Here is a 56805-nt window from a genome sequence, read left to right on the forward strand (position 1 = left end):
TACGGTCCGGCGGGCGCGGGCCGCGCGGTGGGCGCCCCGGAGCCGGTGGCCGCGGCGGGCGCCGAGGGCGCGGAGGCCGCGGACATCGCGGAGGGCGGCAGCGATTTGGCCGGCGTACGGGGCTCGTCGGCCGACCTGAGCGGAACGAACTGGCTGGTCCGCTCCGCCTCCGATTCGGCGTGCCCGGCGCCTCCGGTGTTTCGGGCGCCTCCGGTGTTGCCGCTGCTTCCGGCAGGCCGGTCACCCGCGCCCTTCGCACCGGCCGCACCAGCAGTACCGGCCCCACCAGCAGCAGTAGCACCAGCAGCACCGGCCGCACCGACGGAGGCGGCGCCCGTTCCGGCCGAGGTGGCTGAACCCTTTCCTCCGCCGATTGCGGGCTTCCCGGGCGTCTTCGGCTTACCGCCCTGTTCGCCCGCAGGGGCGGCAGGCGGCGCGGGCTGCGTACGGAACACCGCCGTCGCCTGGTCCGCGGGGGGCGCTCCCGCGCCTCCCGCAGCCCCCGGGCCCGCCGCACCGCGCGGCTCGGCGTGCTGCTCCGCTTCCGGCTTCGCGCTCTGCTCCGCGTCCGCCTCGTCGCTGGCGCTCTTGGCGGAGCCGAAGAAGGCGGAGGTCAGCCGTTCGGCGCGCTCGGCAGCCGCTCGGTCGTCCTCGTTGCCCTGGCCGCCCCCGGGGTGGACGATCCCGAACATCGCGGTCGGAGCGTCGCCTCCGGATGCCTGGGCAGCCGCGTTCCCGGCCCGCTGCCCGGCTGCCGCGGCGCCCTCGGCGTCCGGCTTCTCCCCTACGGGAAGGCCGGAGGACGGGTCCGTGCCGGACTTCCCCGTGCCGTCGTCCGGGCCCGCGTCGCGCTCGTCCGGCGCGGCGCCGCCGTCTTCCGGGGGGTCGCCCGCGACCCAGGCGGCGACGGCGGACTTCAGCCGTGTGTCGCCCTCGTCGCCGGAGCCGGTACTCCCCGAGGTCCCCGCCTCGTCGGCGGGGGAAGCCGGGGAGGGGACCGTCGAGGACGTGTCGCCCTTCAACCGTTCGTTTTCGGCCGTCCCGTCAGGGCGTGCAACCTTGCCCGCGCTCTCCGTCGTCTCCCCCGACGACTTCTCCCGCTCCGACCTGTCGGGGGATTCGCCCGCCACCGATGCCTCCTGATGCTGCTCGCCGCTCGCCATACCAGTTAACAGTGTCCTGTGCACCGCGGCTGCCACCTGATGTGACAGCGCTCCTCCGGGTGGGCTGTTCGGCCTCCCCAAGCGGGCAGACGAGAACGACATACCTACTGGTTCCCGTCCATAAGGTCCGCGCACTCTCGACAGACCATTGTGAGAGGGGTCACCCTGTCATTCATCCACGCGGGGAGGCATGGATGGGCAGGAGCCGCAGAACAATTCCGGAGGAGCTTCTGCTGCTCGCCTTGGACCCGGCCACGGGCACCACGGCGCAGCCGCAGTCGCTTGACCTCGGCCTGGCCGGGGCCCAGCTAGTAGAGCTGGCTCTGGCAGGACGGATAGCCCCTGATGGGGATCGTATCGCCGTGGTGCTGCCACGGCCGACCGGAGATCCGACCCTGGACTCCGCATTGGAACTGCTGCGCAGGCGCGGCAGTCCGGTGCGCGCGGTCCACTGGATCGGCGGGCCTCGGCTGGGGCTTCGCCAAACCTATCTCACGCATCTGGAGCGCTGCGGCATGGTGCATGCCGTATCCGGCCAGATGTGCGGGGTATTGCCGACCACGCGCTACCAGGCGACGGAGACGGCCATCAGCCGGGAGATCAGGGCCCGGCTCGATTCGGCGATCCGCACGGGGGTCCCACCGGACCCGCGGACCGCGGCGCTCGCGGCGCTGGCCCACGCGGTCGGCCTCGGGAAGCACCTCTACCCGGGCAACGAGGGGCGCTCGTGCCGCTCTAGGCTCCGGGACCTGATCAGGCACGACCCGATGGGCGGTCTTGTCGCGCACGCGGTGATGGACGTGCAGAACGGTGCCGCGGCCCAGCCGCGGCGTGCGCAGGCCGGTGCGGCGCCCCCCTCGGGGCGTCCGGCGGCGCGGGCGACGGCGTCGTCCGTGGCGGGCACGGCCGGGCATGTGTCCGCGCCGGCGCGGCAGGTGGCGGGCGGAATGGTCCGTGCGGGAGCGCGCTGAGGCGCCCTCGTCCGGTCCGCCCGTACCCCTCACCCTTATGTGCCGGTGCTTCCGGGGTCGCTGCCGGTGTTCTGGCTGCTGCCGGGATCCTTCCCAGCGGTCTCACCGGCACCCGGCCGGGTGAGCGAAGCGCACCGGCACCCGGAAGAGGCACCGGCCGGGAAGAGCGCGAAGAGAAGGCCGAGAAGGCCGAGAAGAAGAGAAGACCGAGCCGAGCGAGCCGACGCACCGCGTCGGGAGCCGCGAGCGCACGGGGTGGTGTTCCGGCCGGAGAACGACGGCCGGAATGCCACCCCGCGCGTGCGCCGGTCCCGGGCTCCGCTGTACTCGGATCCGCACTCTCTGTTGCCATTTGCCAGCGCCAGGGGACAAGTTGGTGGCAACCTGCAAGAAGTAGTCGTACTTTACGCGGAGGTGCGGTCCCGTGGCGTCCAACGTCAATCCCACAGTCCGGCGGCGCCGGCTCGGCCAGGAGCTGCGCCGGCTGCGCGAGCAGCGGGGCATGACGGCCGAGGAGGTCGCGGACCGGCTGCTGGTCTCCCAGTCGAAGATCAGCAGGCTGGAGAACGGCAGACGCAGCATCAGCCAGCGCGATGTGCGCGATCTGTGCGGCGTCTACGAGGTCGAGGACCGGCGGGTGGTCGACTCCCTGATGCAGATGGCGAAGGAGTCGCGGCAGCAGGGCTGGTGGCACGCCTTCGGCGACATCCCCTACAGCGTCTACATCGGCCTGGAGACCGACGCGGCCTCGCTGCGGGTGTACGAACCCCAGGTCGTGCCGGGGCTGTTGCAGACCCGGCCGTACGCGGAGGCGGTGGTCGCGGGCGCGCTGCCGGAGGCCACGGCGGCGGACATCGAGCGCCGGGTGCAGGTGCGCGTACGGCGCCAGGACCGCATCCGCGAGACCCGCAACCCGCTGCGGCTGTGGGCGGTGCTGGACGAGTCGGTGCTGCGGCGCGAGGTGGGCGGCAAGCACACCATGGCCGAGCAGCTCGGATACCTCATCGAGATGTCCCAGCAGCCGCATGTGACGCTCCAGGTCATGCCGTTCTCCATGGGCGCGCACCCGGGGGTGAACGGGCAGTACGCCATCTTGGAGTTCCCGGACGCCTCGGACTCGACCGTCATCTACCTGGAGGGCGTCACCAGCGACCTCTATCTGGAGAAGGCGAACGACGTGCAGAACTACAGCGTCATGTACGAGCACTTGCGGGCTCAGGCGCTGAACCCGGACCAGACGCGGGAGTTCATCGAGAAGGTCGCCAAGGAATACGCCCGGGGCTGAGGCTCCCCGGGCCGGCGCTCCGGCGGGGCGGGGGCTGGCATGTGCCGGAGGGGGGTGCCCGGCGGGGGTGCCGAGCGCGGTTTCCAGCGGAGCCGGGGAGGCTACACCGCGCCCTACCGCAGTGTGAAGAGCTGTCTGGAATATGCCATCCGGTCGAGTGAACGACACCTTCGCGGCCCGAAACGGCCGCGTAACGTCGCTCGCACGTCATGACCGACCGGAACCCCGGAGCACACATGCCAATTCAGCAGGGCACGACCCGCAACTGGACCAAATCCAGCTACTCCACAGGAAACGGCGCCTGTGTAGAGGTGAAATCCCCCGTGGCGCGCGTGGTGGCCGTGCGCGACTCGAAGGACCCGGCACTCAGTGCGCTCAGCTTCCGGCCGGAGGCGTGGGCGGACTTCGTGACGCGCCTCGGCGGCCGGTGACCGTCGGCCTCTCCTCCCGTACGCCCCGCGCCCCCGCCTGACGCCCGGTCCGACCGACCCCGGCACCGAGCCGACCCACGCACCACCGGAGCCCTCTCGTCCCGGTCCGCCGCCCCGGCCGAGGGGGCTCGGTCCTGCCCCCTCGCATCCGTCCCTCGCATCCGCCTCCACGCGTTCAGCGCAGTTGGTCCACGTAGGTGTCGGTGCCCGGGATGGTCGGGATGAAGGGGGCCACGAAACGGGTGGCGCCCAGGCCGGATTCCGCCACCGCCTCCTCCAGGCCCGTGAAGCATGCCTCCCAGTGTTCGCGCGGGTCCTCCTGGAGGAACCAGAGCAGGGTCAGCCGGGTATCGACGCCCTCGACCTGCTTGACGTAGGTCATCCGGTCGCCCGGGAGCGGGGTGGGCCGGAAGACGGTGGCCATCGCGGCGGGGGAGTTCTTGAGGCGGGCGGGGAGGTGGGTGGTGCGCAGCCACTCCAGCAGTCCGGCGCGCGGCCCGGGGCCCTCGGCATCGACGACCTGGAGGACCAGGCCCCGGTAGGGGTGGTCGAGGGCGTGGTGGTCGCGGGGGCCGGCGGCGCCGTCGCGGTAGACGGTGGTCTCGTGGTCCTGGAAGCTCGTGAAGATGTGGGTGCGCTCCTGGTGGACGCGAGCGTCGCGGTTGAGGCGCTTGTTGATGGCCACGGTCCACTGCATGTGCTCCGCGTAGCGGCCCTCGGTGATCCAGTACGTGGACAGGTAGCAGCCCGCGGTGACCGGCTGGGCGACCGGGGACTGGGCCGGGTAGCGCAGCAGTTGGAGGTCCCTGGTCGCCACCCAGCGGCGGCCCGCGTACATCCAGGGCATGGCCATGGCGCCCGCGATGTAGTGGTCGTCCTCGTACCAGCGGTTGTACGCGTGCTCGTGGCCCGGGTGGGGTTCGACCATCGTGATCAGCGCGTGCCCCGGGCGCACTCCGTAGGGGCCTTCGGCGGCCAGCCGTGCGTAGGGCCCGGCCGATGTCTCCCGCGTCATCGTCTTCCTCCCTCGTCTCCGCTCCCCTACGGTGTATCTGACTGGGCGTCAGTTATCGAGAGTCGTGCGGGAGGCGATCCGTCGTGCTGCTTGCGGACAAGACCGTGGTGGTCTCGGGAGTGGGCGCGGGACTCGGACGCGAAGTGGCCGCCGCGTGCCTGCGGGAGGGCGCCCGCGTCGTGCTCGGTGCCCGTACGGAGGCGCACCTCGCCAAGTGCGCCGCGGAGCTCGACCCCGAGGGGCGGCGCAGCGCCTACCGCGCCGTCGATATCCGCGACGAGCGGCAGTGCGAGGCGCTGGCCGCGCTGGCGGTGGAGAGGTTCGGCGGGATCGACGCCGTGGTGCACGTCGCCGCGCTGGATACGGTGATGGGCGGGCTGGCCGATGCCGACCTGGCCGAGTGGCAGCAGGTGGTAGATGTCAACCTGCTGGGGACGCTGCGCATGACGCGCGCGTGCCTGCCCGCCCTCAAGGAAGCCGGGGCGCGCGGCGACGGCTCCGTCGTGATGATCGGCACCCAGTCCTCCGTCGCCGCGCCCTCCCAGCTCCAGCAGGCCGCCTACGCGGCGTCCAAGGGCGGCCTCGTCTCGGCGATGTACTCCCTGGCCCGCGAGCTGGGGCCGCACCGGGTGCGGGTCAACACTGTGCAGCCCGGGTGGATGTGGGGGCCGATGGTGGAGGGCTATGTGGCCTGGGCCGCCGATACGGAGGGCATCGGCCAAGGCGCGGTACGGGCCCGGCTGGACGAGCGGATGGCGCTGCCGGGCATGGCCTCCGACGGGGACGTGGCCGAGACCGTCGCCTTCTTCGCCTCCGAGCGGGCTAGGGGGATCACGGGGCAGTGCCTGCTGGTGAACGCGGGCGAAATCATGCGCTGACGCGGCGCGTTGCCCGCTCTCGCGGGCTTGGCGGTCCGGGCCCGGCGGCGTCCAGGCGCCGGAGCCGCCGGGCCGGCCGCCGTCGTCGGACCGTCACCGCCTTGACCGGTGACGCCGCAGGGCCACGCACTCGCAGCCCGGCGCCGCCCGGGCCCCGGAGCCCCAGACCCGCCCCCTCGAACCGTCACCCCCTTGACCGGTGACGCGGCAGCGAGGCGCGGTGCCGCGGGCGGAGTCCGGTGAGGGCCACGGCTCTTCCGTGCGCGTCCCGTGTGCGAATGCCATCAAGAAGGCAGCGAAAGGTATATGGGCCACGTCAATGGCGGCTCGGTGGGGGCTTCACGTTGTTTTCATAAATGGCCGAGGACGGCAAAAAATCCGCCGTCCTGCCGTGCTCCGGTGCTTGAGCGGAACCAAGGAGCGGAAAACCGTGAACGAGCCCACGAATGCCTCCTTCTCCAGGCGCACCCTCGAAGCCGGCCTGGAAGGACTTCCCCTGATCGTCCAGGGGATCGGCACCATGACGAAGAGCCTCAAGGCATACGGCGCCGGGGTGGCTCTGAACGGCCTGGTGGGGCTGAAGCAAACCGTCGATGAATCCCAGCGGTTTCTCGAAATCTACTGGCACCCGGATCAGATCAACCCGAAGCCCAACTATTTCCGCCTGGGCAGCGGTCTCCTCAACGTGGCCGGAGCGGCAGCGTACGGCGCGTCCAGTACGGGTTTGCTGAGCGCGTACGTCGGAGGGGCCGGTGCGATAGCGCAGGGAATCTCGTACTACTCCACTCAACTCCTTCCGCAGGACGCGGGAATGTACTATCCCGCGCTGCCTTCGCACGGCCCGGCTCCCAGCACTCCCGCCACTCCGGCGCCTTCCCCCGACCGCCCGGTGACGCCTGACCCGCCGTCCCCGAACGCCGCGATAGCCCAGGCGGCCCGAGCCCATCTCCCCGCGCGGGACGGTGCGGAATCCGTACGCGGGCGAGAAGCCGGCGAGCGGCGCGCCGATTCCCCACGGCCGGGCGTTCCCTACAGCCGTCCCGCGTCTGTCGTCAGTAGGGCGACGGCGTCGCAGCGCAGCCGCTCGCCCCTGGGGAGGTGACGCGCCTGCCGGGCCGCGCTCGCCGGGCTGTCCGGGCCGTCCGGGCCGGGAGCCGGGTCAGACGACCAGGACCCGGCGTCCGCGGGTGTGACCGGCCTGGCTGTCGGCGTGCGCGGCTGCGGCCTCGGCGAGCGGATACGACTTCTCGACGGGGATGTGGAGTCTTCCGCGCGCGATGAGACCGGCGGCCTCGGCGAGCGCCTTCGTCTTGTCCCCGGAGACGGCGGAGAACCGGGCACCGTACTCCGGCGCCGTGAGGTCGGCGATGGTGATCACCTTCCCCGGATCCCCGGTCAGTTCGACGAGTTCACGGATGACGCCCGAGCCGGCCAGGTCGAGCGCCGCGTGGACCCGGCCGAACTGCCGCACCCGTTCGACCCAGCCCTCCCCGTACGTCGTGGCCAGGGCGCCCAGGTCACGCAGGTAGTCCTGGTTCGCGGCCCCGGCCGTGCCGATCACCGCGATACCGCGTTCGCGGGCGATCTGGAGCACCGCCGATCCGACTCCCCCGGACGCGCCGCTGACCAGCAGCGTCTGCCCGGGCTCCACACCGGACTCGCGGATGATGCGCAACGCGGTCTCCACCACGGAGGGGTATCCGGCCGCCTCTTCGAACGTCAGGCCCTCGGGCATCCGGGCCCAGAACCACAGCACCGCGAACTCGGCGTACGTTTCCGCCCCTCTGCCGAACACGAGGTCGCCGGCCCGGACCCCTTCGACACCCTCGCCGACCTCGTCCACCACCCCGGCGGCGTCCTGTCCGATCCCGGCGGGCAGTTCGAGCGGCTTGTGCGAGGTACGGCTCTCCTTCTGGAACTGGCCTTCACGGATCCTCCAGTCAATGGGGTTCACACCCGCCGTCCGCACCGCGACGCGTATCTGACCCGGGCCCGCGTGGGGCTCCTCGGCGTCCACGAGGCGCAGCACGTCCGGGCCGCCGAACTCGGCGAAGCTCACTTTCTTCATGGGAGCGACCGTAGCACTAACAGTTAGTTTATCGAAACGGTTAGGGTTTCGTACTTGGTAGTGCTTGGTAGCCTGCGGGCATGACCGTGCCGACCGGACGCCGTGAGCGCAAGAAGGCCGCGACCCGCCAGAAGATCGCGGAGACCGCCATGCGGCTCTTCCTGGAACGCGGGTATGACGCGGTGGGCATCCGTGACGTGGCCGCCGAGGCCGATGTGGCCGTCACCACGCTCTTCTCCCACTTCGCCGCCAAAGAGGCGCTGGTGTTCGAGCAGGACGAGGGCTTCGAGCAGCGCCTCGCGCAGGCGGTCACCGACCGCGCCCCGCACGAGCCGCTGATCCCCGCACTGCGCCGCGAGATCCACGCCCTGGTGCGCCACTGCACGGCGGACAGCGCGGCACCGGTCTGGAGGATGATCGACGCGTCACCGGCCCTGCGGGAGTACGAGGAGTCGATGAGACTGCGGCACGCGGAGACGCTGGGAGCGGCCATCGCCGCCGACCCCGGCCTGGCACCCACCCCGATCGCCGCCCGGACGATCGCGAGGTTCGTGATCGACGCCTATGCGCTGGCCCGCGAGGCGCCCGATCCGCAGGCCGCGGTGGACGAGATCTTCCAGATGATCGAGTCGGCCTGGCAGGTCACCCGCCGCCCCGGCGACCACGACCACGACCGCGACAGCGACCGCGACCGCGCCTGACGGGCCGACGGGGCTGTCGGCCGCCCGCCCGACGCAGCACGCCCACCCGACGCAGCACGCCCTCCCGACGCAGCACGCCCACCCGACGCAGCACGCCCTCCCGGCTGATCAGGCGCGCGGGTAGCGGGCCAGCCAGGCCGGGGAGGCGGCCCCGGGGCCGTGGAGCGCCGGGCCCTGGGTCATCTCCATCGCGAAGTCGTCGGCGAGTTCGAGAATCGTGGCGCGGCCCTCGACCTCCGCGACCCAGCCGGGCGGGAGCGCGGTCTCCCCGTGGATGGCGCCCAGCAGGTTGCCGCAGATGGAGCCGGTCGAGTCGCTGTCGCCGCCGTGGTTGACCGCCAGCAGCAGGCCATGGCGTACGTCCTCGGCGACCAGCGCGCAGTACACGCCGATGGAGAGGGCCTCCTCCGCCGTCCAGCCCTCACCGAGCGCGGCGACCCGCTCGGGCGAGGGCATGCCCTGGCGGACCGCGCCGAGCGCCTGCTTGAGCGCCTCGGTCGTCTCCTCGTGCCCGGGGCGGGCCGCCAGCTGGACCAGGGCGCGCTGGACGGCGGTGTCCAGACCCTCGCCGCGGGCCAGCGCGTGCGTGATCGCGGCGAACGCGCCCGCCGCGAGGTAGCCCGTGGGGTGACCGTGGGTCTGGGCCGCGCACTCGACGGCGAGTTGGAAGACCAACTGCGGCTCCCAGCCGACCAGCAGCCCGAAGGGCGCGGACCGCATGACGGTGCCGCACCCCTTGGACTGGGCGTTCTTCGGCTTGTCGAGCGTGCCCATGCGCTCGTCGGCCAGGCCGCTGAGGCAGGCGTTGCCGGGGGCGCGACGGGAGTAGAGCCACTCCTCGCGGGCCAGCCAGCCGTCCGTCTCGCGGCGCTCGTCGGGGCCCCAGTCGCGCTGGGTGGCCGCCCAGCGGCGGTAGGCGGCGTGCACGTCGGTGGGCGGGTGCCAGGCGCCGGTGTCACGGCGCACATGTGCGCGGATGAGGCCGTCCACGGTGAAGAGCGTCATCTGGGTGTCGTCGGTGATCGCGCCCCGCCGCCCGTAAGCGGACACGTAGTCGGTCACGCCCTGCTGACCGCACTTGTCGCGGATCTGCGCGAGGGAGTCGAACTCCACGCCCGCGCCCAGCGCGTCCCCGATCGCGCCGCCCAGCAGGCATCCGCGCACTCTGCTGCGGAAGTCCTGCTGCTCGGCCCGGCCCCATATGGCCGTGGCGGCGGCGCTGCCGCCCGCACCACCCGAAGCTGCTGCCACGTCTCCGCGCCCTCCCGACTCCCCGCGCCACTCCCGTACCGCGCTCCCCCGCCCTTCCGGCGCAGCACTCTAATGGACCCGCCCCGGATCGGTCAGAGGGGGAATCCGCCAGGCCCTGCCCAGGGCCCCGGACCGGCGGCGGACCGGCCCCGGACCGGCGGCGGACCGTGCCACCCGCCACGCGGATGCGGCCCGCCGCCGGGCACCGGGCGCGAAGGCGGCCTCTCACACCAGTGGCAGCAGCTCCGGGAGGTGGCCGTCGGAGGCCGTGGCCGCGCGGAGGCGCTCCTCGGGGACCTGGCCGTAGGAGGTCGTACGGGCCCGGGACGGGCGCCCGGCGGCCTCGGCGATGGCCTGGAGGTCCTTGATGGAGCGGTAGGAGCCGTAAGAGGAGCCCGCCATGCGGGAGATGGTCTCCTCCATCAGGGTGCCGCCCAGGTCGTTGGCACCGGAGCGGAGCATCTCGGCGGCGCCCTCGGTACCCAGTTTGACCCAGCTCGTCTGGATGTTGGGCACCCAGGGGTGGAGCAGCAGCCGGGCCATGGCCGTGACCGCGCGGTTGTCGCGGGTGCTGGGGCCGGGGCGGGCGATGCCGGCGAGGTAGACGGGGGCGTTGGTGTGGATGAAGGGAAGGGTCACGAACTCCGTGAAGCCGCGCAGGCCCTTCTCCCGCGCCGAACGCTGGATGCCGGCCAGCAGCCGCAGGTGGCCCAGCCAGTGGCGGGGCTGATCGACATGGCCGTACATCATCGTGGACGTCGTGCCCAGACCGACCTCGTGCGCGGTCTTGATCACCTCGACCCAGGTGGCGGCCGGCAGCTTGCCCTTGGTGAGGACCCAGCGGACCTCGTCGTCCAGGATCTCCGCCGCCGTGCCCGGGATGGAGTCGAGCCCCGCCTCCTTGGCGGTGGTCAGCCACTCCCGGATCGACATCCCGGTGCGGGTGGCGCCGTTGACGACCTCCATCGGGGAGAAGGCGTGCACATGGATGCCGGGGACCCGCTCCTTGACCGCGCGCGCGATGTCGAAGTAGGCGGTGCCGGGCAGGTCGGGGTGGATGCCGCCTTGCATGCACACCTCCACGGCGCCCACCTCCCACGCCTGCTGGGCGCGGTCGGCGACCTGCTCCAGGGAGAGGGTGAAGGCGTCGGCGTCGGTGCGGCGCTGCGCGAAGGCGCAGAACCGGCAGCCGGTGTAGCAGACGTTGGTGAAGTTGATGTTGCGGGTGACGATGTACGTGACGTCGTCGCCGACCGCGTCCCGGCGCACGTCGTCCGCCGTCCGGCACAACGCGTCCAGCGCCGGGCCGTCCGCGTGCAGCAGCGCGAGCGCCTGCTCGTCGGTGAGCTTGGTCGGGTCGGCGGCGGCCTGGGTCAGGGCCCCGCGCACATCGGAGTCCACGCGCTCGGGCGCCATGCCGGGCGCGGCCCGCTCGCGCAGCTCCGCCCAGTCCCCGTAGACCTCGTCGAAGTCCTCGCGGCGGTCGGCGGTGCGGCCCTCGGTGTCGATGGTGCGGTGCAGATCGGTGCGCCCACTGGGGACGAAGCCCTCGTCGGGCTCCTGCCAGGGGCGGCCCTCGACGGTGGCGTCCGCGCGTGCCATACCGGTGTCCGGGTCGGCCAGCGCGCGCACATGCGGCAGGACGCGCGGGTCCAGCCAGGGCTCGCCGCGCCGGATGAACTCCGGGTAGACGGTGAGCCGTTCGCGCAGCTCGAAACCGGCCGCACGGGTCTTCTCGGCGAGGTCGTCGATCTGCGGCCAGGGCCGCTCGGGGTTGACGTGGTCGGGGGTGAGCGGGGAGACGCCGCCCCAGTCGTCGATGCCGGCGCCGATCATGCGCGCGTACTCCGCGTCCACCAGGTTCGGCGGCGCCTGCACGCGCGCCGACGGGCCCAGGATGAGCCGGGTGACGGCGATGCAGGCCGCCAGCTCCTCCAGTTCGGCGTCGGGCATGCCGCGCATGGCCGTATCCGGCTTGGCGCGGAAGTTCTGCACGATGACTTCCTGGATGCCGTGGTAGGCGCGCTGCACCCGGCGCAGCGCGAACACGGCGTCGGCACGCTCCTCGTACGTCTCCCCGATGCCGATGAGGACGCCGGTGGTGAACGGCACGTTCGAGCGCCCCGCGTCCTCCAGGACCCGCAGCCGCACGGCCGGCTCCTTGTCGGGCGAGCCGTAGTGGGGGCCGCCCTTCTCCGACCACAGGCGGGTCGCCGTGGTCTCCAGCATCATGCCCATGGACGGCGAGACGGGCTTGAGCCGCTGGAAGTCCGTCCAGCTGAGCACCCCGGGGTTGAGGTGCGGGAGGAGACCGGTCTCCTCCAGGACGCGGATCGCCATCGCGCGCACATAGGCGAGGGTGTCGTCGTAGCCGTGGGACTCCAGCCACTCGCGGGCCTCCGGCCAGCGGTCCTCGGGCCGGTCGCCGAGCGTGAACAGGGCCTCCTTGCAGCCCATCTCGGCGCCGCGCCGCGCGATGTCCAGCACCTCATCGGGCGACAGGAACATCCCGTGCCCCTCGGCGCGGAGCTTGCCGGGCACGGTGACGAAGGTGCAGTAGTGGCACTTGTCGCGGCACAGCCGCGTGAGAGGGATGAAGACCTTGCGGGAGTAGGTGATGACGCCCGGCCGCCCCTCGGCCTCCAGCCCGGCGTCCCGGACGCGGGCCGCGGAGGCGGTGAGGTCGGCGAGATCGTCGCCCCTCGCCTGGAGGAGGACGGCCGCTTCGGTGCTGTCGAGGGCCACGCCGTCACGGGCCCGCTTGAGCGCCCTGCGCATCGCGTTGGCCGTCGGCGCCTGTCCGTGTGAGGTCATCCATCGAGCGTAGCGCCGCGGGGCGGCATTTCCGCAGGCCCGGGGCGTGTGATCCGGCCCCTCCCGGGAAGTGGACCCGGCCGGGCCGGGGCGGGGTCTCAACCGAGCCAGTTGCTCCGAAGCCACCGCCGGCCGACCACGGACGCGACCCGCTTCGCCCCGGTCCGCCGTCCCTTGTCCGTCACCTGCCGGACCGGGCGCGTCGCGCCCTCGATCGGATACGCGCCTGCGACCTCACAGGCCCGGGGGACGTGGGCGCCGATGCGTCCGGGAAAGCGGGCGGGGCGGCATCGTGCCCGCGCCCCGGCGACGTGTGGTGTGCGGCCGTGCCGAGCGGATTGCCCGCGACGGCGCCCTGCTCCGACGGGACTCCCCACGCGGTGGGCGGCCAGGGGGCGCCGGGCCGCAGCACCACGCCGTTCACGTGCCGGCTTTTGGCGTTGCGGGTGAGGCTTATATCCGCCCGAGGGATGCGGTGCTTGTCCGCGAAACGGTCCACGTCTCCGGACCTCAGATGGCGAACCACAGTCTCCTGGGCAAACCCGGCGACTACTTTCCCGTTGGGGGCCGGGCGTTGATGCAGCGGCAGGGAATCCCAGCGCTGGTACGTCTCGACCGTGTTCGGATCCCGCTTCTCCATGAGTGCGACGACTTCCAGAACTTCCGGGATGAGGTGCGTCGGCGTTCTGTATCTTTCGGGTTGCCACCGCCTCCCGTCCCCTTCCTGAACCCCCACCACTCGGCCTTCACTGTCGCGGTTCAGTTCCAGCGTCTCCAAGGGGATTCCGTGAGCTGTCTCAAAAGCTCTGAGATCCCCCTCATTGACGGTGTACTCGTACTTCTTCCGCGCGTGCCCGGCGACGACTCCCAGGCTCGGGAGAGGCCGCAGGTCCGACCGCGTCCTGTCCCACGCGTCGTACGCCGCTTCGGTCGTCAGTGGCGGAGGGGGAGCATGCTCGGCGGCCGGTGGCGGGTCGTACCGGGACTGCTGGTCATGGCCGCTCTGCTCCAGCGGCTGCCTCAGGAAGTTCGGACCGGCGCCCGGAGACGGTGTCCTCAGCCACTCCGGCGACACCTCAGCGTACTCGTCGGCGGCCACCCACCACTGTTCTGGAGCGGTCTCGGACATGTCACTCTCCTGCCCCTGGGCAACAGCGAGCCTTCGCCCCCACCACGCGCCCACTCACTGCTTGGTTCAACGCCCAACCACCGTGGCACCCACGGGAGACCGCCCCTCCGCCCCGGCAGGCCGCGATCGGGCCACAGACGCTCGCGGGCAAGTCCGCCCAACGGGCCCGCCCGGGGCCGGTCAGAGATAGCGCGCGTACTCGTCCAAGGCGCGCAGGACCTCGTCCTGCGGGCCGGAGGGGAGTTGGAGGACGACCTCTTCGACGCCCAGGCCGCGGTAGTGGTCGAGCTTGCCCGGGGAGGGGACGACGAAGCTGGGGACGAGGACCGGGGCGCCCTTGCGGCCCGCCGCCTCCCAGGCGCGGTGCAGGGCGGGCAGCGTCTGGGACAGGCCGGCGCCGCCGACGGGCAGCCAGCCGTCGGCGTACTCCGCGATGTGCGCGAAGAGCGTGGGGCCCGCGGCGCCGCCCAGCAGGACGCGCGGGCCGCCGGGGCGCACCGGTTTGGGGTGGGCGTGGGAGGCGCTGACGGAGGCGAACTCGCCCTCGTAGGCCGTGGGTTCCGGCGCCCACAGCGCGCGCAGCACCGCGATCCGGTCCCGTACCAGCGCGCGGCGGGTGCGCCATTCCACGCCGTGGTCGGCGGCCTCCTCGACGTTCCAGCCGTAGCCCACGCCCAGGGTGAAGCGGCCCTGGGACATCCAGTCGAGGGTCGCCGCCTGCTTGGCCAGCACGATCGGGTCGTGCTGGGCGACGAGCGCGATGCTGGTGCCCAGCGCCAGCTCCTCGGTGACGGTCGCGGCGGCGGCCAGCCCTACGAACGGGTCGATGGTGCGCCCGTAGGGGCGGGGCAGCGGTTCGCCCATCGGCGCCGGGGTCCGCCTGCTGACGGGGATATGAGTGTGCTCGGGCAGGTACAGGCCGCCGAATCCGCGTGCCTCCAGTTCGCGGGCCAGCCGGGCGGGCCGGATCGTCTCGTCGGTCAGGAAGGTGGTCGTCGAGATCCGCATTCCGTCACTGTGCCCGCGCCGAAGGGTGAACTCCAGGCCCGGCAGCGCACTTTCGGCCCCTCGTGTGCGCCGCCCCGCGCGGGGCGGGGCCCGGCGCCGCGTCAGCGGTACCGGATCAGGCGGAAGCCGCTGGCCGCGAGGGCGTTGAGGTCGGTGACCGGGGCCGCCGAGCCGTCCACGATGCCGGTCCTGCCCTCCGGGGTGCGGAACGCGTTCAGCACGAGCCCCACCGACTCGCGGCCCCGGTGGTCCACTCGGCGCACCCAGATCAGGGCGCGGGCACCCGGCGGCAGCCCGGCCAACTCGTCCAGCAGATCGGCGAGTTCGGTGTGCGCGGAGACCGCGGGCGTACCGGCGCCGAGTTCCGCCAGGGTGGCCGGGAGCCAGGCGGCGGCTCCGGGGCGGGGCGGGAGCGGCAGGGTGCCGTCGCCCGGTTCGGCGCCCTTGTCCCAGGCGTCGAGCCAGTGCCAGGGCAGGGAGTTGGGCAGGCCGAAGGGTACGGATTCGTCCTTGGGCACCACGAGGGCGGCGTCGAGCATGCCCCGCGACCAGTCGCCGCCGTTCAACCGGGCCTTGGTCTCGCAGGCGAACAGCCAGCCGCGTCCGCGCTCGTCGGCCGGGTCGGGGTCCACGAGTTCCAGCGGCTCCTGGTAGGTGTGCGCCAGCCAGGTCTCGGCTTTGACGACGGCCGCGGTGAAGTCGGGGGCCGGGCGCCGCCAGGGCGGCTTGGGCGGCGGGGGCGCGGCGCCGGGCTCCGGCCGCAGGCGCGCGAGTTTCAGTTTGCGCAGGCCCCGTGTCTCCAGCTGTGCGAGTCCGCCCGTCATGCCGTCGAGGTAGACGACCTGGCCGTCCTTTTCGGTGACGTGGACGTGGACGAGGTGTCCGGATACCTCCACGCCGCCGGCCTCCCGCCGGATCCACACCACGCCCCGGGTGCCGGGGCCCGTCTCGTGCATCGCGCCGGTCACCTCGTCCCAGCTGCCGCAGGTCAGCCGTTCGGCGCCGGGGAAGTAGCGGCGCAGCAGGAGGTCCCACCAGCCGGGCGCCTCGTGGGCCGGCGACCAGGGCAGGGGCACGGCGGGTGTACCGGCCAGGCCGCCGCCGACCGCGACGACACAGCCTCGCGCGTTGAGCCGCCGCGCCTGCTGGTCGGGGGTGCGCGGGGTGCGCGTGCGGCCGAAGTCCGCGAGGTCGGCCCACAGGTCGTTCGAGGCCGGGTGGAAGGGCGTGCTGCCGTCCTTGGGGACGGCGACGGACGCGGCGAGCATCGGGGTGGCGGGATAGCCCGGCTGGGGCACGGTCCGGCAGGCGAACAGCCAGGTGGTGGCGTCCTCGGCGACGGGTTCGGGGACGGTCAGCTCGACCAGGCCGCCGTAGGTGGCACGCAGCCAGCCCAGCGCCTGGCCACGGGGATCGGACCCGGGCACGGACGAGGAAGAGGAAGAGGACGGCGGCATGGGCATGAGCCTCAGGCCCCGGCCGGAGGCTGCTGCCGCTCCGGGGCGGCGGCGAGCGTGGCGACGTACTCCGCCACCGGCAGGTACGTCGGCGGCAGGTGCGGGGCCGCGCCGTCCTTGGGCACGATGACGACCCGGGTGAAGGGGGCCTTCATCTCGTCGCCGGTGTCCAGGTGTTCCTGCGAGTCGAACCTGATGGCCCAGGCCGCGTCGTACTCCCGGGTCAGCTCGGGCTGCATGACGAGGGTGAACTGCGCCTCGTACGGCAGGGTCCGCAGGTAGGCGCGGGCGGCTTCGAGGGCGTCTTCGTGCGAGAGCGTCATGTTTGTGTTTCCGGGGTGCTGGGCGGGGGCTGGACATCGGACAGGCTGGCTGCGCGGCGATCGTCGCCGATGGTGCTGTGACCGTCACCGGTCTGGCCGGTGACGGTCATCACCGGTCTGGCCGGTGACGGTCATCGATCGCGGGGGTGATCATCCTCGATACGGCATGTATCCGATGCGTATCACGTCTTGTTCGAGTCTGGCGAGGTTGCCGGTGGCGCCGTCCAGGAAGGTCACGCCGTGCGGGGTGTTCACGACGTTGAACAGGTGGCCGGTGCCGTCGGCCCGGCGGATGCTGACGGCGCCGCGCGCGTCGGGGCCGCGCTCACCCATGTCCTTGATGATGTCGTCGTAGCTGTTCATGTAGTACTTGAAACCGTCGGGGTGGCCGCTGCGCAGGGCGGTGTTGGGCATGTCGCCGCCGCCGTGCAGCGGGGCGGCGGACACCTCGTGGCCGTCCAGCCGCCGGTCCACGGTGACCGTGGCGTTGGGGCAGTTGTGGGTGTAGCCGTACTCCCCCGTGTTGTTCAGGTCCTTCATCCAGGGGAACTCCTCGTCGAGGAACTCCCGGGCCCGGCCCGGCTCCACGGCGTCGGCGTGGATGGCCGGGTGCTTGGTGTCGGGCGTGGACTTCGCCAGGTCGCTCCAGTCCTTCCCGGCCCCCGCCGCGTCCCGCGCCCCCGTCCTGGCAGCCGACTCGGCGCCCTCCCTGGCCGCCCCGTACGCGGCCGTCCCGGCGCCCTCCTTCGCGGCCACCCGCAGCCCGGTACGGAGGGTGCCGAGGCCCTTGGTGCCGATCAGTTCGGGGATGAGGCGGCCCGCCCCCTCGCTGGGGTCGTTCTTGAAGGTCGCGAGCAGCCCCTGCGGAATGCGCTCCGGGTGCGCCGCGGTGGACACCAGACCGGCGAGGGTCATGTTCACGTTCTGGACGTAGGCGGCCGGGTGCGTGAGGTTGTAGACGTCCATCGGGTTGAGGCCGCGGGCGAAGGTGACGATGCCCGCGGCGCCCTTGACCACGCCGCCCGCGACGTGGGTCAGCTCGATGGCGCCCGCGCCCATGCCGTCGAGGTAGGTGGCCGCGGCACGCTTGAGCGGGGGCGGCTCCTTGGGCGCGTGGGCGAGCGCCGCGCGCACGGACTTCGCCGCGCTGCCGGCCGCCTCGTTGCGCTGTCGCCGGGCGCGGCCCAGGATCTCCTTGGCCAGGTCGCGGTGTGCCGTGCCCGGGTCGGTCTCCGGCGGGGGATCCTCCTTGGCGGCCTTGTCGGAGGCGGCATTGCCCTTCTTGTACTTGGCGACGGCCTCTTTCGCCTGGTCCTGGGCCCACTTGACGGTGTCGGCGTAGGACTCCAGCGCGTCCGCGGCCTTCTCGCACGCGTCGGCGGCGCGTGCCCAGCGCACCGGATGCATGGGGAACTTCTCGCGGAAGGTCTTGGCGGCCTCGCCCTTCCAGTGCGAGGAGTCCAGCTGGCGCATGCCCTTGCCGACCCGTTCGAAGGCGTGCTGGAAGTCGCGCAGATGCTTCGCGGAGGAGCGGATGTCCGAAGGGGAGCCGTGTACCAGCTCGTCGGCCTCCTCCGTCTGGCCGAGCTGCTGTTCGCTGACGGTGGCGCCCAGCGAGGAGGCGGTCTCATCGCCCCAGTCCTCGACCGCGTCGGCGGCGCCCTCCGCGCCGATCTTGTCCAGCCCCCGGCCGGTCCAGTCCGTGGCCCAGTCAACGCCTTCGCCGAGACCCTTCTTGCCCTTCTCCCACCCGTCCTCGACGGCCCCGAGCCCCTTGTCGGCCAGGGACTTTCCGCCGTCGACGAGGTCACCGAAGGTGTCCGTGAGCCCCATCAGCGCGCCCCCTCAGCCGGTGCGGAAGCGGACTGCTGCTGGGCGGCGGCCTGCTGCTGGGCGGCGGCCTGCTGCTCCTCGGGGGTGGGGCCGAGTACGGGCCGGAGCTTGTCGTTCAGGTCGTCGCGCAGCCCCGCCCCGTCGATGATCTGCGACCCGACACCGGATGCCGTGCTCACGTCCCAGGCGGTGTTCTTCCACGCCTGGAGGCTGTTGTCCCCCGCGCGCCGGAAGGAGTCCATGCTGTAGTCGGCGTCCCGTACCTGGGTGTAAGGGTTGTCGGAGAGCACCTCGCCCCAGTCCTTGCGGGTGATCTCCTCCTCGGAGGCGTACGGGTTGCCGATCCCGGCGTTCACCGCCACCTTGAAGGTGCCCTGGATGTACTGGTCCTGCTCGTGCACCACGCCCGCCGAGAGGCCGACCGCCTCCGCGAACTCGTTGCCCTCCTGCACCAGGGCGCGTACGCCCCACTCCCAGCGGTCGCAGAAGTCGCCGAACGCCGAGGTCAGGCCCTCGTGCCCCAGCTGCATGCCGGTCAGGGACACCTCGGAGAACCCCCGGCCCATGCCGGCCTCGCCGACCATGCCGAGTTCCTTCAGCTCCCCCAGCGCGCCGTTGATGCCCTTCGTGATGAGCGCCAGCGCGTCCTTGGGCGCCGCGAGATCCGGCTCCTTGCCGCTCATGCCCGCCCCTCGCGCCGCTCGCCCGCGTACGCAGCCCCGGCGTTGGCGTACGCCGTCCCGGTGGCCGCGTACGCCTCGGCTGTCGCGCGGTCCGGCACGATGCCCGCCACCGGAGGCAGTACGGTGCCGTGCTCGCCTGCCGCGTCCAGGGCCACCCCGCACGGCCCGGGAACGGCCGGTACGACGGAGTCCAGCAGGTGCGAGCCCAGAATCCGGCGGTACTCGCGCTCGCCCCCCTCGTGCCGGGTGAGCAGGAAGCGGGACAGCTCCTCCTCGTCGGAGAACGCCATGATCCAGCGGATGCCGCCCAGTTCGGCCGACCACAGCCCGCCCGCGTCATCGAGCGGCACCAGCACGGCAGTGGCCCGGAACTCCCGCAAAAACGCCTGGAAGCGCCGCCCCGCGTCCTCGGCCTCCTGAGAGGCCCGCTCCTCAGCGAGCACCAATTCGGTCAGCCGCACCGTGCATCCCTCCCCGTACTCCCCCGACTCCGCCCCCTCGCGAACCTTCCGCATGCTGGCACCACCTCGAACACGTGCGCAAGCGAGGGCAGGTCAGGTGCGGTACGGGGACGGTTCTGCGGGCGAACGGTGACATTCCCCTGACGGGCTCCTGCCGAGGAGGCAAGGACTCGTCGAAGGCTCGGCGGTGGCCCGGACCACCGGGAGCCCGCCACAGGCGGCGGCCCGATTACCGGGAGCCCGCCACAGGCTGCGACTTGTAGAAGGACTCCTCCAGGTAGGCGGCTTCGTGCGGCTGGTAGGGCTCCTCCAGGTAGGCGGCCTCCTCCTCGTCGAGTTCGACGTCCACAGCGGCGAGCGCGTCGGCCAGTTGGGCCGGCTTGGTGACCCCGACGACGGGCGAGGTCACCACCGGGTTGCGCATGACCCAGGCCAGGGCGACCTGGGCCGGGGACAGACCCCGCTTGCCCGCGATCTCGTGGACGCGCTCGGCCACTGCCTGGTCCTGGTCGCGGTAGAGGATCTCGCCGCCCTCGTCGGTCCCGGCACGCGCCGAGGCGGTGTCCCGGGCCCGCGTCAGCCTGCCCCGCGCCAGCGGGCTCCACGGGATCACGCCGATGCCCTGGTCGGCGCAGAGCGGGAGCATCTCCCGCTCCGCTTCCCGGTGGATGAGGTTGTAGTGGTCCTGCATCGACACGAACCGGGTCCAGCCGTTCAGATCAGCCAGGTACAGGGCCTTGGCGAACTGCCAGGCGTACATGGAAGAGGCTCCGATGTAGCGGACCTTCCCGGACTTGACCGCGTCGTGCAGCGCCTCCAGGGTTTCCTCGATCGGGGTGTCGTAGTCCCAGCGGTGGACCTGGTACAGGTCGATGTAGTCGGTCCCCAGCCGCTTCAGGGAAGCGTCGAGCTCGGCGAAGATCGCCTTGCGGGACAGCCCGGCGCCGTTGGGGCCGGGGCGCATCCGCATCCAGACCTTGGTGGAGACAACGACCTCCTCGCGCCGGGCGAAGTCCTTGACCGCCTGACCGACGATCTCCTCGCTGCTTCCGGCGCTGTACCCATTGGCCGTGTCGAGGAAGTTGACGCCGCCCTCAAGGGCCTGCTTGATGATCTCCCGGCTGGCGTCCGCGCCCAGCGACCAGGGCTCGCCGCCCCGGTCCGGCTCGCCGAAGCTCATGCAGCCGAGGGTGATGGCGGAGACTTCCAGCCCGGTCGTTCCGAGTCTGATGTATCGCATGCCGCCGAAACTAGGAGTTGGAGTGCGCTCCAACGCAAATATGGATCACGGGGCCCGTCCGCTCGGGGAACAGAACGGCGCTGTCGGCCGCTCGTCGGAGAGCACACGTTGACGAGCAGTGAGGCATGTGGTGACGGTGAAAGCAGTGGTCGCGGGTTCCTTCGGCGGCCCCGAGGTTCTGGCTCTGGTAGATGCCCCCGACCCGGTGGCCGGCGCGGGAGAAGTGGTGGTCACCGTGGAAGCCAGCGGTGTGGGGTACGTGGACATCATGGCCCGGCGTGGCGAGTACGGCCCGCTGTCGGTGCCGGGCTTCACCCCGGGAGTGGAGATCGCGGGGGTGGTCACAGAGGTGGGTGAAGGCGTGGACGGCGGCTGGCTTGGACGCCGCGTGTTCTCGCAGGTCCAGGGCGGTGGCTATGCGCAGAAGGTGCTGGTTGGCGCCGACAGCCTGGCCACTGTGCCGGAGGGGGTCGGCGCGGGTGAGGCCGTGGCGATTGGTGTGAACGGGTTGGTGGCGCGCATCGGCCTCGAGCGGGCCGGTGTCGGCCGGGGCGATTCCGTGGTGGTCCGAGGAGCACGGGGCGGGATCGGTCTCATGGCCGTTCAGCAGGCGGCTGCCCTCGGGGCGGAGGTCACCGCGGTCGTCTCCCGCGGACGCCCGGATGACCGGCTGGAGGAGTTCGGTGCGTCCCGTGTGGTGCCGAGTGCCGAAGCCGGGGCCTCAGCCGAGTATGACGTCGTCCTCGACACGGTCGGCGGCGCCGAAGTCGGCGCGTGGGTCTCCCGGCTGCGACCGAACGGGCGCTTCGTCCTGTGCGGCGCCGCCGGTGGGGCCCCGGACACCGCCTTCGGCGAGGCGCTGCTGGAGAACTATCACAAGTCGCCCACGTTCATCGCCTTCAGTCTCGGTTCACTCCCGGGTCCGGCGATCGTCCCGCAGGCCCAGGTCTTGTTCGAGGCTGCTGCGGCAGGGCGTCTACGAGGTGTCGTCCAGGAGGTGCTGCCTCTGGCGCAGGCGCACCAGGCTCACAGACTGGTCGAAGGCGGGGGCCTGTTCGGCAAGGTCGTTCTGACTCCCTGATCCGTGCGTCAGCGAACCGGGCGTGGTCCGGACGGCGGTATCGCGGCGCTCCTCATCGCGGCGCTCGTGGCGGCGCCCGTACCCGCGGGATCTCCACGTCGCTCGAAATCCGTCACCCCCTAAGCCGGTGACGAAAAAAGGGGGGGTGCCTGGAGCCGGGCGGCGGTTCGTCACCGGGCGAGTCCGCTACGGAGCGGCCCCTTCCACCTCGCAGCACCCTGGTCGCGCGGTCCGGTCCGGCACGATGCCCGTCACCGGAGGCGGCAGCCTGCTCGCGCTGCCGGTGCGCGAGGTGTTGAGTTCTCCTGCTCCCCGAGCTTCCCCGACGCAGAAAGGCCGCGGCTCCCCCGAGTCCAGGTGCCCGATGACCGACAAGACCGACTTCAAGAAGAGCCTCGACGCCTACCGGGCGAGACGAGACCAGTTCCGGATCGTGGACGTACCCGACATGCAATACCTCATGCTCGACGGCCACGGCGATCCGAACACCTCGCCCGCCTACGCCGAAGCGGTCCAAGCGCTCTATCCGGTGGCCTACAAGTTGAAGTTCGCCAGCAAGCGAGACCTCGGGCGCGATTACGTCGTCAGCCCCTTGGAAGGTCTGTGGTGGGCCGAGGACATGGACTCCTTCACGGTGTCGCGTGACAAGTCCCGATGGCACTGGACGTTGATGATCATGGCGCCGGACTGGATCGACCAGCAGATGTTCGACGCCGCCGTCGAGCAGGCCGGAGCCAAAGGCCACCTGGCGCGCCTGGGCGATATCCGTCTGGAGTCACTGTCCGAGGGAGTCTGCGTGCAGACGCTGCACGTCGGCCCGTTCGACGACGAGGCCGACACCCTGGCACAGATGCACCACAGCTTCATCCCCGACAACGGTCTCCACATGGTCGGCAAACACCACGAGATCTACCTCAGCGACCCCCGCAAAGCCGCCCCCGAGAAGCTGCGCACCATCCTCAGACAACCGGTCCGCGACAACACCACCGACGACGGCCCGCACACGTAGGCCCGCCGTCGCGGGCCCGATGCGCGTGGAGTCGGGCCCGCTGAGGGGCAGTCGCCCGACTAACCCCCCACGAACCCGCCGTCGCGCACCGTCGCGATGAACGCGCTCCACGCGCCGGCCGGGACGAGCAACACCGCACCCTCCGAGACCTTGGAATCCCGGACGGGCACCGCCCCCACGAAGTCGTCCGCGACCTCTAGGCAGTTACCGCCGTTGTTGGAGCTGTACGTACTCTTGCGCCACGCCTGGCAGGGGAGACTGGTTGAGCTGATCATGCTGCGAGCTCCTTTGCCGTTGCGGCAATCATGTCGTGGGATGCCCTAGGGGACAGGGCGTCGGCCCTGAGCAGATCATAGGCACGCCGCGCTGCCTGCACGTCGTCCGGACTGGCCAAGATATGGCCGCGCACGATGCCGTCTACATACACCACGTCCGGCCCTTCATCGAGGGTGAGTCCGGCAAAATCCCCTGCGAGACCCGCATGGGCTCCTGCTGCGTACGGCAGGACCTGCAATACGATGCGGGGCTCCTGCGCGAACTCGGCCAGCCGCTCCAGTTGACGCCGCATGACTTCGGGGCCGCCGATGGCCCGGCGCAGAACGTTTTCGTCGAGGATGGCCCAGACCTCCGGAGGTGTCTCCTCCTCCAGGATGTGCTGACGGGTCATTCGTGCCGCGACCAGTTCGTGGGCGTTGGGCAGACGGCTCGGGGCGAACATTGCCTTGGCGTACTCCTCTGTCTGCAACAGTCCAGGCACCACCTGGTTCTCGAAGGTCCAGATGGACTTCGCGTCCCGCTCCATCTCCACGAACGGCCGGAACCAGTCCGGATACGCGTGCTGGATCACGACAGGCCACAGGCGCCAGAACGTGCCCCCTGTGCCCAGCACCTCGTCACAGCGCTGGGCGAACTCCTCCGTCGGGACGCGTTCGGCCGACTCGATGCGGGAGATCAGGGAGTGGTTGCAGAAGGTGCGCTTGGCCAGCGTCGTCTGGGAGAGGCCCGCCTCTTCTCTCTTGATGCGCAGCTCCGAGCCGAAATAGGCCAGCGTGGACACCTTGGGGTCGGCCCGGAGGTCTCCGACGAGTCCGTTCTCTGCCGCCATTTTCCCTCTCCACCTCTTGACAAGTGCGCGCGCACAGCACCAACTCTCGCCACCACTATGCCCGGAGCGCGACGCTAGGACCACGGAACGTGAAGATCCCTCCAGAAAGGCGCAGTTCACATGACGACGAGCAATCGCGCGAACCCGACCCTCCGCAAGCTCACCGAGGCCGAGGCCGCCTTCCGGCGGCTGGAAGAAGCCCTCGCCGGGGTGGGCGTCGTACTGCCCTCGCTCCGCGTCGATCTCGGGTCCTGCACCGGGATCTCGGGGCCGCTGCTCGAACTGGGCGGCTGCAATCTGGCCACCGCCGAGCGGCTGGCCGGGGCGCTGACGGACCGGCCAGGCGAGCGTTGAGCGGTCAGGACCGCGCCGCCGCGTGGTGGCCGGGGGACGTCGTCACCGATGTGGCGCGGCGTACGTCGGGGGTGGCGCGGGCCGTGACGAAGGACGGCCGGGTGCTGCTCGTACGGCCGGGCGGGCCCGCGTGGACGGCGGACGCCACCGATCTGCGGACGCCCACCGGGGCCGAGGCGCTGTCCATGAAGGTGGCCACCGCCAACCATCGTTGGGGCAGGTGACCGGCGGCCCGGCGGCCCGGCCGCCGGGTGCGGCGGCCTACGCCGCGCGCCGCGCGCTCTCTTGGCGGGTCCGGTCCGCGAGGCGGCGCAGGGCCGTCTCCGACGGGGAGCCGGGCTCGACGGTGTAGGTGCACAGCACCTGGTCCGTCTCGACGGCGAGCTGGAGGGCCTCGTACCGCACCTCCAGTTCGCCCACTTCCGGGTGGCGGATCCGCTTGCTGCCCGAGAGCCGTGCGCGTACCCGCTGGTCCTCCCACAGGGTGCGGAACTCCGCGCTGCGGTCGAGGAGTTCACTCAGTACGCGTTCGACGCGGGGGTGGCCGGGGAAGCGGCCGGTGTCGGCGCGCAGGGCGGCTACGGTCTCGGCGGCGACCGCCGTCCAGTCGGGGTGCAGGTCGCGGCTGTCGGGGTGGAGGAAGACCAGAAGCGGGGCGCTGCGCCGGTCCGGGGGCAGGGCCGTCAGGTCGAAGGCGATCCGGCCGCCCAGCGCGTTCCAGGCCAGGTAGTCCAGGCCCGGCCCGACGACATGGGCGGGCACGGAGGGGTCCATGGCATCCAGCAGCCGCCGGATCTCGGGCCGGACGGCGGCGGGCCCGGCGGCGACGTTGGTCTGTCCGGTTCGGGGGTCGGCGAGGTGGCGCAGGTAGGCGTGTTCGTCGCGGCTCAGGCGCAGCGCTCGGGCCAGGGCGTCGAGTACGGGCTCGGAGACGCTGTGTGCCCTGCCCTGCTCGATGCGGATGTAGTAGTCGACGCTGATGCCCGCGAGTTGGGCGACCTCTTCGCGGCGCAGGCCGGGCACGCGGCGCCGGTTGTGGACCGGCGGAAGCCCGGCGTCCGCCGGGTCGATCGCCGCCCTGCGGGACTTGAGAAAGGCGCCTATGCCTGTGCGCTCCAGTGGCCGCGCCGCGCCCGCGCTCTCCGGCGTACCCGCTATGCCCGTGCTCTCCGGCTTCATGGGACCAGTATCGGGCGGTGGGCGCGGGCTGCCCAGGGTGGTACCGGCGAACCCAGGTTGCGCCTGATCTGGCTCGGGAACGCGGCCGGGCGGACGGTGGTCGTGTACGGAGCGACGGGCTCCGTACACGGACCCCCACGCAACAAGCGAGGAGCGACACCGTGCGGCGCAGAACTCTCGGCGGCACCGGCATCTCGGTCAGCGACCACGCGCTCGGCGCGATGATGCTCGGTACCCCCGGCACCAACACCGACCCCGACGACTGCGTACGGATCATCCACCGCGCGCTGGACGCGGGCATCAACCTCGTGGACACCGCGGACGTCTATGGCGACGGGGCGAGCGAGGAGATCGTCGGCCGGGCACTCAAGGGCCGCAGGGACGAGGTGGTGCTGGCCACGAAGGCGGGCCTCCCGCTGGGCGGGGACCCCAACAGGCAGGGCGGCAGCCGCCGTTGGCTGACCCGCGCGCTGGAGGACAGCCTGCGCAGGCTGGGCACCGACCACGTGGACCTCTACCAGCTCCACCGGCCCGACCCGCACACCGACCTCGACGAGACCCTGGCCACGCTCTCGGACTTCGTACGGGCCGGGAAGGTGCGCGCGGTGGGCACCTCCACCTTCCCGGCGGAACTCCAGGTGGAGGCCCAGTGGACGGCCGAGCGGCGCGGCCATGTGCGCCCGCGCACCGAGCAGCCGCCGTACTCGATGCTGGGCCGGGGCGTGGAGGCCGCGCTGTTGCCGACCGCGCAGCGCTACGGGCTCGGGGTGCTGGTGTGGGGCCCGCTGTCGGCGGGCTGGCTCTCCGGCCGCATCCGCTCCGCCGGGGACATCGATCTGAGCGCGGGCCGCACCGCCATCGAACGGCACAAGTTCGATGTGTCCCTGCCGCACAACGCCCGCAAGCTGGAGGCCGTGCGGGCGCTGACGCGGCTGGCGGACGAGGCGGGCCTGGAGTTGCGGCACATGGCCCTGGCGTTCGTCCGCGCCCACCCGGCCGTCACCTCGGTGCTGCTCGGCCCCCGCACGATGCAGCACCTGGAGTCGCTGCTGACCGGTACGGAGGTGACGCTGGGCGCCGATGTCCTGGAGCGCATCGACGCGATCGTCCCGCCCGGCACCGACGTGAACCCGGACGACTTCTACTACACCCCGCCCGCGTTGGCGGACCCGGCGCTGCGGCGGCGGTGAGGGACAGCGCCCCCCCTGCCGTCAGACCCCTGCGGCATTCCGCGGACATGCGCATACTTCTGGATGACGAAGTACACGTCGACTACGGGCAGATCGATGTGGAGAGCCATGGCGACGATGACGATGGACGGCAGGCGGCCCGCCACGATTCCTTCGCCGGGCAGCAGGTGGGGCTGTGCGGGGCCGCTGTCCCCGGCCGGCTCTCTTACGGACGGCGCTGCACACCGGGTGCGTCTTCTTCACGGTCGAACTCCACGAGGCGGAGCCGCCGTTGGACGCGGACCGCTGGGAGGAGATCGTCGAGGTGTCCTTCCGGCCGGGCGGCGGTGAGCCGGCCCTGGTGGAGTGGGCCGGTGAAGGCGCCTGTCCGCTCGGCCTGGATCGGGTCCCCTACCGGGTCCGCTGTGCGGCCCGCGGCATGGACGCGGCGCACGACGGGGCGCGCGGCCGGGACGAACCCGTGCTGGACACCTACCCCGCCCCGCCCCCACCTCCCGAAATTCGTCACCTCCTGAGCCGGTGACGCCCAAGACGGTCACCCCCTGAGCCGGTGACGCCCTGAACCCGGCCCCCCGCGCCCGCCCCGCGCCGCGCCGCCCCCGGCCACGCCGGCCACGCCGGCCACGCCGGCCACCGCTCAGCGGGTGCTGACCGTCTCCGTGTCGCGGCCCGAGCGCAGCACCGTGCCCGGTACCGCGCCGGTGACCTTGTCATCGCGTACGGTCTCCACGCCGTTGACCCATACGCCGACGACGCCCACGGCCTCCGAGTCGAGCCGGGGGCTGTCGCCCGGCAGGTCGTGGACCAGCCGGGCCGGGCCCGCGTCGATCCGTTCGGGATCGAAGAGCACCAGGTCGGCGTGCCAGCCCTCGGCCACCCTGCCCCGTTCCCGCAGCCCGAACAGCCGCGCGGGGTCGTCGGTGAGCATCTTGACGGCCCGCTCCAGGGGGACGAGCTGCCGGCCGCGCAGGCAGTCGCCGAGGAAGCGCGTGGTGTACGGAGCGCCGCACATGCGGTCCAGGTGGGCGCCCGCGTCGGAGCCGCCGAGCATGACGTCCTCGTGCTCCCACGTCTCGCGGCGCAGTTCCCAGCTCGCGGGGTCGTTGTCGGCCGGCATCGGCCACAGCACCGTCCGCAGGTCGTCGTTGGCGCAGATCTCGACCAGGCAGTGGAAGGGGTCCTGGCCGCGCTCGGCGGCGACGAAGCTGACGACGCGGCCGGTCAGGCCCTCGTTGGCGGGCGAGTAGGTGTCCCCGATGACGTAGCGGTCGAAGTTGGCCAGCCGCCGGAAGACGCCCGCCTCCTTGCTGTCGGCCCGGCGCAGCATTTCCGCGCGCACGTCGGCCTGGCGCAGCGTGGCGATGCGCTCGGGGACGGGCAGGCCGAGGATGTCCCCCCAGCCGGGGATGAGGTTGAGCGCGCAGAAGGTGCCCAGGGACATGTTCATGGGCGTGAGGATCGGCATCGTGAGCGCGACGACCCGGCCGCCCTCGCGGCGGGCGCGTTCGCTCGCCTCCAGTTGGCGCGGCACTCGTTCGGGTACGGCGGCGTCGATGGTCAGGACGTTCCAGTTGAGGGGCCGCCCGGCCGCCGCCGACATCCGCGCGAGCAGGTCGATCTCGTCGTCGGAGAACTGATCCAGGCACCCGGCGACGATCGCCTCGATCTGGGTGCCCTCGTGTTCGCCGACCGCGCGGGAGAGCGCGAGCAGTTCGTCCGGGCCCGCGTGCCGGGAGGCGACGGGCTTGCCGTCGCCGTCGGAGTGGGTGGCGGACTGCGTGGTGGACAGGCCCCACGCGCCCGCCTCCATCGCCTCGTGGAAGAGCTGGAGCATCGCCTCCAGCTGCGCCTCGGTGGGCTGCCCGCCCACCGCGTCCGGGCCCATCACATGACGGCGCAGCGCGCAGTGGCCCACCATGAAGCCCGCGTTGACGGCGGTGCGGCCCTCCAGCGCGTCCAGGTAGTCCCCGAAGGAGTGCCAGTTCCACGGCGCGCCCTCCTCCAGCGCGACCAGGGACATGCCCTCCACCTTGGACATCATCCGGCGCGTGTAGTCCGCGTCCCCGGGCCGGCCGGGATGCAGCGGCGCCAGGGTGAAGCCGCAGTTGCCGCCCGCGACGGTGGTCACGCCGTGGTTCATGGAGGGGGTGGCGTACGGGTCCCAGAACAGCTGTGCGTCGTAGTGGGTGTGCGGATCGACGAAGCCGGGCGCGAGAACCAGTCCGCCCGCGTGCTGGCTGCTGCGGGCCTCCTCCCGCACGCTCCCCGCCGCCGCGATGACGGCGATCCGCCCGTCCCGGATCCCGACGTCCGCGGTGCGGGAGGGTGCGCCGCTGCCGTCCACGAGGGTCGCGCCCTTGATGAGGTGATCAAGCATGCTGAGAGAAACCTCCTGGGTCATGGCGTGCGGAACGCGGTCGGCCGGATCCGGGCCCTGAACGGGACCCCACCCCGCCTCGGCGCGGTCACCTCCGCCCCGGCGCGGAGCGACCACCTCACCTCGGCGCGGAGCGCCGGGGCACCGTCCGGCGGGAGGGCTCAACCCGGCTGCCGGGCGACATCCCTCGCCCGGCACGGCGCGGAGCGCATTCCCTGCCCCCCACGGCGCGGAGCGCCGCGAGTCCCACGGCGCGGGAGCGCCGGAGAAGCGGGGGGCCGCCACGAGGCGTCAGGCGAGCGCCGCACGGCGGAAGCGGGTGGTGCGGTGGACGGGGTCGGTGTCGATCTGCGGGATCACGTGCTCCCCGATGAGCCTGATCGTGTTGAGCGTGTCCTCGTAGGGGATGCCGATGGGCAGCCCGAAGGAGAGCTGGTCGGCCCCGGCCTGTTCCCACCGCTTGCACTGGCGGAGCACTTCCTCCGGGTTGCCGCAGATCATCAGCTCCTCGGCGATGAGCAGATCGACGATCTCCTCGGTGTACTCGGGGATCAGCTCGGGCCACTGGGGGATGCCCTCGGGGCGCGGGAAGGTGTCGTGGTAGCGGAAGAGGAGGGACTGGAGGTAGTTGAGCCCGCCCTCCACGGCGATGCGTTTCGCCTTTTCCGTCGTCTCGGCGCAGATCGCGGTCGAGGTGACCATGACGTTGTCGTTGACGTAGTCGCCGACGGGCCGCGCGTCCCCCACCGCGCCCTTGTAGGACTCCAGGACCCACTCCATGTCGGAGACCTTCTGGACGCTGAAGCCGAGAACGCCCAGGCCCTTGCCCGCGGCCATCGCGTACGAGGAGGGGGAGCCGGCCGCGTACCACATGGCGGGGTGCGAGCCGCCGTACGGCTTGGGCAGCACCTTGCGCGGCGGCAGTGACCAGTGCTTGCCCTGGAAGCCCTCGTACTCGTCCTGGAGCCACATCTTGGGGAACTCGGCGATCGTCTCTTCCCAGATCTCCTTGGTGTGGTTCATGTCGGTGATGCCCGGCAGGAACCCGAGGATTTCGTGGGAGCCGGCGCCCCGGCCGGTGCCGAACTCGAAGCGTCCGCCGCTGAGGTGGTCGAGCATGGCGACCTTCTCGGCGACCTTCACCGGGTGGTTGACCTGCGGCAGCGGGTTGAAGATGCCGGAGCCGAGGTGGATGCGTTCGGTGGCGTGTGCGAGGTAGCCGAGGTAGACGTCGCTGGCCGACAGGTGGCTGTACTCCTCCAGGAAGTGGTGCTCGGAGGCCCAGGCGTACTTGAAGCCGGACTTGTCCGCCTGGATGACGTATTCGGTCTCCTCGACCAGTGCGTTGTGCTCGGCCTGGGGGTCGGCCTGGGCCCGCGCGGCGGGCACGTACCCCTGAACAAAGAGCCCGAATTCCACTGGGGTTCACTCCCTCAACATTTCTGACGCATCGTCAGGTCTCGGTGGCTCCGACTTTCGCACCGCCCGATAGGGCCGTCAATACCGGCGCCCCACCCGGACGGCACCGGGCAGGACGAGGAGAAGATTCGGTGAAGGTCACGTGCCCGGAGCGAAAGAACTTGCGAAACCTTCCTTGCAAAAGTCGGACCCGGCGCCCGGCCCCGCGTTGCGCATCTCCACAAGCGAAGGAGCAAACGCGCGGCGGGGCGCGCGTCACGGCACACGGGTCGCGGGTGCCCCGCCTGCCTCGCGGGGTACCCCTGCCCGTATTGCGGGTCGGGCCTCGCTCGCATTCGGGTCGGCCCCCTGCCGGCTTGCGGGAATGCCCCGCAAGCGCCGGGGAAAGTGGCCGACCCCGGCCGTGGGGTCGGCCGGTGCCGGACCAGGGTCCGGCTTGCGCCGCACGCGGATCCGCCCGGTACCGGACCCGGGCCCGCCCCGCGTCCGGCACGCGGCCCGCCCACCCGGCACAGCCCCGCCCCGCAGCCCGGCACAGCCCCGGCCCGCAGAAAACGCGGGGCCGCCCCGGCGAGTACGGGGCCGCCCCGGCGAGTACACCGCGAGGTCACGGCAGGGAGGTCACAGCAAAGGGGCCACCTCTGCCGCGAAGGCGGCCACCTGGTCGGTCAGTTCGGTCACCGTGCGGGAGCGGAAGCGGAGTTGGAGCTGGGTGACGCCCATCGCGCGGTAGGCGCGCAAAGATTCGGCCAGTTCTGTGGGCGGGCCGGTGAGTGTGCGGCGGCCCACCTCCCAGCGCGGGGTGCCGATGTAGAGGGGTTCGGCGAGGGCGCCGTAGGTGAAGGGCTCCGCCGCCAGACCCGCTTCGGCCCGCAGGCGGCGGATGCGTGCGATCCGGTCGGGCAGTGCCTCGCGCGGATCGCCCTGCGGGAGCCAGCCGTCGCCGCGCAGCGCGGCCCGACGGACGGCCGCCGGGGAGGAGCCGCCGACCCACAGCGGGGGCCGGGGCGCCTGTACGGGCCGGGGCTGCTGGCCCAGTCCGGAGAAGGCGAGGTGCTCGCCGGTGAATTCGGGGAACTCCTCCTCGCCCAGGGCCGCCTTGAGCGCGTCCATGGTCTCGTCGAGGATCCGGCCGCGCCGCTCGAAGTCCGCGCCGAGCGCCTCGAATTCCTCGCGCACGTGTCCGGCGCCGACGCCGAGGATCAGCCGTCCGCCGGAGAGCCGGTCGAGGGTGGCGTACTGCTTGGCGCCGGCCAGCGGGTGCCGCAGGCCCACGAGGGCGATGTGGCTGAGCAGCGCGACCCGTTCGGTGGCGGCGGCCAGGAAGGCGAGGGTGGCCACCGGGTCGTACCACACGGTGCTCATCGCACCGGCCAGCCGCCGGGGTATGGCGATGTGTTCGCAGCAGGCCACGTAGTCGAAGCCGCCGCGGTCGGCCGCGCGGGCCACCGCCAGCAGTTCGGCGGGCCCGGCCGTGGCCTCCCAGGGTTCGGCGTAGAGGGTGCTCTGCGACTGGACCGGCAGCTGGATGCCGTAGGCGAGCTGCCCGGCGGGGAAGTTCAGCACGGCCCCCATGCTCATACCTGACGACCCGTCAGGCAAGAGGGCGGGAGGGGACGGGCGGGGGGACGGAGAGGACACGAGAGGGCGGGGGACGGCTCCCCGGGACGCACCGGCTTTCGAGCGGGGGTGCACAGATGATTTGCTGAACACAACCAACAAGCCATCTTCCGGATAAGGCTGCGTGACGGACGGGACTGAGAGAGCATGGCCGGACCGCTGTGCCCGAGGAGCCGGTCCGCCGGCCCCCCATCGCCGCCAACCGGCCCGGAATCGCCGCCACTTGGCGGCGCACCGCCGCCGACCGGCGGGGGCCCGGCGGGTTCGGCCCGCATGACAACCCGATCGCTCAAGGACGCCGATGACCGAGATACCGGTGGCGCTGACCGTCATCCTGTCCGTGGGGACCGCGGCGGCCGTGGCACTCGCCCTCCTGCTGGCGCGCTCGCGCGCAGAGGCGAAACGGTTGCGCAAACGCTCCTCGGCTCTCGAAAGTGACCTCCAGTCCGCTGCGGCGCACCAAGCGGCGCTCACGGCCCGGGTCCAGGGGACCGAGGCGGAGGTGCGGCACCTGGCCGGTGCCCGCCTGCCGGACCTGACGGCCGCCCTCGCCCACCCGAACGTCCCCGTCCGCGGCCCGCTGGACCCCGCCGTCGCGGGCAGCGAACTGGACCGCGCGCTGACAGCCGTGCTCGACCAGGTCGGCGACGCGGTCACCAAGGAACGGCTGCGCGTGGACGGTGCCGCCCAGGCCGCCATGCGCGGCGCGACCACCACCATCCAGGCGCTGCTCTACCAGTTGCAGACCCGGCTCCAGACCATGCAGGAGCGCTACGACGACCCCGGGGTCGCCGAGGACCTGCTGGCCGCCGACTTCCTCAACGAGCAGGCGCTGCGCCGTATCCAGTCCACCGCCGTCGTCTGCGGCGCCTGGCCCGGCCTCACCCGCGAGAACTCCCACCTGAGCGACATCGTCGTCGGCGCGATGTCCCGGCTGACCGGCTACGAGCGGGTCCAGATCGCCAACCAGCTGCGCGACCCGGTGGGCGTGGTGGCCCGCGCCGTCGAGCCCGTCGCGGTGGTGCTCACCGAGCTGATCGGCAACGCGCTGCACTACTCGCACCCCGACCTGCCGGTGCCCGTCACCCTCCAGCAGGGCAACCGCGGCGCCTCCGTGATCATCGACGACGCGGGCGTCGGCATGCACTCCGACGAACTGGCACACGCCCGGCACATGATGGCCGGACCCGACACCGTGCTGCTCACCGAACTGGGCGACCCGCCCAGGACGGGCCTGGCCGCGGTGGGCCAGCTCGTGCGGCAATACGGCTTCACCACGCACGTGGAAGCCTCCCCCTACGGCGGCGTGCGCGCCATCGTGCACATCCCCGGCGACCCGCTGCTCACGCTGCTGGACGAGGCGGAACAGCCCATGTCGGCGATGGCGCCGCTGCCGCCCACCACTCCCCCGCTGCCGGGCCGCAGCTCCACCCAGCACGCGCCCATCCCCGCAGCGCACCCCGAACCGGCCCTGGGCGGGGGCGCGGGCTCCGGCTGGGACGCCCTGCCCGCCACCGGGAGCGCCATGACCGAGGACGCCGACAGCGAACTGCCGCGCCGCCGCCGGCGCCGGCCGGAGGCGGGCGCCGCTCAGCCTGGCCGCCACGCCGCCCCGGAGGCGTCCGGAGCCTCCGGGAGGGGGTTCGGCCCGGAGATGTCCGTCCCCGAACCGTCGCCCGAGCAGAGTGCCGAACGCTGGGCCGCGTTCCAGCGCGGTACGACCTCCGGCCGCGCCGCCGCCGAGGGCCCCGCCTCCGGTGACACGGCCGCCGACCACCTCGCCGATCCCCATTCCGCTGAAGGGAATCCGCACGCATGACAATCCCCGCACGCCGGTCCGTCCGGGAGGACACCTCCTGGGTGCTCGCCCCACTCATGGACCTGCCGCACGTCATCCACGCGGCCGTCATCTCCGGAGACGGCCTCATCGAGGGCCGCTCCCCCGAGCTGAAGCGGGAGGCGGCCGAGGGCGTGGCCGCGATGCTCTCCGCGCTCCAGGGCGCGGCCCGGACCACCACGGCGGCGTTCGCCGGCACCTACGACGTGCGGCTGCGGCAGACCGTGATCGAGTCCGAGAACGGCTGGGTCCTGGCGATCCCGGCCGGGGAGAACACCACGCTGGCCGTCTTCGCCGGCCCCGATGTGAACATGGGCGTCGTCACCCACCACATGCAGGTCCAGGTCGCCTCCCTGGGGGCGAAGGTCATGAGCAGCCCGCCCAGGGACACCGCCGCCACATGACCCCGCCGCCCCGCGACAGCAGGCGCCTGGTGCCCGCGTATCTGGCGACGACCGGGCGTGCCCTGCCCAGCCGCAACACCCTCGACCGACTCACCGTGCTCTACGGCGCGTCCGATCCGGCCACGCCGGGGCTGCGCCCGGAGGAGAAGCGGATGCTGGCGCTGCTGCGCCCCGGCGCGCTGACCCTCGCCGAGGCAGCCGCGCGGCTGCGGCTCCCGGTCAGCGTGGTCAAGGTCCTGGTGGCCGACCTGGTGGACGCGGGCCGACTGCGGGCCCGCGCCCCGATTCCCGACGCCGAACTGCCGGAGCGGCAGATTCTGGAGAAAGTTCTCGATGGACTCCGCACTCTCAAGTCCTCCTAGTCCGGACACAGGAGCCGGCTCCATATATCTGGGCGACACCCCCCAGACCCTGGTGAAACTCCTGGTCGCGGGGCCGTTCGGGGTGGGCAAGACCACGTTCATCCGCTCGCTGTCGGAGACCGAACCGCTGCACACCGAGGAGGTGATGACCCGTACCGGCGCGATGGTCGACGACCTGGCCGGGGTCCGCGACAAGACCACCACCACGGTCGCCATCGACTTCGGCCGCCTCACACTCCCCGGCGACCTGGTCCTCTACATGTTCGGCACCCCCGGCCAGCGCCGCTTCCGCCCGCTGTGGCAGGACATCGCGCGCGGCGCGCTGGGCGCCCTGGTGCTGGCCGACACCCGGCGGCTGGCCGACTCCTTCGAGGTGATGGACATGATCGAGGAGGCGGGGCTGCGCTACGCGGTGGCCGTCAACTCCTTCCCGGACTCACCCGCGCACCACCCCGACACCCTCCGCGACCACCTCGACCTGCACCCGGACACGCCGCTGGTCGTCTGTGACGCGCGCAGCCGCGAGCAGTCGGCCGACGCGCTGATCGCCCTCGTCGGCCACGTGCTCGAAGCCTTCGACCAGCAGGCCGCCGACCCCTCCGCCCCCCAGCCGCCGTCCTACGCCCAGCCGCCGTCGTACGCCCAGCCCCAGGAGCCCGCGTGACCTCGCCCGCCGCCCCCGGCCCCATGCCGCCCCCGCTGGCACGCCCGGGCCACGATGTCGTCCCGCTCTACGGGGAGGAGTTCGCCGCCGACCCGTACGCGGTCTACGAACGGCTGCGGGAGTACGGCGACCTGGCGCCGGTCGAGCTGTCACCCGGCTTCGGCGCCATGCTGGTGACCGACTACCGCGCGGCCCTGGACCTGCTGCACGACCCGGTGACCTGGGCCAAAGACCCCACCGACTGGCAGGACGCGCTGCCCCAGGACTCGGCGGTGACGCCGATGCTGCGCGCACGGGCCAACGCCCTGTACACCGACGGCGAGCAGCACGACCGCTACCGCAAGGTGATCTCCGACAGCTTCGCCCGGCTGGAGCCGCACGAACTGCGCCGCATGGTCTCGGAGGTCTCCGACGGGCTCATCGCGAAGTTCGGGGAGGCGGGCGAGGCCGACCTGATGGGCCAGTACGCCCGGCTGCTGCCGCTCCTGGTCTTCAACCGCACCTTCGGACTGGCCGACTCCATGGGCGACCTGCTCATCGAGGGCGCCATGGGCATCTTCGACAGCCGCTCGCCCGAGGAGGCGGCGGCGGCCGAGGACGCCTACACCCGCTACATCATGGAAGTGATCGCGACCAAGAAACGCGAGCGCGGCCCCGACCTGGGCTCGTGGTTCATGGACCATCCCGCCGGTCTGAACGACGAGGAACTGAGCCAGCAGATCCTGCTGACGACCGCCGCCGGCTACGAGCCGCTGTCCAACCTGATCGGCAACGCGCTCAGCCGGATGCTGGTGGACGACCGCTACTACGGCAACCTCTCCGGCGGTGCGCTCACGCCCCGCGACGCGCTCCACGACGTGCTCCTGAACGAGCCGCCGATGGCCAACTACTCGGCGCACTACCCCAAGCGGGACGTCTACTTCCACGGGGTCTGGCTGCGCGCCGGGCAGCTCGTGCTGGTCTCCTACGCCGCCGCCGGCACCCAGCGCGGGCGCACCGCGCCGGGCGAGAGCGCCGGCTCGACCGGCTCCGGCGGCGGAGCGCACCTGGCCTGGGCGGCGGGCCCGCACGCCTGCCCCGTCCAGCAGCCGGCGCTGCTCATCGCGACGACCGCCATCGAACGGCTCACCGCGTGGCTCTCCGACATCGAGCTGACCGTCCCCTACGACCAGTTGGTGTGGCGGCCCGGCCCCTTCCAGCGCGGCCTGGCCGCCCTCCCCACCAGGTTCAGCCCGATCAGCCCGGACCAGGCGGGGGCGACCCCGTGGAAGACCGGACGCCCCGCCGCGGCGCAGTAGCAGCACGACGACCGGGGCTGAGGTCGCCCGGTTTCCGTTGCCCTCTTCTCCTGGTGCTGTGCAGGGGGTGCCCCCGGCCGTGTTTCGCGGGGCGCGGGTGCGTCGTGGCTGGTCGCGCAGTCCCCCGCGCCCCTTCGGGAGCGCCCCCCGGCGGGTCCCTCAAGAGCGGGTGCCCGCCCACAGCCCCTCCGGGGTGAGGCCGAGGAGGTCTATGGCGTTGCCGCGCACGATGCGCTCCACCAGGTCGGCGGGGAGGTGGCCCATCTGGGCCTCGCCGACCTCCTTGGACTTGGGCCAGGTGGAGTCCGAGTGCGGGTAGTCGGTCTCGTAGAGGACGTTGGGCACGCCGATGGCGTCGATGTTCTTCAGGCCGAAGGCGTCGTCGAAGAAGCAGCCGTAGACGTGCTCGGCGAACAGTTCGGAGGGCGGGCGCAGCACCTTGTCCGCGACGCCGCCCCAGCCGCGGTTCTCCTCCCACACCACGTCGGCGCGCTCCAGGATGTAGGGGATCCAGCCGATCTGGCCCTCGGCGTACATGATCCTGAGATGCGGGAAGCGTTCGAACTTGCCGCTCATCAGCCAGTCCACCATCGAGAAGCAGCAGTTGGCGAAGGTGATGGTGGAGCCGACGGCGGGCGGCGCGTCGGCCGAGGTGGAGGGCATCTTGCTGGAGGAGCCGATGTGCATGGCGATGACGGTGCGGGTCTCGTCGCAGGCCCGCAGGAAGGGGTCCCAGTCGTCGCCGTGGATGGACGGCAGGCCCAGGCGCGGCGGTATCTCGGAGAAGCACACGGCGCGCACGCCCCGCGCGGCGTTGCGCCGTACTTCCTCGGCGGCCAGTTCCGCGTCCCACAGCGGCACCAGTGTCAGCGGTATGAGGCGGCCCTGGGCCTGGGGACCGCACCACTCCTCGACCATCCAGTCGTTGTAGGCGCGGACGCCGAGCAGGCCCAGCTCGCGGTCCTTGGCCTCGGTGAAGGTCTGGCCGCAAAAGCGCGGGAAGGTGGGGAAGCAGAGGGCGGACTGGACGTGGTTGACGTCCATGTCGGCGAGCCGGGCCGGTACGTCGTAGGAGCCGGGGCGCATCTGCTCGTAGGTGATGGCCTCCAGCCGCACCTCGTCCCTGTCGTAGCCCACGGCAGTATCGAGCCTGGTCAGCGGGCGGTGCAGGTCTTCGTACACCCACCAGTCGGCGAGCGGTCCCGCGTCGTCGGGGCCGCCCATCTCCGGTGCGAACTTCCCGCCGGTGAAGGTCATCTCCTTCAGCGGCGCGCGGACGATGCGGGGTCCGGTGTCCCGGTACTTGGACGGGAGGCGGTCCCGCCAGACGTGTGCGGGTTCGACCGTGTGGTCGTCCACCGAGATGATCTTCGGGAAGGTCTCCATGCGTTCCACGGTAGCGTCGAACTGACGAACCGTCAGCTATCGTGCGGGCTCCGAAGCCCCGCCCGGCCCGTAGCACAAGGGGCCAGAATTCGAAGGGTTGGTAGAGAGGCCGGTACCCGAGCTGACGTAATTGCCATGGACAAGGCAGACTGACCCGAGCGGCAATGGAGCGCAGATAGCAGGGGGCACCATGGGCGCCGAGGACCACACACCACACGAAACGGAGTACCGGGACCACCAGCTTCGCTTCGCTGTGCTCGGTCCCGTGCGCGCGACGCGCGGCGATCAGGCACTGGGCATGGGCTCACCCCAGCAAAAAGCCCTGCTCGCGGCCCTGTTGCTGCGAGCCGGGCGGACGGCGACGGCCGAGGAGCTGATCGACGCCATCTGGGGCGAGGAGCCCCCGGAGCAGGCGAAGGCGGCACTGCGCACCTACGCCTCCCGCATCCGCAAAGCACTCGGCCCCGACGCCGAACTCCTCGTCAGCGAGTCCGGCGGCTACGCCCTCCGCACCGGCGCCGAAGCCCTGCTGGACCTGAACATCGCGCACGATCTGGCCACCCAGGCCGAAAAAGCCGCCTCCGGCGGTGAACGCGCCCGCGCCCGCGAGCTGTACAACGCCGCGCTGGACCAATGGGACGGCGAACCGCTCGCCCACGTCCCCGGCCCCTTCGCCGAAACCCAGCGCGCCCGCCTGGACGAATGGCGGCTGAGCCTGCTGGAGCTGCGCCTCGACCTCGACCTCCAAGTCGGCTGCCACGCGGAGGCGGTCAGCGCGCTGACCGCGCTGACCGCCGGACACCCGCTGCGCGAGCGCCTGCGCGAACTGCTGATGCTCGCCCTCTACCGCAGCGGACGCCAGGCCGAGGCCCTCGCCGTCTACGCGGACACCCGCCGCCTGCTCGCCGACGAACTCGGCGTCGATCCCCGCCCCGAACTCTCCGACCTCCAACAGCGCATCCTGGCGGCCGACGACGAACTCGCCTACCAGGCCGAGGAACCGACCCCCGAGACCGCCGCCACGGTCACCCGGCCCGCACAGCTCCCGGCCACCGTCGCCGACTTCACCGGCCGCGCCTCCTTCGTCGCCGACCTCGGCGACCAGCTCGCCCAGGCCGAGGGCACCATCATGGCCGTCTCCGCCGTCGCCGGGATCGGCGGCGTCGGCAAGACCACGCTGGCCATCCACGTCGCCCACGCCGCCGCCGACCGCTTCCCCGACGGCCAGCTCTACGTGGACCTCCAGGGCGCCGGCTCCACCCCGGCCGACCCCGGCACGGTCCTGGGCTCCTTCCTGCGCGCCCTGGGCACCGCCGACTCCGCGATCCCCGACGGCGTGGAGGAGCGCTCGGCGCTCTTCCGCTCGCTGCTGGCCGGCCGCCGCGTCCTGGCCCTGCTCGACAACGCCCGCGACGCCGCGCAGGTCCGGCCGCTGCTGCCGGGCACGGCGGGCTGCGCCGCCATGGTGACCAGCCGGGTGCGCATGGTCGGCCTGGCGGGCGCCTACCTCGTGGACCTGGACGTCATGAGCCCCAACGAGGCCATGGCCCTGTTCACCCGCATCGTCGGGGAAGAGCGGGTGACCGCCGAGCGCAAGTCCGCCATGGACGTCGTGGCCGCCTGCGGCTTCCTGCCGCTGGCCATCCGCATCGCCGCCTCCCGGCTGGCCTCCCGCCGCACCTGGACCGTCGCCGTGCTCGCCGGCAAGCTCGCCGACGAGCGCCGCCGCCTGGACGAACTCCAGGCCGGTGACCTGGCGGTGAAGGCCACCTTCGAGATGGGCTACGGCCAGCTCGACGCCGAACAGGGCCGCGCCTTCCGGCTGCTGGGCCTCGCCGAAGGCCCCGACATCTCCCTGCACGCCGCGGCGGCACTGCTGGACCGCGCCCCGGATGACGCCGAGGACCTGCTGGAATCGCTCGTCGACACCTCGCTGCTCGAATCGGCCGCGCCGCGCCGCTACCGCTTCCACGACCTCGTGCGCCTCTTCGCCCGCGCCTGCGCCGAACGCGACGAACAGCCGCCGAGCGAGCGGGACGCCGCCTTGACCAGGCTGCTGGACTTCTACCTGGCGACGGCGCGCAACTACTACGTCCTGGAGCGGCCCGCCGAGCGCCTGGTGGACCACCTGGAGGCCACCGGACACGAGGGACTCCACTTCGCCGACCACAGCGCCTCGATCGAGTGGCTGTTCGCCGAGTCCGGCTGCTTCCTCGCCTGCGCCGGCCAGCTCGCCTCCGGGCCCACCCTGCGCCGCGCGGTGGACCTGCTGATGGCCACCAGCGCGCTGGCCGAATCCGGGGGCAACGTACGGCAGTACGAACTCGGGGCCAACGCCATGAAAGAGGCCGCGCGCAAGGCGGGCGACGCCCACGCCGAGGCCCGCGCCCGCTCGGTCCTCACCGGCATGCACCTGGCCACCGGCCGCTTCGACCAGGCCGACGAGGAAGCCACCGCGGCCGGCCCGCTCGGCGAGAGCGCGGCCGACCCCATCTCCTTCTCCTACGCGCTCAACGACCGCGGCCTCGTCGCCAACTACCAGGGCAGACACCTGGAAGCGGAAGGCTTCCTCAGCAAGGCGCTCGCCTCCTTCCGCGCGTACGGCAACAAGCCCGCCGAGGCCAGCGCGCTGTGCAACCTCTCGCGCGTGCACACCGAACTGGGCAAGACCGACACCGCCATCGCGCTGGCCGAACAGGCCCTGGCCATCCACGACCACCTCAGCGTCTCCATGCGGCGGGCCACCACGCTCTACGCGCTGGCCATCGCCCAGACCACCGCCAAGCGGCTCACCGAGGCGGAACGCAACTTCCAGGAGGCGCTGGACATCTTCCAGCAGAGCCGCCAGCGGCTGTGGGAGGGGATGGCCTACTTCCGCCTCGGCGAGGTACAGCTCGTCGCGCAGCGCCCCGCCCAGGCCGCCGGCCTGGCCGAACAGGCCCTGGCCATCCTGCGCAGCGTCGGCGGGCCCTGGCGCAGGGCCAACGCCCTGACCCTGCTGGGCCGGGCACTGGACTCCATCGGCCAGCAGCGCCGCGCCCAGGCGTGCTGGCGCGAGGCACTGGAGCAGTACGAGAACCTGGGCACCCCGGAAGCCGAGGACGTACGCGGCCTGCTGACCCCGACCGCCGCGGCCTGACGCCGACCGCCGCGGCCTGGCGCCCGGCGGGAAGTGGGGTCCGGGCCGCTTCCGGCCGGGGGCTCGACAAGGCCGGCGACCGAACCCGCGCCCGGTCAAAACCCCGTCAAAAGCCCTGGGTACGCTGCCGTTTGATGGTTTCGCGGACCCGCCAATGAGACGTTAATCGATCGTTTATCGCGGCCAGGCATGCTCTTCTTAGTCGATCCGGCGCGTCGGGGGGCAGGCGGGTCGGCTGGGGGAAGGGCCGTACCCCGTTAGGGTGAACGGCCTTGACACGCCCGTCCGGCGGTCCTCGGGGGAGTCGCTGGGCGGGCACCTGCCCACTGAGCCCATAGAGGGGAAGCCACCATGAGCGACCACGAGGAGAAGGTCACGCCGGACAGCGGCGAGATCCGTACCAAGGAGCGCAACCAGACCATCAAGCCCAAGGTCATCAAGGAAGCCACGGGCGAGGTCGGCACGGACGAGCGCAACCAGACCAGCCAGCCGGCCAACTGAGGCCCGTTCTCCGGGGCCCGGCAAGCATCGGGGGAACGGGTCCCCGGAGAACGCGAGGACGGCGGCGGGCGTGAACCGCCCGGGGGATCGCCGTCTACGGGGGATGCACACAGGACCGCCCCACGGGGGAGACGGGGGCGGTCCCAGGGGATGCACACAGGACCGTCCCACGGGGGGAACGGGGACGGTCCGAGGGGGGAACGCTGGGCCGGTCCCACGGGGGAAACGGGGACCGGCCTGCGGGGGACACACGAGGACCGCCGCCGACGGCGTAGAGGGGGAGCCGTCGGGACGGTCCTCGGCGCTGTGCGGGCCTCGTTGCAGGCACCGCAGGGGCGGGTATCAGTATCAAGACGTGCATCCGGCTGATCGAGCCATGCTCCCCGGAGACCGATCACTTCCGGATTCTTCCCGTTGTAGCGTCATTCGTCAGGTTGATCATCATTTCCCGCCTGGAGGTACCTCCCATGTCCCGCTCAATGTCCCGCTCCAAGAAGCTCGTTGCCACCTGCGCACTCGCCCTCGGCGTGGTGGGCGCGGTGGCGGCACCGGCCCTGGCGGACGGGCCGGTCAAGCCCTCGGAACGCAACTCGACCAGCGTGCCGGAACGCAATTCCACGCTGGCGCCCATAGCCGGCGTCGGCGACAGAACAGTCGCGGCGGGCCCGACGTTCCATGTGCTCGACCGCAACGCGACGCTGGCGCCCGGCGCGGGGGCGGCGCCTGGCGCCTGAGAAGCGGGCTGGAACCGGGTACGCCCGCCCCGTGCGAGCCGATGGCCGCGGCGTGGCGGGCGTCCTGCGGATGCCTGTCCGGCGGATCTTTCTGAGCAGGGGTTGCCCCTGGCCGCGCTTCGCAGGGTGCGGATGCGTCTGCGCTGGGCGCGCAGTTCCCGCGCCCCCTGGGGGCGCCCCCTACGCGGCGGAGCCGCATATGTCACGGCCCCGCGCCCCTTCCAGTTCCAGGGCGCAGGCGGGTCTTGAGGACCTTGCCGCCGGCGTTGCGCGGCAGTGCGGGGACGAACTCGACTTCTCTGGGCACCTTGTAGTTCGCCATCTCGCGCCGTGCCCAGGCGATGAGGTCGCCGGCGGTGACCGACGCACCCTCGTGCCGTACGGCGAACGCCTTGCCCGCCTCGCCCAGCCGGGCATCCGGGACGCCGACGACGGCGACCTCGGCGATGTCCGGATGCCTGGTGAGAAGCTGCTCTATCTCGGCCGGGTAGGCGTTGAAGCCGCCGACGATGAACATGTCCTTGATCCGGTCGGTGATCCGCAAGTTGCCGTCCGGGTCCAGGACTCCGACATCGCCCGTGCGCAGCCAGCCGCCCGGCGTGATGGCCTGCGCGGTCTCCTCGGGTTCCTCGAAGTATCCGGACATCACGTGGTAGCCGCGCACCAGGACCTCACCCGGCTCACCGGGCGGCTGCGGGGCGCCGTCGGCGGCCACGACCTTGACCTCCGTCCCGGGGATGGCCCGGCCGCTGGTGCCGGCGATGACCTCGGCGGGGTCGGTGCGCCGGCACATGGTGACGGTTCCGGATGCCTCGGTCAGACCGTATGCCGTCAGCACGGTGCCCACCTTCAGCTCGGCGCGCATCCGCTCCACCAACTCCAGCGGGACGACGGCGGCGCCGGTCACCACCAGGCGCAGCGCCGAGAGGTCGTGCTGGTGGCGTGCCGGATGGTCGAGGATCGAGCGGTGCAAGGTGGGCGGCCCCGGCAGCACGCTCACCCGTTCCGCGGCGATGTGGGCGAGCGCGGTCTCCACGCTGAAGACCGGCTGCGGGATCATCGTCGCGCCCCGCAAGAGGCAGGCGATGATGCCCGCCTTGTACCCGAAGGTGTGAAAGAACGGGTTGACGATCAGATAGCGGTCGCCCTCGTCCAGCCCGGCCAGCTCGCTCCACACGGTGTAGACGCGCAGGGTCTGTTGATGGGTGATGACGGCGCCCTTGGGGTGGCCGGTGGTGCCCGAGGTGAAGGTGATGTCCGAGGGCGAGCCGGGCCCGACGAGCGCCGCGCGGGCACGGACGGCTGCGCGGGGAACGTCCCCGCCGCCCGCCAGGAAGCCCTCCCAGGTGCGGAACCCGGCGGGCGCGTCCCGCGCGAGGACGACGACCTCGCGCAGGTGTGCCAGCCCCGGCAGCGGGCCGTCCCCGAGTCCCTCGGCGGTGGCGCGGCGCAGCGAGGCGACGTACGAGGTGCCCAGGAAGGTGCCGGTGACGAACAGCAGCCGGGCACGGGTGCGCTGGAGTACGTAGGCGGCCTCGGCGCCCTTGAAGCGGGTGTTGAGCGGCACCAGGACGCCGCCCGCGGTGACGGCACCCAGCGCGGCCACGATCCAGTCGAGCGTGTTGGGCGCCCAGATGGCCACCCGGTCCCCCGGCTCCAGCCCGGCGGCCACGCACGCGGCGGCGGCGCGCTCCACGCGCTCCCCCAACTCCCGGTAGCCGACCCGCGTCCGGCCCTCCACGACGGCCTCCCGCGCGCCGTACCGACGGGCCGCCGCCCGCACCAGCTCGGGGATCGTGCGGGCGTCGAGGGGGGACGGGTACGACGAGGGGGAGAGGGACGGAGACGGCCACGGGCGCGGCGACGGGGATGGGGGCGGGGACGCGGGAGCGGCCGTCCGTCCGGCCCGCGGTTCGGCCGCCCGCCCGGCCCCCGGTGCGGAACCGGGGCCCGGCTCCGGCGAGATCCCCGGCTCCGGCGAGCATCCGTGCTCCGACGCGGACCCCGACTCTGGCGATAACCCCGGCTCCGGCGAGGACCTGGGCCCCGGCGAGAACGCGCCACCGCTCATCTCGTCCTCCTTCACGCCCGGCGACCGCGGCTCCGGTCCCGCGACCGGCTGAGTCCGACTCTGCGTTCCGTTCCGGGCCCGGCCCGCGTCACCGATGAGGCACTAGCTGACTAACCGTCAGATTAGCTGTAGCCTCCTCCGCTGTCAGCAGCGGAACACACAACCGGTCAGGCCGTGCCGGTTGCGCACGCCGGGGGCCGCCGGGAACAGCCGGGGCGTCGGGAACAGCCGGGGCGTCGGGAACAGCCGCGAACGGCCGAGGAGGACGCCATGAAGGACGCCACGGCGATCGCCGGCATAGGCCAGACGCCGTTCGCCAAGCGGCTCCCGGAATCCGAGAAGGCCCTCGCCTGCCGCGCCGTCCTGGCGGCGCTCGACGACGCGGGGATCGCGCCCGCCGAGGTGGACGGCTTCGCCTCGTACACGATGGAGGAGACCGACGAGGTCGAGGTCGCCAAGGCCATCGGCGCCGGTGATGTCACCTTCTTCTCCAAGGTCGGCTACGGCGGCGGCGGTTCGTGTGCCACGGTCGCCCACCTCGCCGCCGCCATCGCCACCGGGCAGGCGAGCGTCGGCGTCGCCTGGCGCTCGCGCAAACGCGGCTCGGGCGCCCGCCCGTGGCAGAACACCACCGCGCAGCTCCCCACCCCCGCACAGTGGACCCGCCCCTTCGGCCTGCTGCGCCCCGCCGACGAGATCGGCATGCTCACCCGGCGCTATATGCACGAGTACGGCGCCACCCGCGACCACCTCTTCAACGTCGCCCTGGCCTGCCGCAACCGCGCCAACCAGAATCCGGCCGCCATGATGTACGAGCGCCCGCTGACCCGCGAGATGTACATGACCGCGCGCTGGATCAGCGAGCCGCTGTGCCTGTTCGACAACTGCCTGGAGACGGACGGCGCCCTCGCCTGCGTGCTGGTGTCCGCCGACCGCGCCCGCGACTGCCGCAGGCGGCCCGTCTACGTGCACTCCGTGGCCCAGGGCCTGCCCGCGCAGCACCACGGGATGGTCAACTACTGGAACCAGGACCCGCTCCAGGGCCCGGCCTGGACAGCGGCCCAACAGCTGTGGAAGAGCGCCGACCTGGGTCCACAGGATGTGGATGTCGCCCAGATCTACGACGCCTTCACCCCGCTCATCCCGCTCTCCCTGGAGGGCTACGGCTTCTGCGGGCGCGGCGAGGGCGCGGCCTTCACCGAGGGCGGCGCGCTGGAGATCGGCGGACGGCTGCCGCTGAACACCTCGGGCGGTGGGCTGAGCGAGGCGTATGTGCACGGCTTCAACCTCATCACCGAGGGTGTCAAACAGCTGCGCGGCACCTCTACCGCGCAGGTCCCCGACGCCTCGACCTGCCTGGTCACGGCAGGCGAAGGCGTGCCCACCTCCGCTTTGCTGCTGAGGAGTTGATCCCATGTCCCCCCTCACGAGCGACGGGCTGCTGCTGCCCGTACCGGACGAGGACGGCGCCCCCTTCTGGACGTACACCGCACGCGGTGAGCTGCGCGTCCAGGCGTGCGCGGCGTGCGGACGGCGGCGCTTCCCGCCCCGGCCCTGCTGCCCGCACTGCCAGTCCTTCGAGAGCGCGTGGCACCGGATGAGCGGACGCGGCCGGATCTGGTCGTACGTGATCGCCCACCCGCCGCTGCTGCCCGCCTACGCCCAACAGGCCCCGTACAACGCGGTCGTCGTGGAGCTGGCCGACGAACCGCGCATCCGGATGGTGGGCAACCTCGTCGCCGCACCGGATGCTTCACTCGATTCCCTCGATCCGGCGAAGCTGCGCATCGGAGCCCCGGTCAAGGCCGTCTTCCACGAGCTGGGCGAGGCGGAGGGCGAGGGTGAGGGAGCGGACGCGGGTCCGGGAGCGGGTGGGGGTGCGGGCCGGGTGACCGTTCCGCGCTGGATGCTGGAGCGGCCGTGAGCATCCGGACCCACACCGAGGACGGCGTCGCCACGGTCACCCTGGACCGCCCCGAGAAGCACAACGCGCTCGACCTGGCCGACGCCCAGGCGCTCGCCGCCATCTGGCGCGGTCTGCGCACCGACCCGGACGTCCGCGCCGCCGTGGTCACCGGCACCGGCGGCCGGGCCTTCTGCACCGGCATCGACCGCGCGGCGGTCTCCGGCCCGCAGGCCCCGGCCCAGCCCCACTCCCCCTACGCGCTCGACGACCCGCTGCTGACCATCGGCCCCAAGGCCAACGACCTGTGGATCCCGGTCATCGCCGCCGTCGAGGGCATGGCCTGCGGCGGCGCCTTCTACCTGCTGAGCGAGGCCGAATTCCTCATCGCCACCGAGGAGTCCGCCTTCTTCGACCCGCACACCGCCTACGGCATGGTCAGCGCGTACGAGGCCATGGCGATGGCGCAGCGCATGCCGTTCGGCGAGGTCGCCAGGATGGCCCTGATGGGCACCGCCGAACGGATCTCGGGCCGCCGCGCCTACGAGACCGGACTGGTATCCGAACTCGCCCCGCCCGGCGGCGCGCTGGAGGCCGCCCTGCGCTGCGCGCGCGTCCTCGCCTCGTACCCCACCGAAGCCGTCCAGGGCACCGTACGGGCGGTATGGGCGGCCGGGGAAGCGGCCCGCGCCCAGGCGATGGCCCAGGCCCCGGCCCTGATCGCCCTCGGCAACCTGCCGCCCGAACGGCAGGCGGAGCTGTTCGCCGCGCGGGGACGGGTCGGCGGGCGGACCGACCCCGTCCGCCTGCGGTGAGACGCGGCCTGCCGGTGCGGCGTCCCACCGGCCCCACCGCGCCGGGCGCGGCGGCGGCAGTCAGCGGACGGAGAGGACCTCGCACCGGTTGACGTCGCCGACCTCGCTCGGGTTGCTCATGGGCACCTTGACGCTCTTGGTGCCGTTGGCCGCCAGGGTGACGACCGCCGAACCGGTGTCCACGGTCGTGCCGAGGTCGTCCACGAACTTGACGCTCACGGTGTAAGTGGCCTGCCGGGACGCGGCGTTGCGCACCCGCACGGTGGCGCTGGGCGCGGCGCTGTCGGCGCACTTGACCACGCTGCCGGAGCCGTCGCGCCGACTGGAGCCCGAACCGTTGGACGAGGAGCCGCTGTTGGTGGAGCCGGTGGTGGAGTTGTAGCGGGTGCCGGCGCGGTGACCGCCGCTGCCGCCGTACCCGCCGCTGGAGCTGCTGGAGCTGCTGGAGCTGGAGTCGTAGCCGCCTGAGCTGCTGGAACCAGAGCTGCTGGAGCTGTCGTAGTCGGAGCTTCCGCTGTGGCTGCTGGAGCTCTTGCTGCTGCACCCGCCGCCACCGCCACCGCTGTGAACCTTGCCCCCGCTGCTGCTGCTCCCGCCCCGCCCGCCGCTCGAGCGGTTCGGGCTGAATCCGCTGAGTGTGAGCAGCACGACCGTCACGGCCACGAGCAGCTTGATGTGGTGCGTCCGCTTCATGAAAGGTCCCCCCGTGGGCGTTGAACGCGGCTCGCGCCGCGTCGTCCCGCGTCCGTTCCGCGCGGCGGCGCGCTGTTGCGGCGCCGCTGTCCCGGTGTTGTCGCGTTCAGTACAACCAATATCACCGGCTCTAGACGCCGTGAGTGGCGGGCGGGTTCCCACCGGCGTAGCGTCGGAACCGGATCACGCACCCGTGCGGCGCCGGAAAGCGGCGCCGGAAAGCGAGGCGAGACCGATGATCCGTAACTCTCTCGGGTCGCTACTCGCACTCATCGGAGCGGCGGCCGTCGTATTCAGCCCCTTCCGACCGTGGTACGGCGGCCGTCACGGGCGCGATTTCCGCATCGACGAGCTCTTCCAGGGCGGCGGCATCACTGGTGCCGGAGCCGCCCTGTTCACGGGGCTCTTCGTGGTGATGCTGGTCGCGGCCGTGGTGGCGGTACTGGGCGCACTGACGCGCTCCAGAACGATGGTGGCTGTCGCGGCCGTGCTGTCCCTCGGCTTCACCGTGCTGTGGATGGTCCGCCAGGGCCTGGCCGCGGGCAGCTTGACGATGGGCACCAGCGGAGGACTTGCCTCCGGCGCGTGGCTCGCCCTCGGCGGAGGCGTCCTGTTGCTGATCGCCACCGCCGCGATGAAGGGCCGCCACCAAGCCTCGGTGGGACGCCACAGCGCAGGCTCACGCCACTTGGCCGCGGCCCCCGTCGCCCCGGGCCCCCGCGAGGAGGACGCCACACCCTTGGACCAGCCCTACGCCGGGACGCAGCCGCAGCCGCAGGAGCCACAGGAGCCGGTCGACTCCCGGCCCGGTCAGGCCCCTGGCCAGCAGCCACCGCCCGCCGCCCCGGACAACACCCGCCCCTTCCCCAAGGCCCCGCCCTCCGAGAAGCCGCACGGCGACGAACAGGAAGCCTGGCCCCACGACAAACGCGACGCCGCGTAGGTCGCTCCCGCTCAGGCCCCCACACCTCCCCGCCCCGGGTATCCCCGCGGCGGGGAGCACCCATGCGCCCTCAACCCCCACCCTGCCCCGGCCAGTTGGACCGCTCACTCCTCGAAGCGCAGAGCCCGGCCCAGCTGTGCTCACATGCGACTCGCCGCGAGCGCGCGCCCAGCACAGCGGCGCCCCCTGCCCAGGCAGGCCCAGCAGGCACCGGGAAAGAGCCCACCAAAAGATCCGCCGCCCAGTCACAAGGTGGCAAAGAAGGGGCGGGCGGGTGGGCTACGCGCGGGACTGCCCCGTCCCCTTCGTCGCGTCGAGCGCGTACACGCACCGGTCCTTGCTGCACGCGTAGACAACGCCGCCGACGACGACCGGCGGCCCCGTGATCTCCCCGCCCGTGGCCAGCTTCCATCTCAGCTGGCCCCCACCGCGTCAACCGTGTACAGGCAGTGGTCGGCCGATCCGAAGTGCACGCGGCCGTTGGCGACAACGGGCGCGCCCACCACGTCGGCGCCGGTCGCGAAACGCCAGCGCGGCGTGCCACTCACGGCGTCGAGGGTGTAGAGCGCGCTGCCGCTGCCGAGGTGGACGAGCCCGTCGGCGGTGACGACGGGCTCCGTGGAGTGCCGGGCCTCGGTGGCGATGCGCCAGCGGTCGTGGCCGTTGCCTGTGTCGAGCGCGTAGACGGTGCCGAGGTAGTCGGCGAGGTAGATGCCGCCGCCGGTCACGCCCGGGCCCCGTACGTAGGCGGGCGGGCACAGGAACGCGGCGGGCGCGTCGAAGCGCCAGCGTTCGGCGCCGGTGGCGGCGTCCAGCGCGAAGACGCGGGACCCGGCGCACACGTAGGCGACGCCGTCCTCCGCCACGGTGATCCGTACCGGCACGCCGCCGGTGGCCGAGGCGTCGCCCACGGGGTACGACCAGCGCTCGGTGCCGGTGCGCGCCTCCAGCGCGTAGAGGCGGCCGTCGGCCCAGGTGTAGACGGCGCCGTCGGCGATGCTGGGGCCGCCCTCGGGGGTCTCGAAGTCGGCCTGCGCGCCGGAGAGTTCCCACAGCTTTTCGCCGCTGGCCGCCTCCCACGCCTGCACGCCTCCGCCGCGGGTGCCGGTGACGACGGTGCCCCGGTCCACCTTGAGCGAGTAGACCCAGCCGTCGGTGGCCAGGCGCCAGCGCTCGGAGCCGTCGGCGGCGTCCAGCGCGTAGAGGCTGGGCCCGTCGGAGGCGTGGACCCGGCCTCCGGAGACGGCCATCGACCAGGCGACCTCGCGGGTCTTGAACTGTCGGCGCCCGCTCGCCACGTCCAGCGCGTGTACCTCGAACGAGGTCACGTACACCAGGTCGTCGGCGACGACGGGCGAGCCCCAGACGTCGTTCGACATCCGGAACCGCCACGGCCGCCAGCGCTGCGGTCCGCCGGTCCCACCGAGCTGCCCGGTCGGCCCGGACTGACCGGAGGGGCTGGACTGACCGGAGGGGCCGGCCGACGCCGACGGGGCGGGCGGCTGCGAGGGCGGGGGCGGCGGGGACTGGTGGAGCGGGTGCCGCGCGCCCGGTCCGGGGCCGGGGCCCGAGCCGGCGCCCGCACCCGTGCTGAGGCCGGAGCCTGGGCCGTGCACGGACGGCGGCGCCACCTGGGACGCTCCCGAGACCGCGGCCGGGCCGCCGCCCGAGAGGAAGCCCTGGGGGCCCACCCCGGGCGGGCTGTGCGGGGCGGGAGCGTGGTGCGGCGCGGGAGGCGGGCTCTGGTCGGGTGCCCCCGCGTGCCGGGGGCCCTGGCCGCCACCTGCGCCATGGCCATGACCGTGGCCGCTGTGGGGCGCCCCGTGGCGCGGTACGGACGGTGCGGGGCCACCTGCCCGGCCCGGCGGCTCGCCCCCGCTCACGGACTGCGAGGCGGCAGACGCAGCGGACGCAGCGGACGCAGCGGAAGGCTGTGGGGCCGCGTGCTGGGCCCCGTTGGGCGGGCGGACCCAGCCCGAGGTGGGGTCCGCCTCCGCGCTCCCGCCCTCGTCGGGACGGCGCGGCCCCGGGCCGATGGGCACCTGAGCGCCGGGCAGCCGTACGGGCCCGCTGTCGGGGTGTCCGGACTGCGCGGCCGGCCGCGGGACGACGGGCACGGATCCCGGCCCTGAGCCGCCTCCGGCCGCCGGGCCCGGCCCGACGGAGCCGGGCCCGAACGAGCCCGGACCCGGGCCCGAGGCCGGACCGGGGCCCGGCGCGGCACCAGGACCCGACATGGCACCAGGGTCCGAAGCGGAACCGGCGCCCTCGGGAAAGCGGGGCCCCGGCACGGACGCGCCGCCGATGGCGGCGGGTCCGCCGGGGCCCGCCGGAATGCCGTGGTCCCATTCGGCGGCCCCGCCCCCGGGCCCGGCGGCGCCGGACCTCCCGGGATGTGCCGGAGCGGAGTGGTCCGCTCCGCGTAGGTCGGCGGGACCGGATCCAGCGCCTCCGGGGCCACCGGCACCGGCCCCGACCGCGGCTCCCGCGTCCGCCCCGTTCCCCGCGTGCGCCCCGTTCCCCGCGCCCGCGCTCGCAGCTTGCGCGGCCTGCGCCGCCTCCTGTTGGCGCCGCATCGCCCGGCCGCCCCGGCGCCGCTCGATCAGGGTGACGGCGGTCGAGGGCAGCCAGGCCGAGACGGTTCCGCTGTCGTCGCTGCCCGCCGCGAACAGGTGCGGGGCGAGCTGTGACTGGAGGTCGGCGGGGGTCGGACGCTCCTCCGCGTTCATCCGCATGCACGACTCGATCAGGGGCCGCAGGTCCCCGGGCAGGCCCTCAAGGTCGGGGCCTTCGCGCAGCAGCATGAAGACGGTCTCCACGGGGTTCGCCCCGTGGAAGGGCGCATGGCCGGTCGCGGCGAAGACCAGCATGGAGGCGAGCGAGAAGATGTCACTGGCACCGGTGACGCTGCGTGAGTCCCGCGCCTGCTCGGGCGACATATAGGCGGGCGTGCCGACGGCGACGTTCGTCATCGTCAGCCGGGTGTTGGAGACGCCGGATGCGATGCCGAAGTCGATGACGCGCGGCCCGTCCTCGACGACCAGCACGTTGGAGGGCTTCAGGTCGCGGTGGACCAGGCCCGCGCCGTGGATGGACTGGAGCGCCTCGGCGACACCGGCCGCCAGCCAGCGCACCGCCTGGACGGGCAGCGGCCCGCACTCGTTGACTATTTCTTCGAGGGAGGGTGACGGAACGTAGGCGGTGGCCAGCCACGGCACCGCGGCACGCGGATCGGCGTCCACCACGGCGGCGGTATAGAACCCGCTGACGGCCCGCGCCGCCTCCACCTCGCGTGTGAATCGCACCCGGAAGAGCTGGTCCTCGGCCAGTTCCGTACGCACCGTCTTGATCGCCACGCGGCGGCCCGAGGCCGAACGTGCGAGGTAGACCAGCCCCATGCCGCCGGCACCGAGACGGCCGAGCACCTCGAACGGGCCGATCCGCCGCGGATCGTGCTGCGTCAGCTGCTCCACCACTTGCCTGCCACCTCCCCGTAGGGGCTGTACGTCGTCCCGCCCCGTGCAGCCTCTCACTGCCGTGCCGGACCTGCGGTCCGGAGGCCGATTCTTCCTGGCGAAGGCGGCGGTTGCGAACCCGGGGGCACCTCGTATGTGTCTTCGTTACCCCGCAAAGCCCCCAGCCGAGGAGGAGTCCGGCATTCCCGCTCCACCAGCTCCGCCCCGCCGACTCCACCAGTTCCCGTCAGCCGGCTCCGCCCTTCCGCCCGTCGGCTCTGCCAGCTTCGCATCCGCCACTGTCAACGCCGTCCGCCACACACTCCCGCCGAGGGCGTGCGGAGGGCATACGAAGGGGCGCGCCGAGCGCACTCGGCGCACGCGGAACCGCGCTCGCACCCATTTGCATGCGGACGAATCGCGGGCCGATCGCCCCTCGGTAAGCTGACGGCATGACAGGACAAGTTCGAACCGTCGACGGCCGGGTGGCCGGACGCCGCGGTCAGGCGACGCGGCAGAAGCTGCTCGACTGCCTCGGCGAGATGCTCAGCTCGTCGCCCTACCGCGACGTCAAGGTCATCGACGTCGCACGGAAAGCGGGCACGTCCCCGGCGACCTTCTACCAGTATTTCCCCGATGTCGAGGGCGCCGTACTGGAGATCGCCGAAGCCATGGCCAAGGAGGGGGCGGGCCTGACCGAACTGGTCGCCGACCGCTCCTGGGTGGGCAAGGCGGCCTGGCAGGCGGCCGAGGACCTGGTCGAGGGCTTCCTCTCCTTCTGGCGCAAGAACGACGCGATCTTGCGCGTGGTCGATCTGGGCGCCGCCGAAGGGGACAAGCGGTTCTACAAGATCCGCATGAAGATCCTCAACTCGGTCAACAACTCCCTGGCCGACTCGATCAAGGAGTTGCAGTCCAAGGGCAAGGTGGACAAGGACGTGAACGCGACGGCTGTCGCGGGCTCCCTCGTCGCCATGCTGGCCTCCGTCGCGGGCCACCAGAAGGGCTTCCAGTCCTGGGGCGTCAAGCAGTCCGAACTGAAGCCGAGCCTGGCCCTCCTGGTGCACCTGGGTGTCACGGGCAAGAAGCCCGTCAAGTAGCGCAGCACGCCGGGCAGCCGGTCAGGCGGCCTGTGGCAGGCGGCCTGCGGCAGGTGGCCTGCGGCATGCCCCACAGCCGCGTCCCGGTCCGGCGCCGGTACGGCGCTGCGCGCCCGTCCGCCACGGCGCTCCCCGCTCGCGACGTGCCCACCCCGCGCCCGACTTGCGCCCGTCCCACGCCCCCGTACCCTCCCGCCTCTCGCCCGCTACGTCTCCGCGCGCCGCTCCAGCCGGAAGACGCGGATCCGGCGCTCGATCCGCGCCTGGTAGACCGCGTACGGCGGCCAGAAGCGCAGCAGTTCCTCCCACGCCTCCGCCCGTTCCGCCCCCTCCAACTGCCGCGCCCGCACGGCGATGTCGGTGCCCCGCCAGCTGATCCGCGCGTCAGGGTGACGGCGCAGGTTCGCGGTCCAGCCCGGGTGGCCCGCCTTGCCGAAGTTGCTGCCGATCAGCAGCCAGCTTCCGCGCTCCTTCTCCGGCATGCAGGCCAGCGGAGTACGCCGTGGCCGCCCGCTCCTGGCCCCCGTCGAGGTGAGCACGACACCCGGGAGCAGCCGGTTGCTGATCATCGTCCGGCCGCCGCTGAGCCGGTGGACGGCGTGGTCGAGCGCGGGCATCACATGCGGGGCCACGCGGGCGAACGCCCTGGTCGAGGAGACTTTCTGGATCACCTTGCCCTTGTCCATCAAACCCCGACCGCCTCTCCTGTCACGTGCTCCGGCCCCGCCCCGGAGCTTTTCGTCCCCGGGCTCCCCGGGCTCCCCGGGCTCTTCTTCCCGCCACCGGAAGGCTCGAACAGCGCCGCGCGCTCGGCGGCGGCGGCGCGCAGCCGGTGTACCGGCCCGAACAGCAGGTCGTCACCGGCCGCCCGCTTGAAGTACAGATGCGCCTCGTGCTCCCAGGTGAAGCCGACGCCCCCGTGGAGCTGTACCGTCTCGGCCGCCGCCAGCCGCAGCGCCTCCAGCGCCTGCGCCAGGGCGAGTCCGCCGGCGGTGGCCGCCTCCTGGGCGTCCGCGTCGGCTGCCCATGCCGCGTAGTACGCGGCCGAGCGCGCCGCCTGCACCTGGGCGTACACGTCCGCGAGCCGGTGGCGCACCGCCTGGAACGCGCCGATCGGCCGCCCGAACTGTTCGCGCACGCCCATGTACTCGACGGTACGGGCCAGCGCGCCGTCCGCCGCCCCGACCGCCTCGGCCGCCAGCACGGCGGCGGCGCCGGGGCCGACTCGGGCCAGCGCGGCACGCACCTCGCACGCGTCGCCGTCAGCGCCGTTCACGCCGTCAGCGCCGTCAGCGCCGTTCACACCGTTCACGCCCTGATCGCTGTTGTCGCCGCTGTCACCCCCGAGCAGTTCGGCTGTCACGTCCCGTAGTTCGACGCGGGCGACGGGACGGGTCTCATCCAGCGCGGTCTGCCGGGTTCTGGCGACACCGTCCGACTCCGGGTCCACGAGGAAGAGCAGTGTCCGGCTGCGCGCGAACCCTCCGGTGTGCGCGGCGACCAGCAGCAACCCGGCGCTGTGCCCGCCCAGTACCTGTCCGGCCTCCCCGTACAGCCGCCAGCCGCCGGCACCGTCGCCGCCCTCGGCGTCGCGGTACGCCTGCATGCCGCCCGCCCGGCCGCCGCCCGCCCAGTCGCCGTCGGGTGCGGGTGCGGGTGCGTCCGACCCCGTGCGCGATCCCGTGACCGCCCCCGTGCGCGATCCCGTGTCCGCCCCCGTGCGTGATCCCGTGTCCGCCCCCGTGCGCGATCCCGTGGCCGTCCCGGTGAGGCCGAGCGCCAGCGGGAGCGCGCCGGCGGGGACGGCGAGCGCGGCGGTCAGTTCGCCGGAGGCGAGGCGCGGCAACAGGCGGGCGCGCTGCTCGTCGGTGCCGAGCGCGAGGAGGAGCGGGGCGGCGAGGGCCGCCGTCGCGAACAGGGGCGAGGGCAGCAGCGCCCGGCCCGTCTCCTCGACGGCGAGCGCCAGTTCGAGGGTGCCGCAGCCCGCGCCGCCGTAGCGTTCGGGGAGCGCGAGCCCGGGGAGTCCTAGCTGGGCGGCGAAGGTGTGCCACAACCCGGTGTCGTACCCCGGGTCCGTCCTGACCGCCGCCTTGACCTCGTCGGGCCCGCAGCCCCGGGCGAGCAGTTCCCGCACGGTACGGCGTATCTCGTTCTGCTCCTCGGTGAACGCGGTGTCCATCGGCAACTCCCCTCAGATCTGACGCAGCGTCATATTAGGGAGCGGCGGCCGAGATGCCCAGAGGCAGCCGGGCGGGGATACCCGGAGGTGCGCGGGGATACCCAGAGGCAGGCGGGGATACCCGGAGGTGCGCGGAGGGGCGACGGCCGCCCGGGCCGCCTGTTCACCCCGGCCTGTACCTGATGTACCGTCAGATTCATGCCTGCCGCGAGCACCGGTCCGCGCATCACACCTGCACCCCGCACACCACCTCCACCGCGCAGGTCGCGCAGGTCGCGCAGGGTCGCCGTCGCCGGAGTCGCGCTCTCCGACGGGGGCCGGGTGGACGAGGCGACGCCGTACGCGCTGCACGCGCAGGCCGCCCGCCGGGCGCTCGCCGACTCGGGGCTGGACCGCGCGCTGATCGACGGGCTCGCCTCGGCCGGGCTGGGCACGCTCGCACCGGTAGAGGTCGCCGAGTACCTGGGGCTGCGCCCCACCTGGGTGGACTCCACCTCGGTCGGCGGCGCCACCTGGGAGGTCATGGCCGCCCACGCGGCGGACGCCATAGCCCAGCGGCGCGCCAACGCGGTACTGCTCGTCTACGGTTCCACGGCGCGCGCCGACATCAAGGCCCGCCGCCGCACCTCGGACCTCTCCTTCGGCGCCCGGGGTCCGCTCCAGTTCGAAGTGCCGTACGGGCACACCCTCATCGCCAAGTACGCGATGGCGGCCCGGCGTCACATGCACCAGTACGGCACCACGCTCGAACAGCTCGCCCAAGTCGCCGTCCAGGCCCGTGCGAACGCCGCCGCGAACCCCGATGCGCTCTACCGCGAGCCGATCACCGTCGAGGACGTCCTCTCCGGGCCGATGATCGCCGACCCGTTCACCAAGCTCCACTGCTGCGTCCGCTCGGACGGGGGCTGTGCGGTGCTGCTCGTCGGGGAGGAGTACGTGCCCGATCTGGCCAGGCATCCGGTGTGGGTGCTGGGCGCGGGAACGGCCGTCTCGCACACGACGATGTCCGAGTGGGAGGACTTCACCGTCTCCCCCGCGGCCGTCTCCGGACGCGCCGCCTTCGAGCGGGCCGGGGTCACCCCGCGGGACATCGACCTGGCCGAGATCTATGACGCCTTCACCTATATGACCCTCGTGACGCTGGAGGACCTGGGCTTCTGCGCGAAGGGCGAGGGCGGCGCCTTCGTGGCGGAGGGGCGGCTGCTGCGGGACGGCTCGCTGCCCGTCAACACGGACGGCGGCGGCCTCTCGGCCTGCCATCCGGGCATGCGCGGAC

General features: G+C 72.5%; 50 protein-coding genes and 1 pseudogene (1 of these 51 only partly in view). 26 read left to right on the forward strand and 25 right to left on the reverse strand.

The genetic code is table 11. From position 1 onward, the window contains the following. Positions 1-1163: pseudogene (locus ABD339_RS30785) on the reverse strand (hypothetical protein); the annotation flags it as partial. Between the two features lie 194 nt (positions 1164-1357). Here ABD339_RS30785 and ABD339_RS30790 point away from each other — a divergent pair. From ABD339_RS30790 to ABD339_RS30800, 3 genes are all read left to right on the forward strand, one after another. Further along, positions 1358-2134, forward strand: coding sequence for a GOLPH3/VPS74 family protein (locus tag ABD339_RS30790; protein WP_344570454.1), 777 nt, complete (start codon positions 1358-1360; stop codon positions 2132-2134). A 424-nt stretch (positions 2135-2558) separates the two neighbouring features. Continuing rightward, positions 2559-3419 (forward strand): helix-turn-helix domain-containing protein, encoded by an 861-nt coding sequence (locus ABD339_RS30795; RefSeq protein WP_344570455.1) that lies wholly within the window; start codon positions 2559-2561, stop codon positions 3417-3419. 236 nt (positions 3420-3655) lie between these two features. Beyond that, on the forward strand, positions 3656-3850 hold the full coding sequence (locus ABD339_RS30800) for a DUF397 domain-containing protein (protein WP_344570456.1): 195 nt from the start codon (positions 3656-3658) through the stop codon (positions 3848-3850). Positions 3851-4025: 175 nt separating this feature from the next. Here the strand turns inward: ABD339_RS30800 and ABD339_RS30805 are convergent, their stop codons facing one another. After that, a complete protein-coding gene (locus tag ABD339_RS30805; RefSeq protein ID WP_344570457.1) occupies positions 4026-4865 on the reverse strand; it encodes a hypothetical protein in 840 nt (279 codons plus the stop codon). 83 nt (positions 4866-4948) lie between these two features. Here ABD339_RS30805 and ABD339_RS30810 point away from each other — a divergent pair, with 83 nt between their 5' ends. Together ABD339_RS30810 and ABD339_RS30815 are read left to right on the forward strand one after the other, a co-directional pair. Next, positions 4949-5743 carry an SDR family oxidoreductase gene (locus ABD339_RS30810; RefSeq protein ID WP_344570458.1) on the forward strand — a complete coding sequence of 265 codons (795 nt, stop codon included), beginning with the start codon at positions 4949-4951 and terminating at the stop codon, positions 5741-5743. 430 nt (positions 5744-6173) lie between these two features. After that, positions 6174-6845, forward strand: a complete 672-nt coding sequence (locus ABD339_RS30815; protein WP_344570459.1) for a hypothetical protein — start codon at positions 6174-6176, stop codon at positions 6843-6845. Between the two features lie 57 nt (positions 6846-6902). On the opposite strand, the gene ABD339_RS30820 is transcribed toward ABD339_RS30815, so the two are convergent. Continuing rightward, entirely contained in the window at positions 6903-7811 is a 909-nt protein-coding gene (locus tag ABD339_RS30820; RefSeq protein WP_344570460.1) for an NADP-dependent oxidoreductase, read from the reverse strand. Between the two features lie 80 nt (positions 7812-7891). Between ABD339_RS30820 and ABD339_RS30825 the strand changes: the two genes are divergently transcribed. Further along, on the forward strand, positions 7892-8512 hold the full coding sequence (locus ABD339_RS30825) for a TetR/AcrR family transcriptional regulator (RefSeq protein WP_344570461.1): 621 nt from the start codon (positions 7892-7894) through the stop codon (positions 8510-8512). Between the two features lie 108 nt (positions 8513-8620). On the opposite strand, the gene ABD339_RS30830 is transcribed toward ABD339_RS30825, so the two are convergent. The 10 genes from ABD339_RS30830 to ABD339_RS30875 form a co-directional block, all read right to left on the reverse strand. Continuing rightward, a complete protein-coding gene (locus tag ABD339_RS30830; RefSeq protein ID WP_344570462.1) occupies positions 8621-9763 on the reverse strand; it encodes an ADP-ribosylglycohydrolase family protein in 1143 nt (380 codons plus the stop codon). 225 nt (positions 9764-9988) lie between these two features. After that, positions 9989-12577 carry a bifunctional FO biosynthesis protein CofGH gene (locus ABD339_RS30835; RefSeq protein ID WP_344570463.1) on the reverse strand — a complete coding sequence of 863 codons (2589 nt, stop codon included), beginning with the start codon at positions 12575-12577 and terminating at the stop codon, positions 9989-9991. Between the two features lie 181 nt (positions 12578-12758). Next, positions 12759-13706, reverse strand: a complete 948-nt coding sequence (locus ABD339_RS30840; protein ID WP_344570464.1) for a hypothetical protein — start codon at positions 13704-13706, stop codon at positions 12759-12761. 180 nt (positions 13707-13886) lie between these two features. After that, positions 13887-14714 (reverse strand): TIGR03619 family F420-dependent LLM class oxidoreductase, encoded by an 828-nt coding sequence (locus ABD339_RS30845; protein ID WP_344570465.1) that lies wholly within the window; start codon positions 14712-14714, stop codon positions 13887-13889. A 101-nt stretch (positions 14715-14815) separates the two neighbouring features. Continuing rightward, complete coding sequence (locus ABD339_RS30850) at positions 14816-16171, reverse strand: YrhB domain-containing protein (RefSeq protein WP_344570466.1); 1356 nt, start codon at positions 16169-16171, stop codon at positions 14816-14818. A gap of 11 nt (positions 16172-16182) precedes the next feature. Then, the gene (locus tag ABD339_RS30855; protein ID WP_344570467.1) at positions 16183-16494 is read right to left on the reverse strand and encodes a YrhB domain-containing protein; all 312 of its coding nucleotides are present in this window, start codon (positions 16492-16494) and stop codon (positions 16183-16185) included. A gap of 150 nt (positions 16495-16644) precedes the next feature. Continuing rightward, on the reverse strand, positions 16645-18327 hold the full coding sequence (locus ABD339_RS30860) for a putative T7SS-secreted protein (RefSeq protein WP_344570468.1): 1683 nt from the start codon (positions 18325-18327) through the stop codon (positions 16645-16647). After that, positions 18327-19010 carry a hypothetical protein gene (locus tag ABD339_RS30865; RefSeq protein WP_344570469.1) on the reverse strand — a complete coding sequence of 228 codons (684 nt, stop codon included), beginning with the start codon at positions 19008-19010 and terminating at the stop codon, positions 18327-18329. Before ABD339_RS30865 ends, ABD339_RS30860 begins: the two co-directional genes overlap by 1 nt. Beyond that, a complete protein-coding gene (locus ABD339_RS30870) occupies positions 19007-19525 on the reverse strand; it encodes an SseB family protein (protein ID WP_344570470.1) in 519 nt (172 codons plus the stop codon). The genes ABD339_RS30865 and ABD339_RS30870 overlap by 4 nt, the downstream gene beginning before the upstream one ends. Positions 19526-19700: 175 nt before the next feature. Continuing rightward, positions 19701-20711: an aldo/keto reductase gene (locus ABD339_RS30875; protein ID WP_344570471.1), complete on the reverse strand. Its 1011-nt coding sequence runs from the start codon at positions 20709-20711 to the stop codon at positions 19701-19703. 130 nt (positions 20712-20841) lie between these two features. Between ABD339_RS30875 and ABD339_RS30880 the strand changes: the two genes are divergently transcribed. Together ABD339_RS30880 and ABD339_RS30885 are read left to right on the forward strand one after the other, a co-directional pair. Continuing rightward, positions 20842-21792 (forward strand): quinone oxidoreductase family protein, encoded by a 951-nt coding sequence (locus ABD339_RS30880; RefSeq protein WP_344570472.1) that lies wholly within the window; start codon positions 20842-20844, stop codon positions 21790-21792. A 364-nt stretch (positions 21793-22156) separates the two neighbouring features. Continuing rightward, entirely contained in the window at positions 22157-22801 is a 645-nt protein-coding gene (locus ABD339_RS30885) for a GyrI-like domain-containing protein (RefSeq protein ID WP_344570473.1), read from the forward strand. Positions 22802-22860: 59 nt separating this feature from the next. Here ABD339_RS30885 and ABD339_RS30890 read toward each other — a convergent pair whose 3' ends face one another. Next, a complete protein-coding gene (locus ABD339_RS30890) occupies positions 22861-23076 on the reverse strand; it encodes a DUF397 domain-containing protein (RefSeq protein ID WP_344570474.1) in 216 nt (71 codons plus the stop codon). Beyond that, on the reverse strand, positions 23073-23906 hold the full coding sequence (locus tag ABD339_RS30895) for a helix-turn-helix domain-containing protein (protein WP_344570475.1): 834 nt from the start codon (positions 23904-23906) through the stop codon (positions 23073-23075). Before ABD339_RS30895 ends, ABD339_RS30890 begins: the two co-directional genes overlap by 4 nt. A gap of 120 nt (positions 23907-24026) precedes the next feature. On the opposite strand from ABD339_RS30895, the gene ABD339_RS30900 reads away from it, so the two are divergent. Then, the gene (locus ABD339_RS30900; protein WP_344570476.1) at positions 24027-24260 is read left to right on the forward strand and encodes a hypothetical protein; all 234 of its coding nucleotides are present in this window, start codon (positions 24027-24029) and stop codon (positions 24258-24260) included. After that, the gene (locus ABD339_RS30905; protein ID WP_344570477.1) at positions 24257-24484 is read left to right on the forward strand and encodes a hypothetical protein; all 228 of its coding nucleotides are present in this window, start codon (positions 24257-24259) and stop codon (positions 24482-24484) included. The genes ABD339_RS30900 and ABD339_RS30905 overlap by 4 nt, the downstream gene beginning before the upstream one ends. Before the next feature lie 37 nt (positions 24485-24521). Here ABD339_RS30905 and ABD339_RS30910 read toward each other — a convergent pair whose 3' ends face one another. Then, a complete protein-coding gene (locus ABD339_RS30910; protein ID WP_344570478.1) occupies positions 24522-25439 on the reverse strand; it encodes a helix-turn-helix transcriptional regulator in 918 nt (305 codons plus the stop codon). A 161-nt stretch (positions 25440-25600) separates the two neighbouring features. Here ABD339_RS30910 and ABD339_RS30915 point away from each other — a divergent pair, with 161 nt between their 5' ends. Both ABD339_RS30915 and ABD339_RS30920 read left to right on the forward strand, forming a co-directional pair. Continuing rightward, positions 25601-26629 (forward strand): aldo/keto reductase, encoded by a 1029-nt coding sequence (locus tag ABD339_RS30915; RefSeq protein WP_344570479.1) that lies wholly within the window; start codon positions 25601-25603, stop codon positions 26627-26629. A 175-nt stretch (positions 26630-26804) separates the two neighbouring features. Next, a complete protein-coding gene (locus tag ABD339_RS30920) occupies positions 26805-27152 on the forward strand; it encodes a hypothetical protein (RefSeq protein ID WP_344570480.1) in 348 nt (115 codons plus the stop codon). 114 nt (positions 27153-27266) lie between these two features. Here the strand turns inward: ABD339_RS30920 and ABD339_RS30925 are convergent, their stop codons facing one another. The 3 genes from ABD339_RS30925 to ABD339_RS30935 form a co-directional block, all read right to left on the reverse strand. Further along, on the reverse strand, positions 27267-29006 hold the full coding sequence (locus ABD339_RS30925; protein ID WP_344570481.1) for an N-acyl-D-amino-acid deacylase family protein: 1740 nt from the start codon (positions 29004-29006) through the stop codon (positions 27267-27269). Between the two features lie 291 nt (positions 29007-29297). Next, positions 29298-30425 (reverse strand): LLM class flavin-dependent oxidoreductase, encoded by a 1128-nt coding sequence (locus ABD339_RS30930; RefSeq protein ID WP_344570482.1) that lies wholly within the window; start codon positions 30423-30425, stop codon positions 29298-29300. A 621-nt stretch (positions 30426-31046) separates the two neighbouring features. Next, entirely contained in the window at positions 31047-32000 is a 954-nt protein-coding gene (locus tag ABD339_RS30935) for a TIGR03619 family F420-dependent LLM class oxidoreductase (protein ID WP_344570483.1), read from the reverse strand. 346 nt (positions 32001-32346) lie between these two features. Here ABD339_RS30935 and ABD339_RS30940 point away from each other — a divergent pair, with 346 nt between their 5' ends. Genes ABD339_RS30940 through ABD339_RS30960 form a run of 5 tightly spaced genes read left to right on the forward strand, consistent with a single transcriptional unit; the run spans position 32347 to position 36610 of the window. Continuing rightward, positions 32347-33864, forward strand: coding sequence for an ATP-binding protein (locus ABD339_RS30940; protein WP_344570484.1), 1518 nt, complete (start codon positions 32347-32349; stop codon positions 33862-33864). Next, a complete protein-coding gene (locus ABD339_RS30945) occupies positions 33861-34286 on the forward strand; it encodes a roadblock/LC7 domain-containing protein (protein WP_344570485.1) in 426 nt (141 codons plus the stop codon). Before ABD339_RS30940 ends, ABD339_RS30945 begins: the two co-directional genes overlap by 4 nt. Then, positions 34283-34648, forward strand: coding sequence for a DUF742 domain-containing protein (locus tag ABD339_RS30950; RefSeq protein WP_344570486.1), 366 nt, complete (start codon positions 34283-34285; stop codon positions 34646-34648). Before ABD339_RS30945 ends, ABD339_RS30950 begins: the two co-directional genes overlap by 4 nt. Then, positions 34620-35312: a GTP-binding protein gene (locus tag ABD339_RS30955; protein ID WP_344570487.1), complete on the forward strand. Its 693-nt coding sequence runs from the start codon at positions 34620-34622 to the stop codon at positions 35310-35312. Before ABD339_RS30950 ends, ABD339_RS30955 begins: the two co-directional genes overlap by 29 nt. Further along, entirely contained in the window at positions 35309-36610 is a 1302-nt protein-coding gene (locus ABD339_RS30960; protein ID WP_344570488.1) for a cytochrome P450 family protein, read from the forward strand. The genes ABD339_RS30955 and ABD339_RS30960 overlap by 4 nt, the downstream gene beginning before the upstream one ends. Positions 36611-36769: 159 nt before the next feature. On the opposite strand, the gene ABD339_RS30965 is transcribed toward ABD339_RS30960, so the two are convergent. After that, on the reverse strand, positions 36770-37996 hold the full coding sequence (locus tag ABD339_RS30965; protein ID WP_344570489.1) for an amidohydrolase family protein: 1227 nt from the start codon (positions 37994-37996) through the stop codon (positions 36770-36772). Positions 37997-38186: 190 nt separating this feature from the next. On the opposite strand from ABD339_RS30965, the gene afsR reads away from it, so the two are divergent. From afsR to ABD339_RS30980, 3 genes are all read left to right on the forward strand, one after another. After that, on the forward strand, positions 38187-41135 hold the full coding sequence (gene afsR, locus ABD339_RS30970; protein WP_344570490.1) for an SARP-family global regulator AfsR: 2949 nt from the start codon (positions 38187-38189) through the stop codon (positions 41133-41135). 351 nt (positions 41136-41486) lie between these two features. After that, the gene (locus tag ABD339_RS30975; RefSeq protein ID WP_344570491.1) at positions 41487-41636 is read left to right on the forward strand and encodes a hypothetical protein; all 150 of its coding nucleotides are present in this window, start codon (positions 41487-41489) and stop codon (positions 41634-41636) included. Positions 41637-42103: 467 nt separating this feature from the next. Next, complete coding sequence (locus tag ABD339_RS30980) at positions 42104-42370, forward strand: hypothetical protein (RefSeq protein WP_344570492.1); 267 nt, start codon at positions 42104-42106, stop codon at positions 42368-42370. Positions 42371-42572: 202 nt separating this feature from the next. On the opposite strand, the gene ABD339_RS30985 is transcribed toward ABD339_RS30980, so the two are convergent. Then, complete coding sequence (locus ABD339_RS30985) at positions 42573-44165, reverse strand: FadD3 family acyl-CoA ligase (RefSeq protein ID WP_344570508.1); 1593 nt, start codon at positions 44163-44165, stop codon at positions 42573-42575. 546 nt (positions 44166-44711) lie between these two features. On the opposite strand from ABD339_RS30985, the gene ABD339_RS30990 reads away from it, so the two are divergent. From ABD339_RS30990 to ABD339_RS31000, 3 genes are read left to right on the forward strand one after another with little or no spacing between them, the layout of a single operon-like run. Continuing rightward, the gene (locus ABD339_RS30990; protein WP_344570493.1) at positions 44712-45851 is read left to right on the forward strand and encodes a lipid-transfer protein; all 1140 of its coding nucleotides are present in this window, start codon (positions 44712-44714) and stop codon (positions 45849-45851) included. Positions 45852-45855: 4 nt separating this feature from the next. After that, entirely contained in the window at positions 45856-46365 is a 510-nt protein-coding gene (locus tag ABD339_RS30995; protein ID WP_344570494.1) for a Zn-ribbon domain-containing OB-fold protein, read from the forward strand. Next, the gene (locus tag ABD339_RS31000) at positions 46362-47159 is read left to right on the forward strand and encodes an enoyl-CoA hydratase/isomerase family protein (RefSeq protein WP_344570495.1); all 798 of its coding nucleotides are present in this window, start codon (positions 46362-46364) and stop codon (positions 47157-47159) included. The genes ABD339_RS30995 and ABD339_RS31000 overlap by 4 nt, the downstream gene beginning before the upstream one ends. Positions 47160-47219: 60 nt before the next feature. Here the strand turns inward: ABD339_RS31000 and ABD339_RS31005 are convergent, their stop codons facing one another. Continuing rightward, a complete protein-coding gene (locus ABD339_RS31005) occupies positions 47220-47852 on the reverse strand; it encodes a hypothetical protein (protein WP_344570496.1) in 633 nt (210 codons plus the stop codon). 235 nt (positions 47853-48087) lie between these two features. On the opposite strand from ABD339_RS31005, the gene ABD339_RS31010 reads away from it, so the two are divergent. After that, positions 48088-48795: a hypothetical protein gene (locus ABD339_RS31010; RefSeq protein WP_344570497.1), complete on the forward strand. Its 708-nt coding sequence runs from the start codon at positions 48088-48090 to the stop codon at positions 48793-48795. 413 nt (positions 48796-49208) lie between these two features. On the opposite strand, the gene ABD339_RS31015 is transcribed toward ABD339_RS31010, so the two are convergent. Continuing rightward, positions 49209-52271, reverse strand: a complete 3063-nt coding sequence (locus ABD339_RS31015) for an outer membrane protein assembly factor BamB family protein (RefSeq protein ID WP_344570498.1) — start codon at positions 52269-52271, stop codon at positions 49209-49211. 431 nt (positions 52272-52702) lie between these two features. On the opposite strand from ABD339_RS31015, the gene ABD339_RS31020 reads away from it, so the two are divergent. Then, positions 52703-53350, forward strand: a complete 648-nt coding sequence (locus ABD339_RS31020; RefSeq protein ID WP_344570499.1) for a TetR family transcriptional regulator — start codon at positions 52703-52705, stop codon at positions 53348-53350. Between the two features lie 206 nt (positions 53351-53556). Here the strand turns inward: ABD339_RS31020 and ABD339_RS31025 are convergent, their stop codons facing one another. Beyond that, complete coding sequence (locus tag ABD339_RS31025; RefSeq protein WP_344570500.1) at positions 53557-54036, reverse strand: nitroreductase family deazaflavin-dependent oxidoreductase; 480 nt, start codon at positions 54034-54036, stop codon at positions 53557-53559. Beyond that, positions 54036-55529: an acyl-CoA dehydrogenase family protein gene (locus tag ABD339_RS31030; protein ID WP_344570501.1), complete on the reverse strand. Its 1494-nt coding sequence runs from the start codon at positions 55527-55529 to the stop codon at positions 54036-54038. Before ABD339_RS31030 ends, ABD339_RS31025 begins: the two co-directional genes overlap by 1 nt. Positions 55530-55727: 198 nt before the next feature. On the opposite strand from ABD339_RS31030, the gene ABD339_RS31035 reads away from it, so the two are divergent. Next, positions 55728-56805: the 5' portion of a thiolase C-terminal domain-containing protein gene (locus tag ABD339_RS31035; protein ID WP_344570502.1), read on the forward strand. 437 nt of this gene lie beyond the right edge of the window; the window shows 1078 of its 1515 coding nt (coding positions 1-1078); the start codon lies at positions 55728-55730; the stop codon falls past the right edge of the window.

The sequence above is a fragment of the Streptomyces axinellae genome (assembly GCF_039532135.1).
Classification (GTDB): domain Bacteria; phylum Actinomycetota; class Actinomycetes; order Streptomycetales; family Streptomycetaceae; genus Streptomyces; species Streptomyces axinellae.

Coding starts and splice junctions, on each gene's coding strand:
- ABD339_RS31025 (WP_344570500.1), bottom strand. CDS start 54,036: ATGGACAAGGGCAAGGTGATCCAGAAAGTCTCCTCGACCAGGGCGTTC.
- ABD339_RS30840 (WP_344570464.1), bottom strand. CDS start 13,706: ATGTCCGAGACCGCTCCAGAACAGTGGTGGGTGGCCGCCGACGAGTAC.
- ABD339_RS30910 (WP_344570478.1), bottom strand. CDS start 25,439: ATGAAGCCGGAGAGCACGGGCATAGCGGGTACGCCGGAGAGCGCGGGC.
- ABD339_RS31005 (WP_344570496.1), bottom strand. CDS start 47,852: ATGAAGCGGACGCACCACATCAAGCTGCTCGTGGCCGTGACGGTCGTG.
- ABD339_RS30820 (WP_344570460.1), bottom strand. CDS start 7,811: ATGAAGAAAGTGAGCTTCGCCGAGTTCGGCGGCCCGGACGTGCTGCGC.
- ABD339_RS30990 (WP_344570493.1), top strand. CDS start 44,712: ATGAAGGACGCCACGGCGATCGCCGGCATAGGCCAGACGCCGTTCGCC.
- ABD339_RS30950 (WP_344570486.1), top strand. CDS start 34,283: ATGACCCCGCCGCCCCGCGACAGCAGGCGCCTGGTGCCCGCGTATCTG.
- afsR (WP_344570490.1), top strand. CDS start 38,187: ATGGGCGCCGAGGACCACACACCACACGAAACGGAGTACCGGGACCAC.
- ABD339_RS30850 (WP_344570466.1), bottom strand. CDS start 16,171: ATGCCGCCGTCCTCTTCCTCTTCCTCGTCCGTGCCCGGGTCCGATCCC.
- ABD339_RS30860 (WP_344570468.1), bottom strand. CDS start 18,327: ATGGGGCTCACGGACACCTTCGGTGACCTCGTCGACGGCGGAAAGTCC.
- ABD339_RS30790 (WP_344570454.1), top strand. CDS start 1,358: ATGGGCAGGAGCCGCAGAACAATTCCGGAGGAGCTTCTGCTGCTCGCC.
- ABD339_RS30945 (WP_344570485.1), top strand. CDS start 33,861: ATGACAATCCCCGCACGCCGGTCCGTCCGGGAGGACACCTCCTGGGTG.
- ABD339_RS30800 (WP_344570456.1), top strand. CDS start 3,656: ATGCCAATTCAGCAGGGCACGACCCGCAACTGGACCAAATCCAGCTAC.
- ABD339_RS30890 (WP_344570474.1), bottom strand. CDS start 23,076: ATGATCAGCTCAACCAGTCTCCCCTGCCAGGCGTGGCGCAAGAGTACG.
- ABD339_RS30895 (WP_344570475.1), bottom strand. CDS start 23,906: ATGGCGGCAGAGAACGGACTCGTCGGAGACCTCCGGGCCGACCCCAAG.
- ABD339_RS30995 (WP_344570494.1), top strand. CDS start 45,856: ATGTCCCCCCTCACGAGCGACGGGCTGCTGCTGCCCGTACCGGACGAG.
- ABD339_RS30935 (WP_344570483.1), bottom strand. CDS start 32,000: ATGGGGGCCGTGCTGAACTTCCCCGCCGGGCAGCTCGCCTACGGCATC.
- ABD339_RS31030 (WP_344570501.1), bottom strand. CDS start 55,529: ATGGACACCGCGTTCACCGAGGAGCAGAACGAGATACGCCGTACCGTG.
- ABD339_RS30835 (WP_344570463.1), bottom strand. CDS start 12,577: ATGACCTCACACGGACAGGCGCCGACGGCCAACGCGATGCGCAGGGCG.
- ABD339_RS30885 (WP_344570473.1), top strand. CDS start 22,157: ATGACCGACAAGACCGACTTCAAGAAGAGCCTCGACGCCTACCGGGCG.
- ABD339_RS30925 (WP_344570481.1), bottom strand. CDS start 29,006: ATGCTTGATCACCTCATCAAGGGCGCGACCCTCGTGGACGGCAGCGGC.
- ABD339_RS31020 (WP_344570499.1), top strand. CDS start 52,703: ATGACAGGACAAGTTCGAACCGTCGACGGCCGGGTGGCCGGACGCCGC.
- ABD339_RS30865 (WP_344570469.1), bottom strand. CDS start 19,010: ATGAGCGGCAAGGAGCCGGATCTCGCGGCGCCCAAGGACGCGCTGGCG.
- ABD339_RS30855 (WP_344570467.1), bottom strand. CDS start 16,494: ATGACGCTCTCGCACGAAGACGCCCTCGAAGCCGCCCGCGCCTACCTG.
- ABD339_RS30845 (WP_344570465.1), bottom strand. CDS start 14,714: ATGCGGATCTCGACGACCACCTTCCTGACCGACGAGACGATCCGGCCC.
- ABD339_RS30825 (WP_344570461.1), top strand. CDS start 7,892: ATGACCGTGCCGACCGGACGCCGTGAGCGCAAGAAGGCCGCGACCCGC.
- ABD339_RS30955 (WP_344570487.1), top strand. CDS start 34,620: ATGGACTCCGCACTCTCAAGTCCTCCTAGTCCGGACACAGGAGCCGGC.
- ABD339_RS30900 (WP_344570476.1), top strand. CDS start 24,027: ATGACGACGAGCAATCGCGCGAACCCGACCCTCCGCAAGCTCACCGAG.
- ABD339_RS30965 (WP_344570489.1), bottom strand. CDS start 37,996: ATGGAGACCTTCCCGAAGATCATCTCGGTGGACGACCACACGGTCGAA.
- ABD339_RS30875 (WP_344570471.1), bottom strand. CDS start 20,711: ATGCGATACATCAGACTCGGAACGACCGGGCTGGAAGTCTCCGCCATC.
- ABD339_RS30975 (WP_344570491.1), top strand. CDS start 41,487: ATGAGCGACCACGAGGAGAAGGTCACGCCGGACAGCGGCGAGATCCGT.
- ABD339_RS30805 (WP_344570457.1), bottom strand. CDS start 4,865: ATGACGCGGGAGACATCGGCCGGGCCCTACGCACGGCTGGCCGCCGAA.
- ABD339_RS31010 (WP_344570497.1), top strand. CDS start 48,088: ATGATCCGTAACTCTCTCGGGTCGCTACTCGCACTCATCGGAGCGGCG.
- ABD339_RS30980 (WP_344570492.1), top strand. CDS start 42,104: ATGTCCCGCTCAATGTCCCGCTCCAAGAAGCTCGTTGCCACCTGCGCA.
- ABD339_RS30940 (WP_344570484.1), top strand. CDS start 32,347: ATGACCGAGATACCGGTGGCGCTGACCGTCATCCTGTCCGTGGGGACC.
- ABD339_RS30870 (WP_344570470.1), bottom strand. CDS start 19,525: ATGCGGAAGGTTCGCGAGGGGGCGGAGTCGGGGGAGTACGGGGAGGGA.